General features: G+C 42.0%; 45 protein-coding genes, 3 tRNA genes and 1 pseudogene. 27 read left to right on the plus strand and 22 right to left on the minus strand.

Features of this window, described 5'->3' with window-relative positions; translation table 11 throughout:
* Positions 1-195, plus strand: a pseudogene (locus ACY3FQ_RS04360) (P-loop ATPase); the annotation flags it as partial.
* A 1-nt stretch (position 196) separates the two neighbouring features.
* Here the strand turns inward: ACY3FQ_RS04360 and ACY3FQ_RS04365 are convergent.
* The 4 genes from ACY3FQ_RS04365 to carA all read right to left on the minus strand — a co-directional run bounded on the left by ACY3FQ_RS04365 (position 197) and on the right by carA (position 5,986).
* Entirely contained in the window at positions 197-811 is a 615-nt protein-coding gene (locus tag ACY3FQ_RS04365; protein ID WP_279690557.1) for a CatB-related O-acetyltransferase, read from the minus strand.
* Positions 812-1,025: 214 nt separating this feature from the next.
* On the minus strand, positions 1,026-1,502 hold the full coding sequence (gene greA / locus ACY3FQ_RS04370) for a transcription elongation factor GreA (RefSeq protein ID WP_005400425.1): 477 nt from the start codon (positions 1,500-1,502) through the stop codon (positions 1,026-1,028).
* A gap of 93 nt (positions 1,503-1,595) precedes the next feature.
* Positions 1,596-4,829, minus strand: coding sequence for a carbamoyl-phosphate synthase large subunit (carB, locus tag ACY3FQ_RS04375; protein ID WP_279690559.1), 3,234 nt, complete (start codon positions 4,827-4,829; stop codon positions 1,596-1,598).
* Between the two features lie 14 nt (positions 4,830-4,843).
* On the minus strand, positions 4,844-5,986 hold the full coding sequence (gene carA, locus ACY3FQ_RS04380) for a glutamine-hydrolyzing carbamoyl-phosphate synthase small subunit (RefSeq protein ID WP_004695603.1): 1,143 nt from the start codon (positions 5,984-5,986) through the stop codon (positions 4,844-4,846).
* Positions 5,987-6,299: 313 nt separating this feature from the next.
* On the opposite strand from carA, the gene ACY3FQ_RS04385 reads away from it, so the two are divergent.
* The gene (locus ACY3FQ_RS04385; RefSeq protein ID WP_010327273.1) at positions 6,300-6,746 is read left to right on the plus strand and encodes a hypothetical protein; all 447 of its coding nucleotides are present in this window, start codon (positions 6,300-6,302) and stop codon (positions 6,744-6,746) included.
* Between the two features lie 86 nt (positions 6,747-6,832).
* Here ACY3FQ_RS04385 and ACY3FQ_RS04390 read toward each other — a convergent pair whose 3' ends face one another.
* Complete coding sequence (locus ACY3FQ_RS04390; RefSeq protein ID WP_279691016.1) at positions 6,833-7,372, minus strand: DOMON-like domain-containing protein; 540 nt, start codon at positions 7,370-7,372, stop codon at positions 6,833-6,835.
* A 12-nt stretch (positions 7,373-7,384) separates the two neighbouring features.
* A complete protein-coding gene (gene yhbY, locus ACY3FQ_RS04395) occupies positions 7,385-7,708 on the minus strand; it encodes a ribosome assembly RNA-binding protein YhbY (protein WP_004982701.1) in 324 nt (107 codons plus the stop codon).
* A 194-nt stretch (positions 7,709-7,902) separates the two neighbouring features.
* Here yhbY and rlmE point away from each other — a divergent pair, with 194 nt between their 5' ends.
* The 4 genes from rlmE to ACY3FQ_RS04415 all read left to right on the plus strand — a co-directional run bounded on the left by rlmE (position 7,903) and on the right by ACY3FQ_RS04415 (position 12,037).
* Positions 7,903-8,553 carry a 23S rRNA (uridine(2552)-2'-O)-methyltransferase RlmE gene (rlmE, locus tag ACY3FQ_RS04400; RefSeq protein WP_004695608.1) on the plus strand — a complete coding sequence of 217 codons (651 nt, stop codon included), beginning with the start codon at positions 7,903-7,905 and terminating at the stop codon, positions 8,551-8,553.
* 132 nt (positions 8,554-8,685) lie between these two features.
* Positions 8,686-10,578, plus strand: a complete 1,893-nt coding sequence (gene ftsH / locus ACY3FQ_RS04405; protein WP_087526318.1) for an ATP-dependent zinc metalloprotease FtsH — start codon at positions 8,686-8,688, stop codon at positions 10,576-10,578.
* Between the two features lie 135 nt (positions 10,579-10,713).
* Positions 10,714-11,565, plus strand: a complete 852-nt coding sequence (gene folP / locus ACY3FQ_RS04410) for a dihydropteroate synthase (RefSeq protein ID WP_279691019.1) — start codon at positions 10,714-10,716, stop codon at positions 11,563-11,565.
* A 160-nt stretch (positions 11,566-11,725) separates the two neighbouring features.
* Positions 11,726-12,037 (plus strand): DUF5713 family protein, encoded by a 312-nt coding sequence (locus ACY3FQ_RS04415; protein WP_010327271.1) that lies wholly within the window; start codon positions 11,726-11,728, stop codon positions 12,035-12,037.
* A 54-nt stretch (positions 12,038-12,091) separates the two neighbouring features.
* On the opposite strand, the gene ACY3FQ_RS04420 is transcribed toward ACY3FQ_RS04415, so the two are convergent.
* Together ACY3FQ_RS04420 and ACY3FQ_RS04425 are read right to left on the minus strand one after the other, a co-directional pair.
* Positions 12,092-12,460, minus strand: coding sequence for a hypothetical protein (locus tag ACY3FQ_RS04420; protein WP_183174798.1), 369 nt, complete (start codon positions 12,458-12,460; stop codon positions 12,092-12,094).
* A gap of 98 nt (positions 12,461-12,558) precedes the next feature.
* Positions 12,559-12,644, minus strand: a tRNA-Leu gene (locus ACY3FQ_RS04425).
* A 213-nt stretch (positions 12,645-12,857) separates the two neighbouring features.
* Between ACY3FQ_RS04425 and ACY3FQ_RS04430 the strand changes: the two genes are divergently transcribed.
* Entirely contained in the window at positions 12,858-14,627 is a 1,770-nt protein-coding gene (locus ACY3FQ_RS04430; protein ID WP_489773644.1) for an alkaline phosphatase D family protein, read from the plus strand.
* A 38-nt stretch (positions 14,628-14,665) separates the two neighbouring features.
* Here ACY3FQ_RS04430 and ACY3FQ_RS04435 read toward each other — a convergent pair whose 3' ends face one another.
* Positions 14,666-15,394 (minus strand): hypothetical protein, encoded by a 729-nt coding sequence (locus ACY3FQ_RS04435; RefSeq protein ID WP_148825659.1) that lies wholly within the window; start codon positions 15,392-15,394, stop codon positions 14,666-14,668.
* 173 nt (positions 15,395-15,567) lie between these two features.
* Between ACY3FQ_RS04435 and ACY3FQ_RS04440 the strand changes: the two genes are divergently transcribed.
* A complete protein-coding gene (locus ACY3FQ_RS04440) occupies positions 15,568-16,080 on the plus strand; it encodes a hypothetical protein (protein WP_004982687.1) in 513 nt (170 codons plus the stop codon).
* 48 nt (positions 16,081-16,128) lie between these two features.
* Here the strand turns inward: ACY3FQ_RS04440 and ACY3FQ_RS04445 are convergent, their stop codons facing one another.
* The 4 genes from ACY3FQ_RS04445 to ACY3FQ_RS04460 form a co-directional block, all read right to left on the minus strand.
* Positions 16,129-16,413 carry a hypothetical protein gene (locus ACY3FQ_RS04445; protein ID WP_148825661.1) on the minus strand — a complete coding sequence of 95 codons (285 nt, stop codon included), beginning with the start codon at positions 16,411-16,413 and terminating at the stop codon, positions 16,129-16,131.
* Between the two features lie 121 nt (positions 16,414-16,534).
* Positions 16,535-17,875 carry a CitMHS family transporter gene (locus ACY3FQ_RS04450; RefSeq protein WP_004982682.1) on the minus strand — a complete coding sequence of 447 codons (1,341 nt, stop codon included), beginning with the start codon at positions 17,873-17,875 and terminating at the stop codon, positions 16,535-16,537.
* A 236-nt stretch (positions 17,876-18,111) separates the two neighbouring features.
* Positions 18,112-19,440: a polyamine export protein PaeA gene (paeA, locus tag ACY3FQ_RS04455; RefSeq protein WP_010327265.1), complete on the minus strand. Its 1,329-nt coding sequence runs from the start codon at positions 19,438-19,440 to the stop codon at positions 18,112-18,114.
* Between the two features lie 128 nt (positions 19,441-19,568).
* A complete protein-coding gene (locus tag ACY3FQ_RS04460; RefSeq protein WP_004982677.1) occupies positions 19,569-20,558 on the minus strand; it encodes a LysR family transcriptional regulator in 990 nt (329 codons plus the stop codon).
* Positions 20,559-21,205: 647 nt separating this feature from the next.
* Here ACY3FQ_RS04460 and ACY3FQ_RS04465 point away from each other — a divergent pair.
* Positions 21,206-22,810, plus strand: coding sequence for an isocitrate lyase (locus ACY3FQ_RS04465; RefSeq protein WP_279691031.1), 1,605 nt, complete (start codon positions 21,206-21,208; stop codon positions 22,808-22,810).
* A gap of 103 nt (positions 22,811-22,913) precedes the next feature.
* On the opposite strand, the gene ACY3FQ_RS04470 is transcribed toward ACY3FQ_RS04465, so the two are convergent.
* Positions 22,914-23,288 (minus strand): diacylglycerol kinase, encoded by a 375-nt coding sequence (locus ACY3FQ_RS04470; protein ID WP_234964709.1) that lies wholly within the window; start codon positions 23,286-23,288, stop codon positions 22,914-22,916.
* 214 nt (positions 23,289-23,502) lie between these two features.
* Positions 23,503-24,642: a glycerophosphodiester phosphodiesterase gene (locus ACY3FQ_RS04475; RefSeq protein ID WP_489773645.1), complete on the minus strand. Its 1,140-nt coding sequence runs from the start codon at positions 24,640-24,642 to the stop codon at positions 23,503-23,505.
* A 263-nt stretch (positions 24,643-24,905) separates the two neighbouring features.
* On the opposite strand from ACY3FQ_RS04475, the gene ACY3FQ_RS04480 reads away from it, so the two are divergent.
* The 4 genes from ACY3FQ_RS04480 to ACY3FQ_RS04495 all read left to right on the plus strand — a co-directional run bounded on the left by ACY3FQ_RS04480 (position 24,906) and on the right by ACY3FQ_RS04495 (position 30,573).
* Entirely contained in the window at positions 24,906-27,998 is a 3,093-nt protein-coding gene (locus ACY3FQ_RS04480; protein ID WP_279691036.1) for a multidrug efflux RND transporter permease subunit, read from the plus strand.
* 147 nt (positions 27,999-28,145) lie between these two features.
* Complete coding sequence (gene mgtE, locus ACY3FQ_RS04485) at positions 28,146-29,492, plus strand: magnesium transporter (protein WP_279691038.1); 1,347 nt, start codon at positions 28,146-28,148, stop codon at positions 29,490-29,492.
* A 115-nt stretch (positions 29,493-29,607) separates the two neighbouring features.
* On the plus strand, positions 29,608-30,201 hold the full coding sequence (locus ACY3FQ_RS04490; protein ID WP_279691066.1) for a DUF4112 domain-containing protein: 594 nt from the start codon (positions 29,608-29,610) through the stop codon (positions 30,199-30,201).
* Positions 30,202-30,207: 6 nt separating this feature from the next.
* A complete protein-coding gene (locus tag ACY3FQ_RS04495; protein WP_279691041.1) occupies positions 30,208-30,573 on the plus strand; it encodes a bleomycin resistance protein in 366 nt (121 codons plus the stop codon).
* A gap of 70 nt (positions 30,574-30,643) precedes the next feature.
* Here the strand turns inward: ACY3FQ_RS04495 and htpX are convergent, their stop codons facing one another.
* Both htpX and ACY3FQ_RS04505 read right to left on the minus strand, forming a co-directional pair.
* Complete coding sequence (gene htpX, locus ACY3FQ_RS04500) at positions 30,644-31,549, minus strand: protease HtpX (protein ID WP_279691046.1); 906 nt, start codon at positions 31,547-31,549, stop codon at positions 30,644-30,646.
* 117 nt (positions 31,550-31,666) lie between these two features.
* Complete coding sequence (locus ACY3FQ_RS04505) at positions 31,667-32,539, minus strand: lytic transglycosylase domain-containing protein (protein WP_234963578.1); 873 nt, start codon at positions 32,537-32,539, stop codon at positions 31,667-31,669.
* 502 nt (positions 32,540-33,041) lie between these two features.
* Between ACY3FQ_RS04505 and ttcA the strand changes: the two genes are divergently transcribed.
* Together ttcA and ACY3FQ_RS04515 are read left to right on the plus strand one after the other, a co-directional pair.
* Positions 33,042-33,965: a tRNA 2-thiocytidine(32) synthetase TtcA gene (gene ttcA, locus ACY3FQ_RS04510; protein ID WP_004695645.1), complete on the plus strand. Its 924-nt coding sequence runs from the start codon at positions 33,042-33,044 to the stop codon at positions 33,963-33,965.
* Positions 33,966-34,192: 227 nt separating this feature from the next.
* Entirely contained in the window at positions 34,193-34,576 is a 384-nt protein-coding gene (locus ACY3FQ_RS04515) for an SCP2 sterol-binding domain-containing protein (protein WP_004695646.1), read from the plus strand.
* Positions 34,577-34,642: 66 nt separating this feature from the next.
* On the opposite strand, the gene ACY3FQ_RS04520 is transcribed toward ACY3FQ_RS04515, so the two are convergent.
* A complete protein-coding gene (locus ACY3FQ_RS04520) occupies positions 34,643-35,755 on the minus strand; it encodes an MltF family protein (RefSeq protein ID WP_279691048.1) in 1,113 nt (370 codons plus the stop codon).
* 365 nt (positions 35,756-36,120) lie between these two features.
* Between ACY3FQ_RS04520 and greB the strand changes: the two genes are divergently transcribed.
* The 5 genes from greB (at position 36,121) to ACY3FQ_RS04545 (ending at position 39,156) form a co-directional block, all read left to right on the plus strand.
* Entirely contained in the window at positions 36,121-36,615 is a 495-nt protein-coding gene (greB, locus tag ACY3FQ_RS04525; RefSeq protein WP_004695648.1) for a transcription elongation factor GreB, read from the plus strand.
* A gap of 89 nt (positions 36,616-36,704) precedes the next feature.
* Positions 36,705-36,794 (plus strand) — tRNA-Ser (locus ACY3FQ_RS04530).
* Between the two features lie 219 nt (positions 36,795-37,013).
* Positions 37,014-37,103 (plus strand) — tRNA-Ser (locus tag ACY3FQ_RS04535).
* 572 nt (positions 37,104-37,675) lie between these two features.
* Complete coding sequence (locus tag ACY3FQ_RS04540; RefSeq protein WP_234955561.1) at positions 37,676-38,254, plus strand: TetR/AcrR family transcriptional regulator; 579 nt, start codon at positions 37,676-37,678, stop codon at positions 38,252-38,254.
* The gene (locus tag ACY3FQ_RS04545; protein WP_279691051.1) at positions 38,251-39,156 is read left to right on the plus strand and encodes a DMT family transporter; all 906 of its coding nucleotides are present in this window, start codon (positions 38,251-38,253) and stop codon (positions 39,154-39,156) included. Before ACY3FQ_RS04540 ends, ACY3FQ_RS04545 begins: the two co-directional genes overlap by 4 nt.
* 122 nt (positions 39,157-39,278) lie before the next feature.
* Here the strand turns inward: ACY3FQ_RS04545 and ACY3FQ_RS04550 are convergent, their stop codons facing one another.
* Positions 39,279-40,427, minus strand: coding sequence for an acetyltransferase domain-containing protein (locus ACY3FQ_RS04550; RefSeq protein WP_279691052.1), 1,149 nt, complete (start codon positions 40,425-40,427; stop codon positions 39,279-39,281).
* Positions 40,428-40,598: 171 nt separating this feature from the next.
* Here ACY3FQ_RS04550 and ACY3FQ_RS04555 point away from each other — a divergent pair, with 171 nt between their 5' ends.
* From ACY3FQ_RS04555 to ACY3FQ_RS04565, 3 genes are all read left to right on the plus strand, one after another.
* Positions 40,599-41,231: a TetR/AcrR family transcriptional regulator gene (locus ACY3FQ_RS04555; protein ID WP_279691053.1), complete on the plus strand. Its 633-nt coding sequence runs from the start codon at positions 40,599-40,601 to the stop codon at positions 41,229-41,231.
* 3 nt (positions 41,232-41,234) lie between these two features.
* Complete coding sequence (locus tag ACY3FQ_RS04560; protein WP_279691054.1) at positions 41,235-42,212, plus strand: zinc-binding dehydrogenase; 978 nt, start codon at positions 41,235-41,237, stop codon at positions 42,210-42,212.
* A gap of 66 nt (positions 42,213-42,278) precedes the next feature.
* Complete coding sequence (locus tag ACY3FQ_RS04565; RefSeq protein WP_168158118.1) at positions 42,279-42,632, plus strand: DUF1304 domain-containing protein; 354 nt, start codon at positions 42,279-42,281, stop codon at positions 42,630-42,632.
* A gap of 78 nt (positions 42,633-42,710) precedes the next feature.
* Here ACY3FQ_RS04565 and ACY3FQ_RS04570 read toward each other — a convergent pair whose 3' ends face one another.
* The 3 genes from ACY3FQ_RS04570 to ACY3FQ_RS04580 all read right to left on the minus strand — a co-directional run bounded on the left by ACY3FQ_RS04570 (position 42,711) and on the right by ACY3FQ_RS04580 (position 45,914).
* A complete protein-coding gene (locus ACY3FQ_RS04570) occupies positions 42,711-43,406 on the minus strand; it encodes a pirin family protein (protein WP_234950533.1) in 696 nt (231 codons plus the stop codon).
* Between the two features lie 122 nt (positions 43,407-43,528).
* Complete coding sequence (locus ACY3FQ_RS04575) at positions 43,529-44,596, minus strand: hypothetical protein (protein WP_279691057.1); 1,068 nt, start codon at positions 44,594-44,596, stop codon at positions 43,529-43,531.
* Between the two features lie 76 nt (positions 44,597-44,672).
* Positions 44,673-45,914 (minus strand): L,D-transpeptidase family protein, encoded by a 1,242-nt coding sequence (locus ACY3FQ_RS04580; protein WP_010327247.1) that lies wholly within the window; start codon positions 45,912-45,914, stop codon positions 44,673-44,675.
* Positions 45,915-46,116: 202 nt separating this feature from the next.
* On the opposite strand from ACY3FQ_RS04580, the gene hemE reads away from it, so the two are divergent.
* From hemE to ACY3FQ_RS04600, 4 genes are all read left to right on the plus strand, one after another.
* On the plus strand, positions 46,117-47,187 hold the full coding sequence (gene hemE / locus ACY3FQ_RS04585) for a uroporphyrinogen decarboxylase (protein WP_279691062.1): 1,071 nt from the start codon (positions 46,117-46,119) through the stop codon (positions 47,185-47,187).
* Between the two features lie 36 nt (positions 47,188-47,223).
* On the plus strand, positions 47,224-48,021 hold the full coding sequence (locus ACY3FQ_RS04590; protein WP_279691068.1) for a DUF817 family protein: 798 nt from the start codon (positions 47,224-47,226) through the stop codon (positions 48,019-48,021).
* 144 nt (positions 48,022-48,165) lie between these two features.
* Positions 48,166-48,636: a DUF3015 family protein gene (locus ACY3FQ_RS04595; RefSeq protein WP_168158113.1), complete on the plus strand. Its 471-nt coding sequence runs from the start codon at positions 48,166-48,168 to the stop codon at positions 48,634-48,636.
* A gap of 69 nt (positions 48,637-48,705) precedes the next feature.
* On the plus strand, positions 48,706-50,589 hold the full coding sequence (locus tag ACY3FQ_RS04600) for an Lnb N-terminal periplasmic domain-containing protein (RefSeq protein WP_279691064.1): 1,884 nt from the start codon (positions 48,706-48,708) through the stop codon (positions 50,587-50,589).
* Positions 50,590-50,750: the final 161 nt, after the last annotated feature.

The raw sequence follows: 50,750 nt of genomic DNA on the forward strand, positions 1-50,750 counted from the left end.
TTGATTTGTCATTATGATTTAAATGTGGAAAGTACTTTCATTGACCAGCTTCTTAACGCCTATGATACAGCGGGAAGAAGTGAAGATCCAGAATATCATTTGAGTATGATTTTGAGAGATGTTGCAATTTATGACTTTGACCATTCAAATAATTTCATTAAAAATTGGCAATCTTATATACATCGAGGACTTTGATTTATAAAAAATTAAAAAGTTTTTTTACATCATCTGTCTGTAACTGCTCACGCATTTTTAAAAACTGCTTTTCATCTAAGTCATAGAGCTTCAGTGTAAGCAGTTTTTCTATATCTGCTTCGGGAAAGCGATACTTAATAATTTGGGCAGGTACTCCACCCACAACGGCATAGGGTGGAACATCTTTGGTCACGACAGCACCTGTTGCCACCACTGCGCCTTCACCGAGTGTTACACCCTGCATAATCATGGCACGAGAGCCAATCCAGCAACCATCGCCAATGATGGTATTACCCGCGGGCACAAAACTACGTGTATCAAAAGGAAAAGCTGAAATCCAGTCAGTACGATGCAGTTGGTTACCACCCATCATAATGACGCATTCTGCGCCAAAACAGACGAAATTACCGATATAGAGCTGATCAATCGGTTTATCTACGGTCGAGGGCTTATCATGCAAATAACGCACGACACAACGTTCAAAACCTTGATCCCAATACGCTGAATAGTAAGAGTAATTCCCTTTAATGTGAATATTCGGATTTTTCACCGTTTTAGAGATGAACTCAAACTCACACCAGTGTTTGACAGGCGAATTAATCAGGGGTTCAGACATAAAAAGACAGCGTTGGAGAGTGTGAGAAATTATAACAAATAAAAGTCTTGCTTTGAAAAAGAGAGGGGGAAATGAATGCCTTAAACCTATCTCATTCTTGGAGTGAAATTTCCCACGTGCTTAAGAAGAGGGCTAGGGAGAGGTATTTAGGAAAATACAAAAACAAAAAACCCCTCAATCGAGGGGTTTCTACAGCCGTAAATATCAAAGAAACTTAGATATATGCAACTTTTACAATTTCGTATTCAACTTCACCCTGAGGGGTTTGAATTTTTGCTTCATCGCCTTCGCTTTTGCCCAAAAGGCCACGCGCGATAGGAGAGTTCACTGAAATTTTATTGATTTTAAAATCAGCTTCGTCATCACCAACGATCATATAGGTCTTTTGTTCTTCGGTGTCTAAGTTTTCGATAGTGACTGTCACCCCAAAAACCACGCGACCATTCTGTTCAAGTTCTTTGACATCGATAACTTGAGCCGCACCCAATTTACCTTCGATGTCTTGAACACGACCTTCACAGAAACCTTGTTGCTCACGCGCAGCATGGTATTCCGCATTTTCTTTTAAATCCCCGTGCTCACGTGCTTCAGCAATTGCCGCAATAATACGTGGACGTTCAATACTTTTTAATTGATGTAATTCTTTCTCTAAGGCTAATTTGCCTTGGGGAGTCATAGGATAACGTTGCATTGTTGTCCCTCAAGTCTGTGAGTGTAAAAAATATAGGTTTATAAATAAAAAAAGCCCGCCACCGAGAGGTGACGGGACTTCTCGGTAAACGAATTAACCTACAGTTTGTAAATCTTGCAAACGGTATACATCCATTGGCAATTGAATCGCAAAAGCTTGGCATACAGCATCAGCACCGTTCAAGGTCGTAGTGTTATACACTTTCGCTTGAAGCGCTGAACGACGAATCGAGAACGAATCTTGTTGAGCTTGTTTGCCTTCAGTTGTATTGATAATGAGGTGAACTTCGCCATTTTTCAAGCGGTCCACGATATTAGGACGGCCTTCAGTGACTTTATTTACACGTTCACACTCAATACCCGCAGCTTTAATGAACTCATAAGTACCGCCAGTCGCAAGTACTTTGAAGCCAAAGCCTACCAGTTGCTTCGCAATACCAACAGCACGAGCCTTGTCTGAATCACGCACAGAGATAAATGCATGCTTCACTTCGCCTTCTGTAGGAAGACCCGGTACGCGTTCATTCGAGCCTAACACAGCTTTGTAGAATGCTTCACCAAATGTTTTACCTACACCCATTACTTCGCCTGTAGATTTCATCTCAGGGCCAAGAATAGGGTCAACACCCGGGAACTTGTTGAACGGGAACACCGCTTCTTTTACAGAGAAGTGAGTCGGGATGATTTCTTTAGTGAATCCTTGAGATTCTAAAGACTGACCCGCCATACAACGCGCAGCCACTTTCGCTAAAGACTCACCGATACATTTAGAAACGAATGGCACAGTACGAGACGCACGTGGGTTCACTTCTAGGATGTAAACGTCTTCGCCTTTCACAGCAAACTGTACATTCATCAAACCAACAACGCCAAGCTCTTTCGCCATAGCAACGGTTTGACGACGCATTTCGTCTTGGATTTCAACTGAGAGTGAGTATGGAGGAATCGAACATGCTGAGTCACCTGAGTGAATCCCTGCTTGTTCAATGTGCTGCATAATACCGCCAATCACAACGTCTTTACCGTCAGATACACAGTCTACGTCAACTTCGATCGCATCATCTAAGAAACGGTCAAGAAGAACTGGCGCTTCATTTGATGCTTGTACCGCATCACGTAAGTAGCGTTTAAGCTCTTCGTCGTTGTATACGATTTCCATCGCACGACCACCGAGTACATAAGAAGGACGCACCACCAGTGGGTAGCCTACTTTCGATGCTTCAGCCATACCTTCTTCAGCAGATTTTACAATGCTGTTGTTTGGCTGGCGAAGTTGAAGACGTTGAATCATTTGTTGGAAACGTTCACGGTCTTCTGCTCGGTCAATCGCATCTGGTGATGTACCGATAATTGGCGCACCTGCTTCTTCTAAAGCACGAGCCAATTTAAGCGGAGTCTGACCACCATACTGAACGATAATGCCTTTTGGCTTTTCAGTACGAACGATTTCAAGTACATCTTCCAATGTGATTGGTTCGAAGTACAAACGATCAGAAGTGTCGTAATCCGTTGAAACTGTTTCAGGGTTACAGTTCACCATGATGGTCTCGTAACCATCTTCACGCATTGCAAGCGCAGCGTGTACACAGCAGTAATCGAATTCGATCCCTTGACCAATACGGTTAGGACCACCACCGATCACCATAATCTTATCTTTATCAGATGGGTTTGATTCACACTCATCATCGTAAGTTGAATACATGTATGCAGTGTCAGATTCGAACTCTGCTGCACAGGTATCCACACGTTTGTAAACTGGCGTTACGCCCAAGTTCCAACGGTGCTTACGGAATTGTTTTTGTGAAATACCCATCAAGTTCGCGATGCGAAGGTCAGATAAACCTTTACGTTTGAACGAACGGATGTTGTCTGCGTTTAGATCACCAAAACCTAAAGTTTTGATTTCATTTTCAGTTTTGATGATGTCTTCGATTTGGATCAAGAACCATTTATCGATTTTCGTCGCTTGGAACACGTCTTCTAAGGTGAAACCATGACGGAATGCGTCAGCCACATACCAAATACGCTCTGGACCCGGAACTTTAAGTTCAACCAAGATCTTTTCTTTCGCGCCTTCAGTTCCTACTGCGATTTTTTCATCAAAACCACACGCACCCACTTCAAGACCACGAAGTGCTTTGTTTACAGACTCTTGGAAGTTACGACCAATGGCCATTACTTCACCCACAGATTTCATCTGTGTGGTCAGTGTTGCATCTGCTTGTGGGAATTTTTCGAAGTTGAAACGTGGAATTTTTGTTACCACGTAGTCAATTGCAGGTTCGAACGAAGCAGGAGTCGTTCCGCCCGTGATGTCATTTTTTAATTCATCAAGGGTATAACCGACAGCCAATTTCGCGGCGATTTTTGCAATCGGGAAACCTGTTGCTTTTGATGCAAGGGCAGATGAGCGCGATACACGCGGGTTCATCTCGATGATCACCATACGGCCAGTATCTGGGCAAATACCGAACTGAACGTTAGAACCACCTGTTTCTACACCAATTTCACGAAGAACTGCTAAAGATGCATTACGCATCAATTGATATTCTTTGTCTGTTAATGTTTGCGCAGGCGCAACAGTGATTGAGTCACCTGTGTGCACGCCCATTGGGTCAAAGTTTTCGATCGCACAAACGATAATACAGTTGTCGTTTTTGTCACGAACAACTTCCATCTCGTATTCTTTCCAACCAATTAAAGATTCATCAATCAATAATTGTTTGGTTGGAGAAAGATCGAAACCGCGTTCACAGATTTCAAGGAATTCTTCTTTGTTATAAGCGATACCGCCACCTGAACCACCCATCGTGAATGACGGACGGATAATCACAGGGAAGCCGAAGCGTGCTTGAATCTCTAAAGCTTCTTCCATGTTTTCAGCAATCGCAGCTTTTGGACATTCAAGACCAATTTTACGCATTGCTTCATCAAACAGTTTACGGTCTTCAGCTTTTTCAATCGCTTCTTTAGTCGCACCAATCAATTCAACATTGTATTTTTCTAAAATACCGTTGGCATCCAGTGCAAGCGCACAGTTCAATGCTGTTTGACCACCCATTGTAGGAAGGACAGCATCTGGACGCTCTTTTTCAATGATTTGCGCAACAGTCTGCCAAGTGATTGGCTCGATATAAGTTGCGTCTGCCATCGCAGGGTCGGTCATAATGGTTGCTGGATTAGAGTTCACCAAAATAACACGGTAGCCTTCTTCACGAAGAGCCTTACACGCTTGCGCACCTGAGTAGTCAAACTCACATGCCTGACCGATCACAATCGGACCTGCACCAATAATTAAGATACTTTTAATGTCTGTACGTTTAGCCATGATCGCTTCCTTAATTACTTCTTAGATGCTTCGATAAGTTCGATGAAATGATCGAACAATGGTGCGCAGTCATGCGGACCAGGGCTTGCTTCAGGGTGACCTTGGAAGCTGAACGCTGGTTTGTCTGTACGATGAATCCCTTGAAGAGTTTGATCGAACAAAGACTTGTGCGTAGCTTTCAAGTTTGCAGGAAGAGTTTCTGCATCCACTGCGAAGCCGTGGTTTTGAGAAGTAATCATCACTGTGCCTGTTTCCATGTTTTGAACAGGGTGGTTAGCACCGTGGTGACCATGCGGCATTTTCACTGTTTTTGCACCTGAGGCAAGTGCAAGAATTTGGTGACCCAAGCAAATACCAAAGACGGGTAGGTTGCGAGCGTCTTCTACAATTGTTTTTACAGCTTCAATTGCGTAGTCACATGCAGCTGGATCGCCAGGGCCGTTCGATAAGAACACGCCATCCGGATTCAATGCAAGCACGTCAGCAGCAGGCGTTTGTGCAGGCACGACAGTGAGTTTACAACCGCGGTCTGCAAGCATACGTAAGATGTTGGTTTTGACACCGTAGTCGTATGCAACAACATGGAATTTAAGTTCAGGTTGTGTGAAGCCTTTGCCTAATACCCAAGAACCTTCTGTCCATTCGAAACCAGTTGGGTCACAGCATTCTTTAGCTAGGTCTAAACCATTTAAACCACCAAATGCGCGTGCTTTTTCTAAAGCCTGCTCTTCAGTAATATTTTCACCAGCAAGGATGCAACCATTTTGCGCACCTTTGTCACGCAAAATACGGGTTAATTTACGCGTATCAATATCTGCAATTGCGACAACATTATGTTCTTTTAAGTATTCGCCTAAAGATTGCGTTGATCGGAAGTTGCTATGCAATAAAGGTAGGTCACGAATAATTAATCCGTTGGCCCACACTTTATGAATTCGACCTGACTCAGCATCTTCATCATTACAACCTGTGTTACCGATATGAGGGTAAGTTAAAGTCACAAGTTGCTGTGCATAACTCGGGTCAGTCAAAATTTCTTGATAGCCAGTCATGGCAGTGTTGAAAACGACTTCACCAGTCGTACTACCCGATGCACCAATAGACGTTCCTTTAAAGATCGTACCATCGGCAAGGGCTAAAATTGCTGGGGTGCTCAAACCAAAGCTCCTGAAATTTAGGCTGTAAAAAAGCGAGTAGACGAAAAAAAAGGAAGGCTATCTAAAAACCTACCCTCCCTATGTCTGCTCGCTTGAACTTAACATGGCACTATACGCAACTTCACTAACAAAGTCCATGCCAATAAGATGGAATTAGCAAGATAAAGTGCTTTTATTTTGTAGCGGATGCTGTTTCTAAGTTTTGTTTTGTAAAGAAAAATGTAACAACAAATAATTGTCTAACAAATCAAAATCTAAATTTTATCGAATCACGCTAAGCTGTCGCTGTATATATAACAACAGGAATAACATCATGACTGAACAAGACAAAGTGACCAAACCAAAGCCAGCGTTGAAAGAAGTTGTTGCAGAAAGCACTGAAAAGCTTGAGCAAGTGGCGAAAGAAGCAACAGAGCAGGTCACTGAAGCTGTAGTTGAAAGCAAAGAAAAGCTTGAAGCTGAAGCGAAGCAGTTGAATGCCAGTGTGCAAGAGCAACTCCGCCAGTTTAAACAAGATCTTTTACTGCGCTTAGAAACCATTAAAGGGCAGTTATCGAACTCTCAAAAAGACTTAACTGAACTAAAAGAGTTTGTTAAAACTGAGTTTACGGCTGTTTTAGATGACTTGACCAAACTAGGTAAAGAGTTAAAAGGTGATGTCAGCGAAATTTCAGTAAAACATAAAGATCAGTTGACTGAAACGTTCAAACGTTCAAAAGAACACACCTTAGATGCGTGGAATAAAGTTTCAAGCAAGTAATCTCGCTGTACGAGGCTCAAGATTAAGTGCATAAAAAAGTGAGGTCATAGCCTCACTTTTTTATTGCTCTGGTTTATTTGTCTGGATTAAAACTGATGCAACCAATCACGTTTATTGTGAAAGTCAGCTTGTTGACTACTATGCTGCATGGCATAGAACTGTTGACCTTGTGATGTATTCAACACAGCGGATAGACCTAGATATAGGTCAGCCCATTTGAGTTTGTGTTGCAGCATAAATTCAGTCAGATCAATGCTGACATTTAAACCATAGTGGGTGCGCTTCAATTGATTGAGTTCAATATCGTAAGCGACCTGTGGCGGCATATCTTCAGGATAGCGATATTCCTCAAACTGATAGGCCTGCCAAGCTTGCGAAGGGGAGAGATTGATCTCGCGATAATAATCTTCGCCTTTTACCCCGATAAAGACTTCAAAACAGGTATTTTCCCATAAAAAGTCTTGACGAGGATTTGCATTCACGACTTCGGGCCAGTGCATGTACAAATTGGGATCGCGTAACCAAAAGCCGATATTGAGAGCATATGGGCTTTGTTGTTCAATCGCACCAACAAGCGAAATTGCTTGAAAGCGACGATCAAATGCACTGAGTTCGTAACTTGCCATAAAAAACTACAATTATTTTGCTGCGTGAGCGAAACGAACTAAATTAGACAATTTGGCATTTTGTTTCGCCGCTTTCTTGTAAAGCAATGCAATTTTACCAATGGTCTGTACAATCTCTGCACCTGTAGTTGAGGCAATTTCTGCAATGATTGCAGCGCGCTCTTCACGGTCTTCACCCGCGATTTTGACTTTAATCAATTCGTGGTCGTTTAAAGCACGTAAAATTTCTTCAACGACATTTTCAGTCAGACCTGAACCGCCAAGCATTACCACAGGGTTTAAAGCATGACCGATTTGACGCAAACGCTTGCGTTCCTGAATGGATAAAGTCGCCATAAAGATAACCTAATTTTAAAAACGGCTTAGTATAACAAACTGCGAAATTAAACGCTGTATATTCTGTGGAAATAATCGATTTAGATAATAGAAAAAAACAACTAAAACCCAAGATTTGGATACAGATGTATACTGCAAGCCTAGAGAATTTAACGTACAATTAAGTTTAAGAAATTTTAATGTTTTAGAGAGATATGGCAACACGCATTACCAACCAAAAGTTATCCAAAAGTAGCCGTGCGTGGATGAGAGAGCACCTTGATGATCATTTTGTGAAAAAAGCGCAAAAAGAAGGTTATCGAGCACGTGCAGCTTATAAGTTACTTGAAATTCAAGAAAAATATAACATCATTCGTCCTGGCATGACCGTGGTTGACTTGGGTGCTGCACCTGGAAGTTGGTCACAAATTGCAGGAAAGCTGGTCGGTGATCGAGGATTGGTGGTTGCATCTGATATTTTGGAAATGGATGCACTCCCAGATGTGACCTTCTTGCAAGGTGACTTCCGTGAGCAAGAAGTATTCGATAAATTGTTAAATATTTTAGATGGACGTAAAGTAGACGTTGTAATTTCAGATATGGCCCCCAATACTTCAGGTAACAAGGCTGTAGATCAACCTCGCCAGATTTACCTCTGTGAATTGGCCATCGATTTTGCTACGAAAGTGCTCGGTCCAAATGGTCAATTTGTTGTAAAGGTATTCCAAGGTACAGGCTTTGACGAGTTCCGTAAGCAAGTAGTCGACAACTTTGATGTGTTAAAGACAGTAAAACCTGCTGCATCACGTGCCCGATCTAAGGAAGTATTCTTAGTTGGGCAAGGCCGTAAGAAGGCTTTCAAATAAAGTTTACTTGCCAAGTCGTTAAAAATTGTGCATTTTGTACCTTTTTATTATTTTGCGAAGCTGATCTTCAGCAGAAACTTTAAGGTCACCCGATAGGGCATGATCAAATTAGATTGATATGGGAATAAAGCTTTGAGCGATCTCTTCAAGAATGCCATATTGTGGCTAGTGATACTGGGCGTACTGATCCTTATTTTCAGTAATGTCAGTAGCAATGAAAAGCCGACAGCGATGAATTATTCAGAGTTTGTTGCTGCGGTGAATGCTGGTCAAATTAAGCAAGTGACAATTGATGGCGAACGAATTCATGGCCAAAAATCAAACGGTTCAGAGTTTGAAAGTATTCGCCCTGCGGTTCAAGACCCAGAGCTTATGCCTAATCTGATTAAAAATAACGTTGTCGTTGAAGGTACTGCACCTGCACGTCAAGGTTTATTGATGCAACTTTTGATCGCAAGCTTCCCTGTACTTTTAATCATTTTGTTATTCATGTTCTTTATGCGCAACATGGGTGGCGGAGCAGGTGGTAAAAACGGTCCAATGAGTTTTGGTAAGTCAAAAGCAAAAATGTTGGCAGAAGACCAAATTAAAGTGACTTTTACCGATGTTGCTGGCTGTGATGAAGCAAAGCAAGAAGTTGTAGAAATTGTTGATTTCTTAAAAGACCCTTCAAAATTTAAACGTTTAGGTGCAACGATTCCTAAAGGCGTGCTAATGGTGGGTCCACCGGGTACAGGTAAAACTTTACTTGCAAAAGCAATTGCAGGCGAAGCGAAAGTACCATTCTTTAGTATTTCTGGTTCTGACTTTGTTGAAATGTTCGTGGGTGTGGGTGCGTCTCGTGTCCGTGACATGTTTGAACAAGCGAAACGTCATGCACCATGTATCATCTTTATTGATGAGATTGATGCTGTGGGTCGTCATCGTGGTTCAGGTACAGGTGGTGGTCACGATGAGCGTGAGCAAACCTTGAATCAAATGTTGGTGGAAATGGATGGTTTTGAAGGCAATGAAGGTATTATCGTCATTGCTGCTACAAACCGTGCAGATGTACTGGATAAAGCTTTACTCCGTCCGGGTCGTTTTGACCGCCAAGTAATGGTTGGCTTACCAGACATTAAAGGTCGTGAGCAAATCTTAAATGTGCACATGAAGAAACTGCCTTCAGTGACTGGTGTCGATGTACAGGTGCTTGCACGTGGTACGCCAGGCTTCTCAGGTGCACAATTGGCGAATCTTGTGAACGAAGCTGCATTATTTGCTGCACGTCGTAACAAGAACACTGTCGATATGCATGATTTTGAAGATGCAAAAGACAAGTTGTACATGGGCCCTGAACGTAAGTCGATGGTGATTCGTGAAGAAGAACGTCGTGCAACCGCGTACCATGAAGCTGGTCATGCAATTGTGGCTGAAATTCTACCGGGTACAGATCCTGTACACAAAGTGACCATTATGCCGCGTGGTTGGGCGTTGGGCGTAACATGGCAGTTGCCTGAACATGACCAAACCAGCCACTATAAAGACAAAATGTTGAATGAACTTTCAATTTTGTTTGGTGGTCGTATTGCTGAAGAAATCTTTATCAACCAAATGTCGACAGGTGCTTCAAACGACTTTGAACGTGCAACTAAAATGGCACGTGCGATGGTGACCAAGTACGGTATGTCTGACAAACTTGGTGTAATGGTGTATGAAGATGATTCTCAGCAATCATTCATGGGCAGCATTGGTAGTCGTACGATTTCTGAAGCAACACAGCAACAAGTAGATGCTGAAGTTCGTCGTATCATTGATGAGCAATACCGTGTTGCACGTGATATCTTGGAAAATAACAAAGATATCGCGCATGCGATGGTAAAAGCTTTGATGGAATGGGAAACGATTGATCGCGAGCAAATTCGTGACATTATGGAAGGTCGTGAGCCACAACCACCAAAAGTATATGTTGCAGAAAATCCTGTGATTGATGTAACTCCAACGGATGGTCCAAGCACACCACCACCATTACCATCTGCAACTTAATTTTTAAAAGTTAAAATAAAAAACCACCTTCGGGTGGTTTTTTATTGCGCAGATTTTCCACTGCCGATGAAGAAAAATAGGCACTTAAAAGTGGGAACGCGTTAAGATAATGTAAGTTGAACTGGAGAATATCACATGCAATTGATGGCTTTACCGAAGAAAATCCTACGTTGTGGTGAGCTATCACTCGATCTATCGGTACCGCATGTGATGGGTATTTTAAATGTGACGCCAGACTCGTTCAGTGATGGTGGCAAACATAATGGCAAAGCACAAGCGCTTGCGCATGCTCAGCAAATGATTGCGGATGGGGCGACAGTCATCGATGTTGGGGGTGAATCTACACGTCCAGGTGCCTCTGTAGTTGAGTTTGAAGAAGAGATTCGTCGTGTCGTCCCAGTGGTGGAAGCTTTGGCTGAACTTGATGTAGTCATTTCGATTGATACCTCTCAACCTGAAGTGATTCAAGCTGCAGTCGCAGCAGGCGCACATATCTGGAATGATGTGAGAGCATTAACACGCCCGAATGCTTTAGAGACGGCAGCTGAACTGAATATTCCAGTGATCATCATGCATATGCGTGGTGAACCGACCACCATGAATGGTTTAGATCAATATGATAATGTCACTCTAGATGTGATGGCTGAGCTTTCCCAGCGCGTGGCGGATGCAGTCAAGGCTGGTGTCAAAGCTGAAAATATCATGATTGATCCGGGTTTTGGCTTTGCTAAAAATGCAAAGCAGAACCTTAAGCTTTTAAAAGAATTCCATCAACTAAATCAGCTCGGGTATCCCATCTTGTCCGCATTGTCACGGAAGCGCTTTATCGGCGAAGCCTTAGGTGGGGCAGATGCAGGGCAGCGGGCCGTGGGTTCTGTAGCGGGACATTTGTTGAGTATTCAACAAGGCGCGTGTATGGTGCGCGCCCATGATGTTAAAGCCATGAGTGATGCAATCAAGGTTTGGCAAGCGATGAATATGGCTTAATGGGGCGGCGGAATGCGGAGCTAATGATTTAATTTGAAAATTTGATCTATATCAGATTGTTAGACTGGCAGCATCTTCAGATGCTGCTTTTTTATTTGGCGATTTGTTTGGTTTATGTTATACAGACTCGTTTTTTAAGTTTCTCGTTTTGAGTGCCTGTATGTTTGCAGATTTACTTCTCCCTATGTTTGATGATGAATATTATCCCGATATTCTTGTTGCTGAAGTGAAGCAGCATGTCGAGACTTTTGCTAAAAAAATTGTAAAAGCAAAATCTGAGGGTGATATTTATCAATATGCCAATGCCGCAGTGGCTGAAATTAATGAAATGAAGCCGCATTTTGAAGATCTAGATTCATCATTAGATGACTCTGCTGCCGATTTTATTGCTGAAGCGATGATGATGGTGGTACAAGACGCAGGATTTATGGATATTGAAATGGAAGAATTGGTGGTGAACAGAGAGTGGTAAGTCACACTCTCATTTTAAGTTCAGTTGGTTTTGCTTTAGAAGCTGAAATTGCTGTTACAGTTCATCTAAAAGATCGGTGAGATGACAGCTTTGATTTAAATGCTCATCTCCAATCGCATCGACCGTCATCAGGTATTCGCTCTCGAGCATTTCAGCATTTGCACTGAGATTCAGCCAAAACTTTGGATACTTTCTCATGAGCTCACGAATATATTGCTCATCTTTAGTGTGATTAAAGCTTAATTTAAAATGAGCATCTATTGATTTACATGCGTGTAAATAAAGTTGGTGGTCTTTTTCAATAATCGTGCCTGCAAACAAGTCATAAAACGTATCGCTATCCGTTTGTTGAGAGAGTGCTTCTGCATGGCTGACGTTTGAAAAAACTAGGCTCAGGATGATAATGAGGGTGTTCTTTTTCATATTGTGATTGTTATGTGCTTCGAGGCATAAATTATAGACATAAAAAAACCAGCATATCGCTGGATTTTTTTATTGCACCATCTTAATTAGCTTAAGAATGGTGCCCGAGGCCAGACTCGAACTGGCACGCTTTGTGGGCGGGGGATTTTAAATCCCCTGTGTCTACCGATTTCACCACTCGGGCATGAGCGCAATAATAGAGGACGAAATAAAAGTTGGCAAGTCTATTTGTGATTATTTGCTTTCTTTTCAATCAATTCAGCGGTTTATGTTTAAAAAATAGCAAAATTATCTGTGCTGCACTCGTTCAGGCTTCATAAAAATGTCATCGACTTGAGATATGGATGTCATCTTTTTCGCATAAATTTCAAGTCCATATCGTCTTTAGGCAATCCACATGACAAAAAAAATGAACCGCCGAGAACTTATTCAAAAAACTTTGGCAGGATTTGGTGCTTTATCTTTACCTATTTCACTGACCGCTTGTGGTGATGACGCCGACTCAAACACACAGCCCAACACGCAAGTGCAATTTTTGCATGGGGTTGCCAGTGGTGATCCTTTACAAACTCAAATCATCATTTGGACACGTGTAACACCATCGGATAGCAGTGCGCGTTTAGAAGTGCAGTGGGATGTGGCAAAAGATGCAGACTTTAAACACATTACAGCAACAGGAAAGGTGCTGACCACGGCTGCACAAGATTTTACTGTGAAAGTGGATGTGACGGGACTTGCTGCGGGGCAAGTTTATTTCTACCGTTTTAAATCGGCGTCGACATATTCAACCACAGGGCAAACCAAAACTTTGGCAACGCAAGTACAGTCGGTACAGTTTGCCGTATGCTCATGTTCAAATTATCCAGCGGGTTATTTCCATGTTTATAAAGAAATTGCAAAACAGGATGTGGATGTTGTGATTCATTTGGGGGATTACATTTACGAATATGGTATGGGCGGATATGCAACGGAAGAGGCTGTAGAGATGGGGCGTGCACTGGCGGATGATAATAGCTTAGAAATTATTCGCTTAGATGACTATCGCAAACGTTATGCTTTATACCGACTAGATGCAGATTTGCAGGCCGCGCATCAACGTCATCCTTTTATTGTGATTTGGGATGACCATGAACTCGCAAATGATACATGGGAAAAGGGTGCTGAAAATCATCAGTCAGATACTGAAGGCGATTTCCTTGAACGTAAACTTGCGGCACTGGCGGCCTATTTTGAGTGGATGCCAATCCGTCCGCTTTCTGAAAAAGATTATTTGAATATTTATCGCCAGTTTAACTTTGGTAATTTAGTGCAGTTAAATATGTTGGATACGCGTATTCTAGCGCGGAGTAAACAGTTAGATTATGCAGATTATTTAACCGCATCGGGTTTGGATGCTGTGCGCTTTACTACAGATATGCAAGACCCAAATCGAACGTTACTGGGGTTGAATCAACGCGCATGGTTAACACAGCAACTTGCGAGCTCTAAAGCCACATGGCAAGTTTTGGGTCAGCAGGTGTTGATGAGCAAAATGCTTGTTCCAGCCGAGATGTTACAAGTGCTCAGTGCAATCAGTAGCGGCGCGGTGACTCCAGATGTTTTGGCGCAGGTGAATCAACTCATTAAAGAATTGGTGGAAATAAAACTTCGTTACTTAAATCATGATCCATCTTTAACAGTAGAGCAGTTGTCTCGTATTAAAACTGTGGTTCCTTACAATTTAGATGCATGGGATGGTTATGCGGTTGAAAGGGAGACGCTGTACGGCACACTGCAGTATTTAAATAAAAAAGTCGTGGTCTTGGCTGGTGATACACATAATGCATGGGCATCGGACTTACACGATTTAACAGGGCAATTTGTGGGTGTGGAGTTAGCGACAAGTTCAGTTTCTTCCCCTGGGTTGGAGAAATATTTGTCTATTCCAATGCAACAACTCCAAGAGTTTGAGTTTGCTTTTACAACCTTGATTGATGAGCTGAGTTATTGCAATTTAAATCAGCGCGGTTATTTGAAAGTCCGTTTTACCGCAGAGCAGGTGCAAGCGGATTGGATTTTCGTAGATAGTATTAAGCACAAAGAATACATCGTTGACGAAACTCGCTCGCATCAAGTGATATTAGACTCGACATTATTGCCAGTCAGTGCATTAAAACAAACGGCATAAAATGACCTTAGAAAAACCGAGCATCATTGCTCGGTTTTTTATAATTTTTCATCGATATAACTGTCGAGATCGATGTGCTTAATCTGCTTACAGTAAGCATGCTCATACTTCAGCAGTTGCACGTATAAATCTGCTTCACGCCCCAGCTGAAGTTTTCGTGCCTGATAATCTTCAGATTGATGGGAGCTAAAGCGTAATTGGAGTCGTGATTTGAGCGTTTGTTTATAGGCCCAAAAGCAGACACGTCTGAGTTGTTGTAACTGGTGATGTTCAACCGACTGGCTGTGGTCTCGAAATAAATTTTCTTTATAGAAGCGCACAAAACCAAAGTTCACACCAAAATAAAACAAGATCCACATCAGCAAACTGCTTTCAAGGAACATCAGATTTAGTCCACTTAAAAGAATCACTGTAGCGAGTTTGATGGGCGCATGGCGTTGCAGTTGATACAGGGAGTTTGATGAATGTTTAATTTGTTTAATGACACAAGGTAAGACCCACATCAGCACCAATAAAATACTGATAATGGCATAACTGTGACTTTGGAGCGGATCGAGATTCTCCAAGTGAGTTAAGTAAAAATCTTTCAGAATTAAGCTGATTGGAATAAAAATCATCACCGCCAAAACCCACGGAATAATTTCACGTTGGTCATCTAAAATACCGCGTGTTTTGATTTGACTATAAAGCAAGTAATTACGTTTAAATGCGGCAGGGTAAAGGGTCTCTAATTGTTGCAGTAACAGTTGAACTTGTTTGGATTGCATCGTCAAAAAAGAGCGTATGAGAAAAATAGCCTTTACTATAGTAGATTTGGAAGGGGATGGCTCAAAAAAATACGTGAAACAGAATATTCACAGAGAAAAGTACAACAATTTCGCTTTTTCACTCTGAATTATGCGAAAATGTCGGATTCAATTTTTTTGTCTAAGGGCAGTTCATGACTGATCATTCTCCTGAATCTTTAAGTGATATCGAAATTTTAGACATTTTGCAGTCTATGAAAGACGATGAGCTTGATACAGAGGCAAAAGAAGAGATTCGTAAGGGTGGTAAAGCTGGTCGTCAAGAAGCACATAAACTTGCGATTGTGGCTTTGAACCAATCTTTTGAAAGTAAGTTTGTTGAAGCTGTAGCTTTGGCGTTGGGCCTGAATGAAGGTCAAGCCAAAAAAATTCGCTATAAGAAAGACCGCATCCGTATTTTAAAAGTACGTGGGATTGATTACATGGCGATTGATGGTGCGGAAACAGCACAAGTCTTGTCACAAGTTGCACAAGCCATTGTACGGGAAGATGCGACCGTGACACATGATTTGCACAACATCTTCCCATTTTGGAAAGAAGGCTGGCCAATGGTTCAGTTTGACAGCGCATATAAAATTTTATCTGAAGATATTAGCATTCACTATCAAGCGACTTTAGATAAATTACTTGAATTGTATGGTCGTTAAGATCGCAGCACCAAAAGCACCTTCGGGTGCTTTTTTATGGGCTTCTATTTAACTATGGAAAATCCAAGACAGTAATAAGCTGATGGGCCAAATGAACAGTCGCCACCATGTAATCAGTGGATTCCAGAAATACTGTCCAAAAGACAGAGTCTCGTTAAAGCTTCGTTGCCCACGTTCATAAGCATAAGGTGTAATCCGCCATGCTAAAATCAGCAAAACAATCGCAGTTACGATCAGCAGCGTGTGGCTGTATTGGGCAAAATAATAATAAATCAGATAGAGCGCAGAATAAAAGAAAGTACATGCCAACACAGCGGGCAATGAAAAAGACATAAGCTTGACTCTATTGTATTGTTATATCAAGGCATTATAAATGAAAATACCCGATGTATCACATCGGGTATTTATCGGTTGTTGAGCTTAAGGTTCGTTATAATTCAGTGTAGGTATTTGATTAACCCAGTGTTGAGTAAAGTGGGAAAATACCAAAGATCATCGCTGTAACCAGCATCACTAAACAAGTAATCACCGCCCACTTGATGGTAAATTCTTGGTGTTCACCAAAGTTAATTCCTGCCAACCCACAGAGTAAGTAAGTCGATGGAACCAATGGGGACAGTAAGTGTACAGGTTGACCAACAATCGATGCACGAGCCATTTCCACAGGAGTGATACCATAGTGTCCGGCGGCTTCAGAGAGTACAGGCAGTACGCCAAAGTAGAAGGCATCGTTCGACATAAAGAAGGTCAGCGGCATACTAATCACAGCCGTAATTGGTGCTAAATACGGCCCCATACTTTCCGGAATAATGGCAACAAGTTCTTGAGACATGGCTTCAACCATACCTGTGCCCGACAAAATACCAGTAAAAATACCTGCCGCGAAAATAATCCCGACTACAGCTAAGGCACTAGCAGAGTGGTTACCAACCAAACGCTTTTGCATGTCTAAATCAGGATAGTTCACCACCAATGCAATGCACAGCGCCACCATGAACAGAATGGCCGCAGGTAAAACACCCATCACTAAGCAGACCATCAAGACCAAAGTCAGTAGTGCGTTAAACCATCTTAAGTGGGCACGGTTAGCTTCTGGTTCTTGCGAAATTTGAATACTGTCACCATGGCTAATATCTAATTCCACAATACCAATGCGTTTACGCTCCATACGGCCATACATAAAGCCGAGGAAGTATAACCAGCCAATTGCAACGAGCATTGGTAAAATCATCGGAACAAAGACATCGTTTGGATCGACATGTAATGCAGTTGCAGCACGTGCTGTTGGTCCACCCCATGGGGTTAAGTTCATGATTCCGCTCGCAAGCATCATTAGGCAGGCCATAATTAAAGGGCTCATACCAATACGCTTATACAGTGGTAGCATTGCGGCAACACAGATCATATAAGTGGTTGAACCGTCACCATCCAAGGAAACAATTAAAGTCAGCGTAATGGTGCCGAGGGTCACTTTTAAAGGATCGCCTTTAACCTGCTTTAAAATCCACTTCACTGAAGGGTCGAATAAACCCGTGTCGATCATAATTGCAAAATAAAGGATTGCGAAAAGAAGCATTACGCCCGTAGGAGCGAGCTTTTTAATGCCTTCCATCATCATATTGCCAAGTTCAGCAATATCAAATCCAGCAAGGTTGTCAACAAAGAGACTTAAAACATAAGTAAGTAATGCAAAAATGATAGGGATTAAAGTTAAAGCAACGAGAGCGCTCAGTCGTTTGGACATGATTAAGTACATGAAGCACATAATCATGCCTAAACCTAAAATGGTCAGCATGGATCAATCCTTTGAACGTGTTAAGTCTGTTTATTCATCAAGTGACAGCGATAGTATGCAATTCAGCATGATTTTTAAATGCTCTTAAACATATGTGATTTTTCATTCTATTTTTCTAATAAATAATATATATCTGTAAAGTATGGTTAAGATACTTATTTTGTATAACTTCATATGGTTAAATCTGAAGCAAAAAAAACCTTGCAGTTGCAAGGTTTTAATTTAAGGAGATGTTTCTATTCCTCGACTGTTTGGGTTGCAGGCTGTAGTGTTTCTTCAAGTAAGCGCGTCACTAAAAGTTGGTCAATCTTAAAATGATCGACATCAACCACTTCAAATTTAAAGCCTGCGTATTCTACGGTATCGGCAGGGCGTGGAATTTTGCGTAGACGGTACATCATAAAACCAGCCAAGGTTTCATAATTTTCTTCATCTGGCATTTCATCAATAGCTAGTGCATGCTTCATGTCTTCAATCGGCGTGCTGCCATCAATCAGCCATGAATTATTATCACGTTTAATGATCTGTTGTTCGGCTTCAATTGGAGTAACCCAGTCGCCCATGACCGTAATCATAATGTCTGACAGGGTGATGACGCCCACGACCAAAGCATATTCATTAATCACAACAGCAAACTTTTCTTTGGTGGAGCGGAAACGGTCTAATAACTCAGACAAGGTTAATGTGTCTGGAATGGTGAGAACATTACGAATGGTGCTTTCATTGAGTTGTAGTAAAGATTGATTATTCAGAATACGGACCAGAATGTCTTTGGCATCGACATAGCCAATTACATCGTCAATATTTTCACTACAGACTAAGAACTTAGAATAAGGATATTCAGCCAATTTTTGACGAATGCTGGCTTCGGATTCATTTAAAGTAAAATACACCACGTTTTCACGCGTGGTCATACTTGAAGGTACATTCCGCTCTTCAAGTTCAAATACGTTTTCAATGAAATGATGTTCTTGCTTTTGTAGCACCCCAGCTTGCGCACCCGCATCCATCACTGCAGAAATGTCATCAAAGGTAATGTTGTCATCACGTGTGGTATTCACTTTAAACAGGCGGAATAACAAGTTGGCAAGGGCATTAATAATCCAAGCCAAAGGTTTGCAGACCTTAATAAATACCTGAATGGGGTTAATCACCGCAATAGAGATTTTCTCTGGGGCAATCATGGCCAAACGTTTTGGCATGAGGTCGGCAAACAAAATAAATAGCGAGGTGACTAAAGTGAAAGATAGCGCAAAGCTAATAGTTTCAGACCAGGGGCCAGTATAAAAACGAGAAACAAAGCTCATGAAGTAAGGACGAAAAGCCCCTTCACCTAAAATACCGCCCAAGATCGCCACTGCGTTTAAGCCAATTTGTGAAGCGGCAAAGAAGTCAGCAGAATTTTCTTGTAAATTCAAAACTTTCTGTGCGCGATCATCGCCCGACTCAGCCAAGATTTTCAGCTTGACCTTACGTGCTCCTGCCAGTGCAATTTCTGTCAGAGACAAGAAACCCGCCCCAGCAATCAGGACTAGAATGATAACTATGTTTTGAAAAAGGCTCACGGAATCCACCTGTGATTCATCGTTATTATGAATATTTTTAACACAAAAAATAAAGACAGTAATCACTTACTGTCTTCTATCATACCTGAGTTATTGGTATGAAAATGAATTATTTAGAGCTTGAATGCTTAATAATGTGAGAATTGCGAGTTATTGCCTAAAAACTCACGATTTTCTTCCTCAATCATTTGACGTGCCACATACAAAATCAGCTGTCTGAGCCAGCGATGTGCAGGATGGTGATGTAACAGTGGACACCATGCCATTTTCAACTCAAATTCTGGAATATAAAAAGGTGGGTCTTTAATCAGGAGGTTTTGACTTTTGGCTTGCAAGCGTGCAATACGGGTCGGTAAAGTCGCGATCAAGTCTACATTTGAAGCCAATAGTGCAGGCATTTGATAATGTCGAGTGAAGACCGAAATTTTACGTTTTTGGCCAATACGCTCTAAAGCTTGATCAATCCAACCTAGACCTGCTTGTTTTTCAGGGTTAACGCCGAAACCAACGCCCATACCTGTTTTAGAGACCCAAATATGCTGTGCATCGAGGTAACTTTTTAGGTTTAAATTGCTGGCAGCAGGGTGTTTACCATTGAGCAAACATGAAAAACTGTCACGCCAGACTAAAACTTGGTGGAAGCTTTGTGGAATTTCATTGAAACGGTTAATCGCAAGATCAACTTTACCTTGTTCCATATCACGATATGACACATCACTTGGGGTTAAGAAGTCTAAGACCACATTGGGAGCTTCTGAACGCAGTGCTTTAACGAGGCGGGGAACTAAGGTGGCTTCGGCATAGTCCGAAGTCATAATACGGAAAACACGATTTGAGGTATAAGGACGGAACTCGGTACGAGGTTCCAAAATCATGGAGAGATCAGAAAGAGCGTCACGTATGCGGGGTTGTAATTCTAAAGCCCGTTCGGTTGGTGTCATACCTTCAGAAGAGCGAATTAGCAGAGGATCATTAAATAAGTTACGAAGACGACGTAGAATATTACTCATTGCTGGTTGGGTGACACCCAATTGTTCAGCTGCTCGGGTTACATTTTTTTCGCGTAAAAGTACGTCCAAGTAAATTAAGAGGTTTAGATCAACCCGCTCCAGATTCATAAAATAAATACCGAGAATAAAATCATGAAATTATTTGCATTATGCCATAAGCCATCGGGCTTGTGTAATAAACTGACGAAAAAAAAAGCATCGGGTTGGATAAAGAACACCCCCTTCATTTTCTCAGAAAATGGGTTTTTATGCTTAAAAATAGAGGGACTATCAGCCCAAAACAATGTTTTAAAGTGCGTAAATTGAGTCTCAGATTATCGCCTAGAAAATGGCTTAATCTTGCTTGTTGTTGGTGGAATAAAAGCGTGATAAATACTCTTTTTACTGAATATTGAACTATTGTCATTTCGGTCAAATTAAGTATTGATTTTCAGTTTAAACTCTTTTTTTCAACGGCTGAGACTTAAGTCTAATGAAGAAATATTCGACAAAGTGTGTATTTTTTAGGTTCATTCTATTTTATTTAAATTTAATAATAACAAATACTTGTTTTGGATATGTCGAAATATAATTAGACTTTTATCTATATATTTTTTAAATAAATACTGAAAATTAATGCAGAATATTGGATTAATTTTTTCTGTCAATCTAATCTGTATTCATCGCAACGAAGCGCTCTAAATCTAAGCAAAAGCTTGAGGGTCTGATTTTAGCTTTTCGTTGAAGAAAATCCTAATATTATTACAGGAAATATCATGACTACATATCAAACAGCGATTGATGCAATCCGCGAATTAAAAGCAAAATTCGGTAGCACTTGGGCAGACATCAGTCCTGAAGATGCTGCGCGTATGCAACTTCAAAACCGTTTCAAAACTGGTTTAGACATTGCGAAATATACAGCGGCAATTATGCGTCGTGATATGGCTGCTTATGATGCAGACTCTAGCAAATACACTCAATCACTAGGTTGCTGGCACGGTTTCATCGCGCAACAAAAAATGATTGCGAACAAAAAATACTTCGGTACAACTGAACGTCGCTACATCTACCTTTCTGGTTGGATGGTTGCAGCGCTTCGTTCAGAATTCGGTCCACTTCCTGACCAATCTATGCACGAAAAAACGTCTGTTCCTGCATTGATCGAAGAAATCTACACATTCTTACGTCAAGCTGACGCGAAAGAATTAAACGACTTGTTCCGTGCACTTAAAAAAGCACAAGAAGCGGGCGACACTGCTAAAGCAGCTGAAATCACTTCACAAATCGACAACTTCCAAACTCACGTTGTGCCAATTATTGCGGACATCGACGCTGGTTTCGGTAACGAAGAAGCAACTTACTTACTTGCTAAGAAAATGATCGAAGCGGGTGCTTGTGCACTACAAATCGAAAACCAGGTTTCTGACGCGAAACAATGTGGTCACCAAGCTGGTAAAGTAACAGTTCCACACGAAGACTTCATCGCGAAAATCCACGCGCTTCGCTATGCATTCCTAGAAATGGGTCTTGACGACGGTATCATCGTTGCACGTACTGACTCTGAAGGCGCTGACTTGACTCAAAAAATCCCAGTGGTTAAAGAGCCAGGCGACATCGCTTCTCAATACATCAGCTACTTAGACACAACTGAAATCGACATTTCAGAAGCTCAAGAAGACGAAATCCTGATCAAGCGTGATGGTAAACTTCACCGTCCTAAACGTCTTGCTTCTGGTCTATACCAGTTCCGTGAAGGCACGCAAATCGACCGCGTTGTACTTGACTGTGTAACTAGCCTACAAAACGGTGCTGACCTTCTTTGGATCGAAACTGCGACTCCAAACGTTGCTGAAATCGCTCACATGGTTAACCGTGTACGTGAAACAGTTCCAAATGCGAAACTTGTTTATAACAACTCGCCTTCGTTCAACTGGACTTTAAACTTCCGTCAACAAGCATATGACCGTTGGGTTGCTGAAGGTAAAGACGTTTCTGCTTACGACCGTGCTAAGTTGATGAGCGCTGAGTACGATGCAACTGAACTGGCTGCTGAAGCTGACGAAAAAGTTCGTACATTCCAGGCTGATGCTGCTCGTGAAGCGGGTGTGTTCCATCACTTGATCACACTTCCGACTTACCACACAGCTGCGCTTTCTACTCATGAGCTTGCTCAAGGTTACTTCGGTACTGAAGGTATGTTGGCTTATGTTGCTGGCGTACAACGTAAAGAAATCCGTGGTGGTATCGCTTGTGTTAAACACCAAGCAATGGCGGGTTCTGACATCGGTGATGATCACAAAGAAATCTTCTCTGGTGACAACGCTCTTAAAGCGCACGATGATGCTAAAAACACAATGAACCAATTCGCTGCTCACTAAGCACTGAACTGATTCAAAAGAAAACCCTGCGAAAGCAGGGTTTTTTTATGACTTAATTTTAAGCTTGTTGAACAGCTTGAGTGTGAAATATTGAACAAAAATGTTAAGGCATCAGAATCAGTAGCCAAACAATAAAGATAATACTTAAAGAAACAAACTGTGCAGCACTGCCCATGTCTTTGGCATTTTTTGAAAGCTCATGTCGCTCAAGTGAAATACGATCCACAATCGCCTCAATCGCTGAGTTGAATAACTCAACAATAATTGCAAGTAAACAGACGGCTACCATGAGGGCTTGTTCTAAGCGACTGACATCACAGAAAAAACTTGTTGGAATCAGAATCAGGTTAATCAACAGGACTTGGCGAAAAGCAGCTTCGTGCGCAAATGCGGCCTTAAAACCTGAAATAGAATAATGTGTTGCATTAAAAATACGTCTAAAACCTGACTTGCCTTTGAGTGGGGAATATTGGCTCATACCATCAACCATTTTAAAATTTCAGCCACAATACATGATCTATATTAAAAGTCACTTAATTATAGTATTCAAAAAGTGCTTAATCTATGTATACCTAAAATAAGAGAAAAGAGATTAAAAAGCCTGCTTTTTAATCTCTATAGTTAAAGGGTGGATATGGGTTGGAAGTAAACGAGATGCTCAGTTGTCTGGTTTGCTTCGTAGATGATCTATTCTATTTTTTCAAAAAAGCATCGGCGGCTTGACGACCTAAAGCGGGATCATCGGTAAAGACACCATCCACTCCCGCTTTAAATAAAATCTCAAACTCTGCCAGTGCTCCTTTTTCGCACTTTTCAGCGGCAATGGCGCTACAGTCTAAATAGTCTGGCAAGAAATTGTTTTCAGGGCGTAGGGTATAAGGATGTACTTTTAAGCCCACTGCGTGTGCATCGTTCACAAAACTGGTCGGGGTCGCCGGCTGAGTATTCGGCACGATATAGGTTTTACTTGGCCCAACACCATGCGCATAACTTGCGACATCTTTTAGCCCTTGAGGTGTTGCCATATCACTATAGCGGAGTGTTGATTTGGCAAGCACAGCATCGGCAGGTTGTTCGGACTTGCCGCCATAGAGTTGAATAATTTTGGCATGTCGAATCGATTTTAATTGATCCAACTGTTGACGCATCTGTTTTAAGTTGCTGACTTCAAACGACTGGATATAGACTGGTGCAATGTCACGACTATAGGTGTGTTTGGCCAACGTGGTTAATAGAAGTTGCTCCATGGCTAAATTAAGACCTTGGAAATAGCTGGGATGTTTGGTTTCGATATACAGGCCCACAATTTTTCCTGTCTTTTTATAGTGCGCATCTACGAGTTCAATAATTTCATCTAAAGTGGGTAGATCAAATTGATCATTATATCGGACATTTGCTGGACGAATCTCTGGAATACGTTCTCGCGCCTTCAGTTGCTTTAACTCGTTTAAAGTAAAGTCTTCAGTAAACCAACCTGTGTAAGTCACGCCATCAACGACTTTACTGGTCTTCCGTTCTGCAAACTGCGGTAAGCTGCTGACATTGGAGGTTCCTCCGATTTCATTTTCATGGCGAGCGATTAAATAACCGTCTAGAGTTGGCACCAAATCAGGCTCAATAAAATCTGCACCATCATCAATCGCTTTTTGATAAGCGGCTAAGGTGTGTTCAGGGCGTAACGCGCTGGCGCCGCGATGTCCAATAATGAGGAATTCAGGCTCAATGTATTCGGCGTTGTTTAGGGGCGGCTGGGACGCTGCATTGTCTTTCTCATCATGATGACAGCCCAATAAGCCTAAAAAAATAAAACTCAATAATGTTCTTTTTAACATGTGTTCCTCAACATTTTATTGTGGTGTTGCGGACTCAGTGTTCAATTTTAAATTTTAATATCTCAGATCAATGACAAATTGCGAAAAATTACAGGATGTCATCAATTGGTCAAAAAGCTTTCTTCATAGTTTCTTCATATTTAGCTCTAATGTTCTATTTCATGTTGTTAAGTCTTGTTTTTTAATGATTCGTCATAGAAGATCAGGCATAAAGTGATACCAGTTTCTAGATCTAGCCTCAGACCCAAGAGTACCGCAGACCCATGCTGTCTAAATTTTTTATTCATCGTCCAATTTTTGCTGGTGTGCTGGCGATTATCGTGATGGCATTTGGTTTATTTGCCACCTTTCAGTTGCCTGTAGAGCGCTACCCCGATATTGCACCTCCGCGAATTACGGTGAGTGCAACATATACAGGCGCGTCGGCAGAGACGGTGGAGGAGAGCGTTACTCAGGTTTTAGAACAGCAAATTAAAGGGATTGATCATTTACTGTATTTTAGTTCGAGCAGTGACTCGAATGGCCGTAGTCGAATCAGCATTAGTTTTGAAAATGGTACCGACCCAGATACCGCTCAGGTTCAAGTACAAAATGCCATCAATGGGGTGATTAACCGTTTACCAGAAGATGTACAGCGTCAAGGGGTCAATGTCTATAAGTCGCTTGGCGATACACATATGGTGATAGGCCTATATGACCAAACAGGTAAAAGCAGCAATATTGCACTTTCTGATTATATGATGACGCATTTGGAGCAAGATTTAGCCCGTATTGATGGAGTTGGTGAGGTTGATGTTTTTGGTGCACAGTATGCCATGCGCTTATGGCTGAATCCGCATAAACTGCGCCAATATGGACTGATGCCAAGCGATATTCGTGCGGCGGTTGAAGCGCAAAACACGCAAGTGGCCGCAGGGGCAATTGGCGAGTTACCCAACCTGTCAGACCAATATTTAAATGCCAAAGTTACTTCAGGTACACGTCTAAAAACCGTTGAAGAATTTGAAAACATCATTGTTAAATCGACCCGCGATGGCAGTTTTATTTATTTAAAAGACGTCGCACGGGTGGAACTAGGCGCGGAAAATTACCAGTCATTTAATACCATTAATGGTTTTCCTTCAGCGGGGATGGGCATTTCACTGTCTTCAGGTGCCAATGCCTTAGCGACGTCTGCATTGATTAAGCAAGAGGTTGCCCGTTTATCTTCTAAACTACCTGAAGGCTATCAAATTGTTTATCCACGTGATAACACGCCTTTTGTGCAAGAGTCGATTAAGGAAGTGGTCAAAACACTGTTTGAAGCAGTGCTTTTGGTGATTGTGGTCATGTTTGTCTTTTTGCAAAATTGGCGTGCAACGCTGATACCGACCATCACTGTGCCTGTTGTAATTTTGGGCACACTTGCCATTCTGTATGTGCTCGGGATGAGTATCAATACCTTAACCTTATTTGCATTGGTCTTAGCGATCGGGCTTTTGGTGGATGATGCGATTGTGGTGGTGGAAAATGTTGAGCGGCTGATGCATGAACAGCAGATGAGTGCTCAACAAGCCTCGATTGCATCGATGCAGGAAATCAGTGGGGCATTGATTGGGATTACTTTGGTGTTAACCGCAGTGTTTATTCCCATGGCCTTTTTCGGTGGTTCGACAGGAGTGATCTACCGTCAGTTTTCAATGACCTTAGTTGCTGCCATGGCGCTATCGCTGCTGGTCGCATTGATATTGACGCCCGCGTTGTGCGCCTTAATTTTAAAACCCAATGATAAATCTGCACGATGGGCAACTTGGTTTAATCTGAAGTTGGATCAGTTAAAACAGCGTTATTTAAAGTTGAGTACGCAGACCATTCAGCACAGTAAAATCATGCTGGTGGTTTTTGTGGCGTTGATTGCCGTCTTTGCGCTGTTTTATCGGGCTTTGCCGACCAGTTTTATTCCCAGTGAAGATCAGGGCATTTTAAGTGTTCAGTTTAAACTGGCCGATGGTGCACCACTGAGTCAAAGCCGTGTAGTGGGAGAAGAAATTCGCCAATACTTTTTAGATAAAGAACAGGCCAATATCAATTTAGTGATGATCCGCTATGGTCGTAATTTCTCGGGGACGGGACAAAATTTAGGTCAAGGTTTTATTGCGCTGAAACATTGGGATGAACGTAAGGGGAAAGAGAACTCCGCACAAGCGATTCGAGAACGGGCGATTGCTCATTTTAGATCGCATCGAAATGCACAAATTAATGTAAATATGCCGTCTTCAGTCAGTGGCTTAGGGCAAACCGATGGCATGGAGTTTTGGATACGTGATATCAATGGCGAAGGTCGTGCATATTTAGAAGCACAGTTCAAAACTTTGCAGGAAGCATCCAAGCAGTATTTTAGTTTTAGCAATTTAGATAAACGTTCTAACCCAGATAAAGCCGAACTCAAAGTGGATGTGAACCAAAAGCAAGCTTTGGCCAATGGACTCAGCCAGACCGCCATTAATAGCACTTTATCCAGTGCTTGGGGAGGAAGTTATATCAATGACTTTATTGACCGTGGTCGGATTAAACGGGTAATTATGCAAGGGGATGCCGAGTTTCGTTCAAAACCTGATGACCTTCAAGCATGGACGGTACGTAATGATTTGAACCAAATGATTCCTTTTACAAATTTTGCCCAAGTGTCTTGGAGTGGAGGCCCTGAGGTGGTGAATCGCTTTATGGGCTATACCGCATTAGAAATGGAAGCGGATACAGCACAAAATGTCAGTTCGGGACAAGCCATGCAAGACGTACAAGATATGGTACGAGGGCATGATGGTATTGATCTGGCATGGAGTGGATTATCGTTCGAGGAAAACCAGTCCAATAACCAAGCATTATTGCTGTATTTGGTCTCCATAGGCTTTATCTTTTTATGCCTTGCTGCACTTTATGAAAGTTGGAGTATTCCAACGGTAGTCATGAGTGCGATTCCATTAGGTATCGGTGGGAATATTCTGTTCAGTTATCTGACGGGTTTTCCGAATGATATTTACTTCCAGATTGCCTTGCTGACCACAATTGGTCTGTCCTGTAAAAATGCGATTTTAATTGTGGAATTTGCTTCACTGGCGCAGCAAAAAGGCCAAACCGCAATTGAAGCTGCCTTGGAAGGAGCAAGCTTACGTCTACGCCCGATTTTAATGACGTCTTTGGCTTTTGGCGCGGGTGTTACACCTCTGGTCTTTGCCTTTGGTGCAGGGGCCGCAAGTCGTCAGGAAATTGGGGTGAGTGTACTCGGTGGCGTGATTTTTGGCACAGTATTGGTGTTGCTATTTATTCCTTTAATGTATGTCTTGGTTCGCCGTGTGTTTCATGGACGAACACCTTAGGACGAAGTCTAAGATCGAATCTGAAACATTCGTGTGCAGTATGAATAAGCAAAGCGAATCTTTAAGTCATGCAGGCTGAAAGGCCTGACATTTAAAGATCCTTTGCTATACTCGTACAGATAAAGAAGAACAATATTTGAGTGGTGTATGCCAAATCCGTCATTTTCACAGCAAGATTTCCAAGAGCAATTAAATCAGCCCGATAACCATGCTTTTATCCAAAGTCTGAAACAGTACAGTACTGCGGATTTGGCTGATATTTTAATGGCCCTGCCTATAAATGACCAAATTCGGCTATTGGAACAATTACCACAAGCCAGTTATGTCTTTGAGTTTTTAGCATTAACCGAGCAGCAGCAGCTAGCAGCGCAATTGCCTCAGGCTTTGCTGGTGAAGCTACTAGCTCATATGCATTCGGATGACCGCACCGATTTATTTCAAAGCTTAGCGCAGGACGTTCAAGGTCATATTTTTCCGCAGTTAGATACGCATGTTCAAGCTCAGCTGAATGATTTAATGCACTATCCAGCTGAGTCTGCGGGTGCAATTATGAGCACCGAGGTCATTACGGTACATGCCGAAATGACCATGCAACAGGCGATTCAACATATACGACAGCATGCAGCGGAAAGTGAAACTTTATATCTCATCTATGTGACCGATGCCTCGCGTTATTTACACGGTGTGATTTCGCTGCGGCAAATTATTCAGTCTCCGCCTGAGCAATTGATTGGACAGGTTATGACCAGCCATGTCATTACGGGTTTAGTCAGTGAGGATCAGGAAAGTATTGCACAGAAACTGGCTCATTATGATTTTATGGCTTTGCCCATTGTCGATGAGCAGCAGCGTCTATTGGGGATTGTGACTTATGACGATGCAATGGATGTGGTGCAACAAGAAACCACAGAAGATATTCTAAAAAGTAGTGCGGTTGCGGCCAGTCCGCAGATGAGTATTAAAACGGCTCCAATCCTCTTACTGTATCAGAAGCGGGTGTTTTGGTTGGTGTTTCTGGTTTTTGGCAGTTTACTCTCGGGGCTAGGAATTGCACACTTTGAAGACTTGATTGCGGCACATATCGTTTTGGTATTTTTCCTTCCTTTACTGGTGGGAAGTGGGGGAAATGCGGGGTCACAGTCCGCCACTTTAATGGTACGTGCACTGGCAACTGGCGACGTACATTTTAAAGACTGGTTTTATTTGCTAGGGCGTGAAAGTCTGGTTGCGCTGTGCTTGGGTGGAACCATGGCAACGGCAGTCTCCATTTTGGGCTATTTCCGTGGGGATATTCTGGTCGCTGTAGTATTGGCACTGAGTATGATGGGTATTGTGTTGATGGGTTGTCTGATTGGTATGAGTCTGCCGTTTATCTTAAACCGCATGAAACTCGACCCAGCCAGTGCATCTGCACCTTTGGTCACTTCAATTTGTGATGCGTCAGGCGTGGTGGTATACCTGCTGATTGCGTCGCAAATTCTGACCTTGTCTTAAGCTAATAAGTAATTGTTTCAACACAAAGTTAGCACAGAAAAAAGTCATAAAAACCAGCATAATTCAGTGGTTTTATGATGTTAATGTGGTTGAAATGATGGAGGTCAGTAACACCATGCCTGAACCCTTAGAACAAAAAAAAATGAGCCAGCAAGATGTCATTCGTTTAGAGCGTGATTTGGCCAAATATGCCAATATGATGGATTCTGTGGTGCGTATCCCATTCACCAAGCAGGGAGTCGGTGCCGATGCCGCATTGAGTACTGTTCCGATTGCTGGGGATATCGCTGGTTTTGCCCTAACGTGTTATGCCATTTATAAAGCCAAGCAAATTGGTGTACCGCAAGAAAAATTGAGCCCTGTATTGAAGCTGGCTATGCTTGACGCCGTCGTCGGTTTTATCCCTGTGTTAGGGACATTGTTTGATATTTTTATACGTCCGAGTCGTAAAGCACTGGATGTGGTTCATGACCATATTCGGGAAGAATACCAAATCCATTCAGAGCATCATGTGACGCATCCTTTTCTTCATGAAAAATTGGAAAAGAAACAGCAGCAATCCGCATTTTGGCGAAATCCAGTAGCGGCATGGCTTTGGCTACACATCCCCGATTTGTCTGGCCTGATCTTTTTAGTGTGTTTTATGGGCTTATTGTGGTGGGGGGGCAGTGCGATGTGGCATTGGTTACAGGGACTAAACTTAGGATAGCCGCTGATGAAATTTGAAGGTCAAATTACGGCGAATTTGCCAGCGATTGATTTAGCGCGCACCGCTTCATTTTACCAAGGCTTGGGCTTTAATCTGGTTTATCAGTCCGCAGAGTGGATGATTCTGCGTTTGGGCGAAATGACACTGGAATTTTTCCATCATCCGCATTTAGACCCAAATAGTTCATGGCATAGTGCCTGTATTCGCGTAGCGGAAATTCAACCCTATTATGAATACTGGTCTAAAGTGAATTGGTCGTTGTGGGAAAGCGCTCGTATGACCGATATTCAGGATTTTGATGAGATCCGCCAGTTTTGCATCATTGACCCAAATAGCAGTTTATTGCGCTGTATCCAAGTGACGATTAAATGAAAATGTTCTTATGCCGAGTCACAAAAAAGCCTCCAATTGGAGGCTTTTTAAAATCTTGTGAACAAATTGTTTATGGACAATCGAGTTGTTGTAAAGCAGCAACACGTTGTTCAATCGTTGGGTGGGTTTGGAACAAAGCAGCTAAACTAAAGCCTTGTTCTTGACCTGCCGCGATCGCAAACGCTTTCATTTCTTTAGGCATCGCATCTGGAAGTTGTGACTCCGCTTGTAAACGCAACAAGGCAGAAATCATTGCTTGTTTGCCTGCAAGACGCGCGCCTGCTTCATCTGCACGATATTCGCGGTAGCGGGAGAACCACATCACGATTGCAGAAGCTAAAATACCAAAGACAATATCAAGCACGATGGTAATGGCAAAATAAGCTAAACCTGGTGCTTCACCTTCTTCACGACCAAAGACATTACGATCAATGAAATCACCTGCGACACGTGCAAAGAACATCACAAAGGCGTTCACGACACCTTGAACGAGTGCCAAAGTCACCATGTCACCATTGGCAACGTGACCAATTTCGTGAGCCAAGACTGCACGAAGCTCGTCTTTATTCATACGCTCAAGTAAGCCGGTAGAAACTGCAACTAATGCATCGTTCTTGTTCCAACCTGTAGCAAAAGCATTAGATTGGTAAGACGGGAAAATACCGACTTCTGGCATTTTAATACCAGAACGTTGCGCCAATTGAGCGACTTCTTGTAACAACCATACTTCAGCTTGGTTGCGCGGGGCATTTGGGTCAATTAACTCTGTACCAGTTGTTTTTTTCGCCATCCATTTTGACATGAATAGAGAAATCATTGAGCCAACCATACCAAAGACAAAACAGATAACCAGTAGGTTACCTAGATTTAAGCCACCCGCGCCATGGTAACTACCGACACCGAAGAGTGACAAGATAATGCCAGCTACAACCAGTACCGCGAGGTTGGTTAGCAAGAACAAACCAATCCGCATCATTGAGAAAATCCTCTTATAATAAAAAAATAATCTGATTTATAAATCGAAAATCATTGCTCTCAATATGAGGTGAAATTCTTCAAAATTCAAGAAAAAATAATAAAACTGCTATAAAAATTATTCTGAAATTTGAATGCGGGCAGAGGCGGTTGCATTGGCCGTGGCATAGGAACCCGGCGCATCAGTAAAACTGCCATCGGCTGCGAGGATAATTTGACGTGAAGATGCGCTACGACTCACACTGAGTTGCGTGCTTGGGGAAGAGTCTGAATCGTAATGTGCAGATTGGGCAATGACTTGAGCATTGGCCGGTGTGCTATTTGAGCCTGCAGAAATGTTAATCCCGCCCGCATATAGATTGCTATAACGGCTACTCACGCGGCGAACATAGTCTTGAGTTTCACGGAAGGGTGGAATACCGCCGTACTTTTGTACATTGCCTTCGCCAGCATTGTAGCCTGCAAGCGCAAGACTGGTGTTGCCGTTAAAGCGTTTCATCAGCCATGCCAAATACTTGGCACCTGCATTTATGTTCTGCTGTGGATCATATGCATTAGAGACATTAAAGCGCCGTGCTGTCGCAGGCATGAGTTGCATAAGACCCTGAGCCCCAACAGGTGAGCGTGCATTCACATTAAAGCCGGATTCGGTATGCATGACCGCTTTAATTAAGCCTTCAGAAACGCCGTGGGTTTGAGCCGCTTGGCGAATAATGTGGTCAAAAGCATTTTTGTTACGACTATAACTGGGCAATACGGAAGATTCAGAAGCCCCCCAGTTACTATAACTGTGGATATTACTGTCTGGATAATAGGTTTTCTTTTCGACTTTTAAGTTGCTATAACGACTTTGTTTATTGGTTAACAAGGTCGTGCCGTTGGAATCTCTCAATTGGTAGATGGTTTGACCCGCGTAACAATCTAGTGCCATGAACGAAATCGTCATACACCCCAAAACGTAAAAACGACTCAAAAGCAGCTTATTTTTCATTATCTATTATTAATCGTAAAAAAATCGATTTCAGTGACTAGAAATGAGTTTAGCAAAAAAAGAACCGTCTGAAACTATTTTAAGTTCAAAAAATCCATCTCTTTGTAAAAATCAAGTCAAATTGTTGAGCAAGTAATCAAAAAAAATAATTAATTTATTTTTAATGAGGATTGCTTGACTGGGCTAAGTTGTTGAAATTTAATGGTAAATAAATTGATCAAAAAATGATCAATTTAAATAGAAGCCTTAAAGAGTGGGGGGAACACCCTGTCAAGTCGATTAGAATCCACAAAGTTATCCCCAGCTTTTGTGGAAAAATGTGGAAAAGTCCAAAACATAAGCAGTTCAGCTAAAATATGAACGCAATCGTTCAAAGTTAAACCTATTTCAATACATGAATATGACAGCAATGACAATTCATGAGAATTTACATTCTTTAGGTGCGAGATGGCTGTGAATCGGATAAAATTGCGCGGTATTTTTTTTAAGGTTTAACTCGTCTATGTTCTCGCCAGTTGAGTCCAATCAGGGATTTAATTTTAAACCAGAACTACCCACTAGCTCTGCGTATTATCGTCTGTTGAAAAAGTTACGCCGTCAGGTGGGTCATGCTATTCGCGATTTTAAAATGATCGAAGAAGGCGATAAAGTGATGGTCTGCATTTCCGGTGGTAAGGACAGTTATACCTTGCTCGATATTATGTTGCAGTTTAAACGTATTGCACCGATCAATTTTGATGTGGTGGCTGTGAATTTGGACCAGAAGCAACCGGGTTTCCCTGAGGACGTGTTACCACGTTATTTAGAAGAGAATAATATTCCCTACTATATCTTAGAAAAAGACACCTACAGCATCACCAAACGTTTAACACCTGAAGGTAAGACCTATTGTGCAGTTTGTTCACGCTTACGCCGTGGCTCTTTATACGGCTTTGCGCAAGAAATTGGCGCGACCAAAGTGGCGTTGGGGCATCACCGTGATGATATCTTGGCGACTTTCTTCTTGAACTTATTCCATGGCGGTAGCTTAAAGGCGATGCCTCCTAAATTGTTATCGTCAGATAAAAAGAATATCTTGATTCGCCCACTGGCTTATGTGGAAGAAAAAGACATCATTAAATATGCTGAAATGCGTCAGTTCCCGATTATTCCGTGTAACTTGTGTGGTTCTCAGGAAAATCTGCAACGTGCTATGTTAAATGACATGTTGCGTGAGTGGGATAAAGCGCATCCAAAGCGTTTACACAGTATTTTTGGTGCCTTGCAAAATGTGTCGCCATCGCAGCTGGCAGACCGTGAGTTATTCGACTTTGAAGCGTTAGATAGCGAACGTGAATTCGACTTTAAAGGTGAAAGTTGTTCAACGGAAGATGAACCGGAGAACAAACGCATTAACATGGTTAATCTTGGCTTTGCAGCAGACTAATTTTGTCAGTTAGGCCAATGCAAAACACCAATCAATGATTGGTGTTTTTTTTATGTGGATGATTTTGATAAACTTTGTATAAGAAATATAAAATATGAACTGTACGTACAAAAAACTTTAGGCACATGTAGGATATACATGCTATAACAATCTCCGAGCGTATTTAGCTTCACAATGATGCCGTCTGGATAGGCAGCACACAACGAACAAAGAATTGAGGAAACATCATGCCTGCTTTTTTAACTGATGATTGGTTTTCAACTGTAGAAACATTAACTGCTCAAGCGGGGAATTTGAACCTGCCGCCAGCACTTGCGAATCTTGCAATTAACTTAGTTGTTGCTGACAATGCGGGTAATACCGAATTATCTTTAGATGGCGGCGCAATTAAAAAAGGCTTGTCTTCAAACGCGAAAACAACCTTGAACATGGATGCTGAAACACTACGTAAAGTGTTCCTTGAGTTTGATATGGCTGCAGCAATGCAAGCGTTCATGACGGGTAAAATAAAAGTTCAAGGTGATATGTCACAGTTGATGGCATTGCAAACAGCGAAGCCAAGCCAAGAGCAAAAAGATTTATTTAAGAAAGTGCTTGAGCAAACGGCTTAAGTATTCTGAAATAAAAAAAGCTTACCTATATAGGTAAGCTTTTTTTATGCCAATAGAGATGATCTTTTAGATATTGACCAGCTGCGGCGTGGTTTTAATGTGCTCAAGATAAGCTCGGATACGCGTCACATACTGAAGCGCTTGACGGTAGCGACCATTTTTGGCTTGGTTCTGTTGTAAGTAAGCATACAAATTGAGCCAGTTATTAGGGTCTTTACCTTGTGCCTGAATCCGTTTTTGAATCTGATTCACCGCTCCCGGTCCCATATTGTAGGCAACCAGTGCATACCAGTTACGGTCAGGGAAGGGGATATCCTCATAGCGACTCAGCATTTGGTCGTAGTACTTGGCACCACCTTGAATGCTTTGCGCAGGATCGGTACGGTTACTCACACCCATGGCTTTGGCTGTGCTATTGGTCAACATCATCAAACCACGAACACCCGTGGGAGAAACAGAGTTCGGTTTAAGATAAGACTCTTGATAACCAATCGCTGCCAATAAGTGCCAATCTAAATCGTACTTTTGCGCTGTACTTTTAAAACTGGCCTTATAGATCGGCATACGCTGACGCAAATCGCGTTGAATCGTATTCCAGTTTTCAGGCTTCACGACATTACGGTTGTAAAAAGAGGCCAATTGGCCAATTGAACCAGATTGTTTACCACGGCAGACAAATCCACTCGCCGTTTGCGTCAATGGATCATTCGCATGTTTAAATACCCAGCTCAGCTCAGTATTGAGGCCATTTTTACGTAAAACGTTTAAATCACCACAAGTTGCAGAAAAGGTTGCGAGACTTTTTTGTTCAATCGTTTGAACACTTGCCGTCGTCATTGCAAAATTTGCTTTGCCCTGTGCTACCCATTTAAGTGCTGTAGCATTATCGGGAACGGTTTTGAAGTCTAGCTTTACATTTAAGCTGTCTGCATAGTTACGTGCAAGGTCATAACCAAAACCATGCAAATGCTGACCATCTTTAAAAACGGTCGTTGGGTTTTCCACTGAAACGACAGTCAATTTATTATGATTGACGACGTTATCATATTGGTAGGTCTTACTTGCATTAATACTATGAAATGGAATTAACAAAGTACTTAAAGCAAGGGCTTTCAACGGGAGAGAGAAAGTTAATGAATTAAGGCAAAGCCTCGATCCAGAAGTTGAACTACTGTGCATGTTGTCTCCGCTACAAGTAATTTATGCCCTAGAACGCAAAGGCAAAAACATGCCTTAAAACGAGTTCAAGTTGTCTAAATTCAATAAGAGGTTGGGCATTCATGACGTCATTCAAAATGACATGGGATTAAGAAGATTATGTAGAAAAACTACATAGATTAAAAAATAGGCAACTAATTTAAGATGTGCGCATAATATATAGCAATTTTAAAAGTGTCAAATTTTGTGCAATATTTTTTTGAAAAATGTAACATAACAATTTAATTTAATTCATGAATTTATTTTATAAACTTTTGTTGTGGAGAAATAAGGGATAAAATAATCCTTTGTTGTAAATCAATAAGCAGATTTAGACGGCATTCATCATGAAATCAAACTTAATTACACGTGCTGGTCACGACAAATTGGTGGCAGAATTAAAGCAGCTTTGGCATGAAGAACGCCCTGAAATTACCAAGAAAGTAAACTGGGCGGCGAGCCTTGGCGACCGTAGTGAAAACGCGGATTATCAGTACAACAAACAGATCTTACGTAAGATTGATCGACGGGTTCGCTACTTGGGAAAACGCCTCGAAGAACTTCGTATTATCGACTTTTCTGAAGAGCAGGCTGGCAAGATTTATTTTGGCGCTTGGGTCGAAATTGAAAATGACGCAGGGGAACAAAAAACCTTACGCATCGTCGGGGTGGATGAAATTTATGATCATCACCCGCAGCACATCTCCATCGACTCACCGATGGCACGAGCTTTACTGTCCAAGCAAGTTGATGATGAAATTGAAGTGTTGACGCCAACTGGAAAAAAACACTGGTATGTCAATTCAATTCGTTATGACAGACCTGAAAGTTCAGAGAACTAAAAGATTTTGTTTTAATTTTAGCCACTTGGTGTGATTTTTGAAGAAAAGTATTTGCCAAGTAGATTGAATGTTTATATCATGTCGCCCATGGAAGCGTGGCAGAGCGGTTTAATGCACCGGTCTTGAAAACCGACGAGGGTGTGAGTCCTCCGTGAGTTCGAATCTCACCGCTTCCGCCAAATTCAAAAAACCCTGACTGAGTCAGGGTTTTTTTATGCCTTTTTTAAATTAATTTCTAAAAGATGCCAGAGTTATCGCTCAATTTTCTGGCATATGTGGGCTGTAAAGTTAATATCTTATTGAGATTGAATATTTTTTAGCTGAATAGTGGCTTTTTGAAGGCCGTGAGATGAAAAATATTTGCCAAAAAATATTTTTATTTATATGATAGCGCCCATGGAAGCGTGGCAGAGCGGTTTAATGCACCGGTCTTGAAAACCGACGAGGGTGTGAGTCCTCCGTGAGTTCGAATCTCACCGCTTCCGCCAAATTATTTTTAAATACAAATTAAAACGAATCATTAATCGATAACCCAAGTTTAAGTTGGGCCATTACGTCAAGTAGTGTGGGGAACACCACATAGATCGGCAGTGATCAAATTCTAAAAAAAGCAGTCAGACCTTCTCTTACTGCTTTTTTTATTTAAGGTATTTAACCTTCTTTTATAACTATTGAGCTGTCCAACTCGATCCCTTTTTAGATTCACTATTCGTTTTAGGCAAACAGTTATAGAGACTATGCAGTTGTAATGCGTAGCAGTCATTTCTGTAGATCAGTTTTTCGAAAGTTTCTCAATTTCTCAGATGGGTTTTTTTAGCATCCTTCGTTTGGTTTATCTAGCAACTCATTACCTCTAAGTTGGAACTACATATGCCGTGTAAAAGTATAGAGCGATAGTTCCGTTTCGCTTTTTTTCCCACCGCTATTGCGATAGGTCGATTGAAGGGTATTCTCCCGTATTTGATTCATCTGATATTTCCTTCATTAAATAAGCAAAGGTGACTTGCATATTTTTACAGATTCTATAAATTAGATAGATCGGTCTACTTATTTGAGTGTGATGAATACGAAAACTGCGAAACAGAAAATTTTAGATGCAGCCGCGATTTTGTTTTATAACGATGGCATCATAAGTACAGGGATTAACAGCATTACCGATAAGGCCAAAGTTGCCAAAATGTCCTTATATAATAATTTCCCGACTAAGGCTGACTTGATTACCTCTTATATAGAAGCACGGCATCAAGAGTGGTTAGATTTGTATGCGCTTCGAAATCAACAAGCACATACTCCTATTGATAAAATTGTCGCAGTTTTTGAGGCCTATCAAGACCATGCCGAGTTTGCCTATGAAAAAGGCTTTCGGGGCTGTGGTTTGTTGAATGCTGCTGCTGAGTTCCCAGCGCACAGCGCCGAGCGCTTGGCTGTAAAACGGCATAAGGATGAAATTGAAAACATTATCTCTACACAGCTTGCCCTTATCATTTCGGACGCATACAAGGTCAAACAAATGGCTTTGTTGTTGTCTTTTATTCTAGAGGGATCGATTGCGCGAGCGGGCTTGGAAAGCTCGAGTGAAAAAGTACAAGCTGCAACGGCGATGGTGAAAACACTTTTAGCACAGGAAATCAGCACGTGAATCAGTCTGTTTCTGCGGTACCAAATTATGGTTTTATCGCGGTCCTGTTCGCTGCTTTTCTATGGGGAACGACGGGCACAGTTGCATCTTTTGCACCTAATTTGAGTCCTTTGGCTGTTGGCGCTGCCGCCATGGGCGGTGGTGGACTGTTACAGGCACTTTTGGCACGAAAAAGTATTATCTACCATCTGGCACATATCAAAGCCCATGTTGTGATGCTCGGTGTAGGCGTAATTGCGGTTTTTATTTATCCTTTGGCCTTTTATTCATCGATGCACTATGCAGGCATCACCATTGGGACAGTCGTTTCGATTGGTACAGCACCTTTATTTACCGCACTTTTAGAAAGGGTATTTGACCGAAAAGCACTTTCGATGACATGGCTGATGAGTTTCGTATTCGGCGTGACGGGCGTTGCGCTACTTTCTCTCGGGGAATCACATGCTGTGGCAACCACGGAGCATTTGTCCCAAAACCGACCAATGTTGGGTGTTGCTTTAGGGGCGGTTGCGGGATTGACCTATGCTTTATATTCTTGGGCGGCAAAACGAATGATTGACCAAGGAATGGATGCAAAAGCGTCAATGGGGCTCATCTTCGGGCTTGGTTCTTTATTATTACTTCCGACTTTATGGATAACAGGTTCAAACTTGTTTGAAGAAAACATTAACCTTTATGTCGTGGGTTATATGATGTTGATCCCCATGTTTTTGGGCTATGTTTTATTTGGATATGGCTTAAAAACCGTGACTGCTAGTAAAGCTATTACTTTGACCTTGTTTGAGCCTTTGATTGCCGCTGTATTTGCAATCCTGTTGGTGGGAGAACAACTTGCACCAATCGGCTGGATTGGGATGGTTTTAATTTCAATCTGCTTAGCATTGCAGACTAAAGCAAAGTAAATTTTTTGCTTCAGACATTCGTTGGCGTATAAAGCATATTTGCCGGGTGTCGGGAAATCTGATGCCTAGTTGGACTAAGCATCAATGTTATTTCAGTGAAATGGGTTATACACCTTAAATCCTTAGAGGTATTTAAGAATGCGAATGTGTTTGTTTTTATGTTTAAAGGCTGAGAATTTTAACATCAACGGATAGAGAGCCACAGTTAAAATAATCGAAATGAGCCAGAGGGTGGAGACATGATCGACGCCGAAGTATTCGCCATGGGTCGTGCCAAACAGTGCGACTGCAATGAGATAGAGGGCTTTCAGCACATATAAGTGTACGATATAGAAAAACATCGGCACGGAACCAAAGATAATCAAGGGTTTGACCCAAGGTTTACTTTCAACCCTTTGAAGTAACACTAACAGAACTAAGCCTAGCCCGACATTCCACAAAATAAACAACAGCGATGGTGGATACTTGGTCAAGTTCAAAAAACTCATAACGGTTTCAGTGCTGGTCGACATGATTGACCATGCTTGGTCGCCATAGAGATTGATCATTCTTAAAATGATAAATAAGCTGATACTGGCAAGCCCGAAGCCTAACAAGATTTGATTTCTTTTTGCGACATCATGTGTGCTGTTAAATACGGTATGACCGATGCAATAGCCGAGGGTAATTACCCCAATCCAAGGCAGTACTGGGTAAGAGGTTCTAAAACGAATCAGATCTCCAAATTCGATCCAACCACGTTCATGTAAAATAAACCACAGATTTTGCAGGGTCGGCATCTGCGAAAATGACACTTGATCCAGCGCATTATGTCCAAAAATAATACCGAGACTGATCACCCAGAGCCATTTTTGCGATAGCCCAATCAAGCCTGCTAAAACTACCATACTGAGACCAATGGCCCAAATCACTTGTAAATAGATGACATCAGGCGGGAACTGTCCAGTCCAAGCGAAGTTGATAATGATCAGTTCGAGAAAAATTAGAAATAGACCGCGCTTGAGTAAAAATTCACGGGTCATTTGAACACTGTTGTTTTTTGCTTGGTAAAGATAAGCCGATAAGCCTGTTAATACCACAAAAACAGGTGCACATAAGTGAGCCAAGATCCGGCTAAAGAAAAGGGATTCTTCGGTTCCTGGAATCAGCATCGGGTCGGGGACTTGCTGGTGCAGATAAAAAGTTTCTCTGATATGGTCGACCATCATAATCAGAATAACCAATCCTCTGAGGGCGTCAATCGCTTGTAAACGTTGTGAAGGTGTAGACATAAGATGAATTGAAAATTAGCGTTATGGTATAATGTAACATTTATTTCAATCATTTATATCTAAAATTTAATCAGCAAAATTTATATGTAATCCAATGATTCGAGATGAAGTATCAAAGGTAGATGCATTATTTTATAGACGACTGGTCTATTATTGATTTATAGTGTGGATATGAAACGATCAGATAAAAGTGAAGCAACACGACTACACATTTTAAATAGCAGTTTTCAACTGGTATTACATAAAGGTTTTGTCGGAGTGGGCTTACAGGAAATTCTAAAGAATTGTGATGTGCCAAAAGGTTCATTCTATTACTACTTTGCTTCGAAAGAGGCTTTCGGCTGTGCGCTACTCCAGCAGTATCTGGCCGACTATAAGGTCAAAATCGATCAGCTGATACAGCAAGAACAGCGAAGCGCCTATGCAAGCCTGATGGCACTTTGGCAAGCATGGATTGATAACTCATCACATATTGAAAGTGATGTTGAACATCATAGCGATGGGGGATGGGCGGAGAATTGTTTGATCGTCAAATTGGCAGCAGAAGTCTCAGATTTATCTGAAGATATGCGTCAGATTTTGAACTTCGGGGTGCGTAAGTTAACAGAACGTATTTCGGGTCTAATCCAAGCCGGGCAGCAAGATGGTTCAATTCCAGCGCATATTGATGCTGAAAAAATGGCACAAACCATGTATCAATTGTGGTTGGGAGCAGCTTTATTGGCAAGACTGGCCCGAGATAAGCAGCCCTTTTACCTCGCTTTGGAAACTACCCAACAACTATTACAGCCGATAAAGGAATAGCAAATGCAAAGTATTATTCATCACCATTTTGGTGAACCTGTTGACGTCTTGGAACCTGCAGATATGCCGCAACCTGAACCGAAAGCGGGTGAAGTACGTATTAAAATGATTCTATCGCCAATGCATAACCACGATGTGTGGACAGTGCGTGGTAGTTATGGTTATAAACCAACACTGCCTACAATTGGTGGTAGCGAAGCTGTGGGCGTGATTGATGCGCTTGGTGAGGGTGTACAAGGCGTATTGGTAGGTCAGCGTGTAGCAGTTGCTGCAGTTCATGGCAGTTGGGCTGAGTATTTTATTGCGCCAGCACATGGCATCGTGCCTTTAACTGACGCGATTGATGATGAAACGGCAGCGCAGTTGATTGGAATGCCGATCAGTGCACTGATGCTTTTAGATTTTATCGACTTACCAGCAGATTCGTGGTTGATTCAGAACACTGCCAATGGTGCGGTGGGTAAAACAGTGGCAATGATTGCAAAAGCGCGTGGTCAAAAGGTGATTCATTTGGTTCGCCGTACTGAGGCTGTAGCTGAAATGCAGGCCTTAGGCATTCAAAATGTGGTGGCAACAGACCAAGCCGATTGGAAAGAACAAGTCAAAGCGATTCATGCAGATCAGCCATTGATCGCGGGTGTAGACTCCATTGGTGGTCAGGCCAGTGGTGAAATGTTAGCTTTGCTGAGTGAAAATAGTCTATTGGTTTCATTTGGCAGCATGACGGGTGAGACCATGCAGATTTCTTCGGGAGATCTGATTTTTAAACAAGCCACAGTCAAAGGTTTTTGGGCAAGTGTGGTGAATAAGCAATTATCTGCTGAACGCAAAAAAGCGTTAATTGTGGAGTTATTGACGCTTGCTGCACAGAAAAAATTACTGCTGCCTGTTGAAGGTATCTTCAGCTTTGCACAAATTAAAGATGCTGCACTGAAAGCGACGCAAGGCGCGCGTCAGGGTAAAGTACTTTTGAAACCCTAAGAGTTTCGACCTAGATCAGCTGTGAAGCTGATCTAGCATCATTCATCAAAAATAAGGATAAAGCGTATGATGGGACAAATTTTGATTGCTTTAATTGCACTGTTGCATGTGTATATTTTAGTTTTAGAGATGTTTTTATGGGATAAGCCTTATGGTCTAAAAGCCTTTGGTAATACGCCTGAAAAAGCACAACTGACCAAAGTCATGGCGCAAAATCAGGGTTTATACAATGGTTTCTTGGCTGCAGGTCTATTTTGGGCGCTATGTGCACCCGAAACTTATGCACTGCCACTGGCCAATTTCTTTTTAGGCTGCGTTTTGGTTGCTGGGATTTATGGTGGGTTGACCGCCAGTAAGAAAATTATCTACATTCAAGCCTTACCTGCGGCTGTGGCATTACTTGCGGTGAATTTTCTCTAAGCCAAGTGAAAAAGCTGCTTGAGCTCTGCATTAAAAAAGCCAACGTCGAGACGTTGGTTTTTTATTGTGAGTGGGTACTTATTTGACTTCAGGCAAATCAAACCAAATCACTTGTGCATCTTCCAAGGCTTTAACGTCACTTGCTTCTAAGAACGCAATTGCGTCACCTGCATGAAGAGTATGTTCTGCAACTTGGATTGAACCTGAAATCACATGCACGTAGTTAATATGCTGTGTAGCTTTAACTTCTAGCATTTGATCTTTTTCAATCACAGCCGTTTTGACTTCGGCATCTTGACGAATATGCATTGCAGCATTGTCATTTGGACCACAAATCACATGCCATTGATTTGGCTGCTCATGCGGATCAAGACGAATCTGCTGATAGGTTGGCGCTGCATCTCTTTGATTTGGGGTAATCCAAATTTGTAGCAAATGTACTGGCTCATCACCCTGATTCATTTCGCTGTGCTGCACACCCGTACCTGCACTCATCAGTTGCCATTCACCTGCTGAAATACCACCATGGTTGCCCATGCTGTCTTTATGGGTGATGGTGCCTTTGAGTACACAGGTTAAGATTTCCATATTGTCATGGGGGTGTTGCCCAAAACCTTGATGACCCGCGATCACGTCGTCATTGATGACACGTAAAGCACTTACGCCCATATATTTAGGGTTATACCAACTACCAAAAGAAAAGCTGTGTTTCGACTCTAGCCAGCCGATATTGACATGACCACGGTCTTGACTGCGATGAATGAATGCATCCATTTTAAACTCCAATCTTATTTTTAATCTATGGAGTAATTCTAGCGTTTTATATTTATCGCTAAAATAGTGGATTTGCAATGTTGCGTTTCAATATTGGAATGATTAAACGCAACATTGCAGCCTTAGTTTAAATCACAATACCGTACGCGGAAATCTTTCCAGACGTAGTTTTTGCCTTGCGCATATTCAGCTAAAAATTGTTGATGTAGATTCGGCTGCTGTTGCATCCAGTCATTGCCCCATTTCACACCGAGTGGAGCCGCTTTGTCTTTAAAAACAAAATAGTCATCGAGGCAAGTGCTGCTTTCAACGGAGAGCGGTGCATTTTGATCATCGAGATAGTTTTCATAATTAATCGAGTTGGGTGGATTTTTCAAAAATACTTTGTCACTGGCGGTGAGCAGAATTTTCTGTTCAAAGTGCTTCAATTGACCTTGTTTGTATTCATAGCGGGTTTCAAGGTTATAAGGGTGTACGGTTTGGTAGTCGCCTGGGGACTTGGTGCTGTATTCCAGTATTGCATTATTATAATCTGATAAGTCTTCATCCCATTTGGGGCCAAAACTCATCCCATCTTCAATGGCAGGAGCCACAAATTGTACGCGGTGAAGCTGTTTACCATTCGTGTCGATTTCAATAATTTCATAGCTGTATCGGTAGCGATTGTTGGCATAGATGGAGCTCATTGTCACATTGGCTTTTAACTCTGTAGGGGTATAGGCATAGCGAGTACGAAAAATCAGTGCGAGATGCTTCGCGACGGGCATAATCGAAAACAGTTCATGATCTTTGACTGTAGTGTCGAGTTGAGGCTGTAGGGTGATTTTTTCTCGATTTTCAGCATAAGCCTCGCCTATTGAAAAAACCGCGGAGTGGGGCGGGTTTAAATAAAGCAGTTTAGGCTTTGCTCCTGTTCGAATCGCATAATAGTGAACCGGAGATTTACCTGCGATGACGTAATAGCGTGCATTCAAAAGTGGCTCTCTGAGACTATCTTGCTCTGGAATGTATTGGGGATGGCGGATTTTTTCATGATCATCCAGACTGTCAAACGGATTGTCAGATTCCACCGCATAAGCAGAAGCATCCACGCTGGTCACGATTTCTTCATCTAATTCAGCAAAGCTATAAGTTGAGACAGATAGTAAGCAGGCTACGGGCAGTATTATTTTTAAAGCGTTCATCGTCATTTTTATATTGCTGTAATTGAAAAAAAGGTGCTCTCAAGAGAGCACCTTTTATAGCGTAAATACCTTAGAAAGCCAATTATTCTAAGAATTTAACCGTAACACCTGACTTCACTTTTTTGCCAAGATCATTGGCATCCCAGTTGGTCAAACGGATACAACCGTGTGATGCTGTTTTAGAAATAGCAGAAGGGTTTGGTGTGCCATGAATACCAAATGATTTTTTGCTTAAACCAATCCAGATATTCCCTACAGGACCATTCGGACCCGGTGGTAGAGAAAGTGGTTTTAAGTTTTTGCCCTGTACAAAGTTACTTGGCGAGTAGCTATACCATGGATTTGGCGCAACACCAGTGACTTTATAAGTACCCGTTGGAGACGGAGTGTCTGAGCTACCAATGGTTGCAGGGAAAGAACCGATCATTTGGTTGCGGCTGTTAAATAAATACAGCTGTTTTGCACCTTTGTGCGCAACAATCAAGTGAATGTCTTCTGGCACTTCATTGCGGATATTGGCCACAATAATTTTTTCGCCCGCTTTTTTGAAGGTTGCTTTTGGATTTAACTTTTGTAAAAAGTCTTCATCCATATGGAACTTTTCACCCAACATTTCAGTCACACGGGTGTAATACAAACCTTTCATTTTGGCTTGTAGTGCATAATCGCGTGGAATTGATGCGGCGTAAGGACCTTTTAAGTCTGCTTCGGTAATGGTGTATTCAATAAATGCAGGCTTAGAACCTTGGCTTGCAAGTAGAGCATCCCAAGTTTCTTTGGTTAAGGTACCTGTTGCTTTTAAACCGCTCATTTGCTGGAACGAAGCAATGGCTTTGAGGGTATTTTTACCGCTCATGCCATCAATTGCACCTGGAGACGCATGCGCATTATTGAGCATCACGTGAGCACGTGCATAGACAGGAAATTGGCCTTTACCAATATTGTCGAACCATTCTGCACTGTTTAGACCATTTAATGTCCACGATGCTTTAGCCGCAGCAGGATTGGTCGTCGTGGTGGTCGGTGCAGTGGTGGTTTTGCTTGGTGCAGCACCAACGTCAGCGGTTTTATCTTCAGATTGTTCAAGTTGATCTAAAGTTTGCGAAGCTTGGTTTAAGTCTGCTTGTTCTTTTGCTGTAATTTGGCTGTTTGCAACCGCAGTAGAAGCTGAAGCGACATCTGTTGCTAAAGGATCAATAGGATCTTGAACTGAAGTATCAATGATCTTTTTTGGCGTCAAGGGTTGTTCAGTAGTAGATGCAGCAAACGCTGTACCAGCAAGAATGCAACTTAAACTCATCGCGAGTATTGTGCGAACGAACATGTAATTCAACCTTAAGAATTATTCATTTACAAAGTAAAAACTAGTGAAGTATTACAGAAAAAAGATGGAGATGCAGTATTTGTTTTGTGTAAATATTCGTTTGCATCTTTGTCCTGATCGAATTTTAGTGTTATGAGAAGTTATTAAAAATTCGACCTTTTTGTTATGATGGTGAGCAAATTTAATTGAGATGGGAAAGTAAATGACGACGCTTAAAAATGATCGTTTTCTACGTGCTTTATTACGTGAACCTGTAGATACCACACCCGTCTGGATGATGCGTCAAGCAGGGCGTTATTTACCTGAATATCGTGCAACCCGTGCTCAAGCGGGTGATTTCCTTTCGCTGTGTAAAAATAACGAATTTGCGTGTGAAGTAACTTTACAGCCTTTACGTCGTTATGAGCTCGACGCAGCCATTTTATTTTCAGATATTTTAACTGTACCCGATGCTTTGGGTTTAGGGCTTTATTTTGAAGCTGGGGAAGGGCCTAAATTTCATAAAACGGTTCGTACTGAACAAGATGTGGCGAATTTACCTAAGTTTAATGCTGCATCTGATCTCGACTATGTGATGAATGCGGTCAAGACGATTCGTTCAGCCTTAGGTGGACAAGTGCCTTTAATTGGCTTTTCAGGTAGTCCTTGGACGCTAGCAACTTATATGGTTGAAGGCGGTTCGAGCAAAGATTTCCGTTTCACCAAGCAAATGATGTATGCGCAACCTGAAGTTTTACATGCGCTGCTCGATCGTTTGGCTGATGCGGTAATTGACTATCTAAATGCGCAAATTGATGCAGGTGCTCAAGCCGTACAGATTTTTGACAGTTGGGGCGGGGCATTGGCACACCGTGAATATTTAGAATTTTCTTTAAAATACATGCAAAAAATTGTTGCAGGTTTAAAACGTGAAAATGAAGGACGTAAAGTTCCCGTCATTTTATTCACCAAAGGTGGCGGTCAGTGGTTAGAGCCAATGGTGGCAACAGGGGCAGATGCTTTTGGTCTAGATTGGACGACGCCATTAAATGTGGCTCGCCAAACGGTGGCTGGCCGTGCGGCACTGCAAGGCAACTTAGACCCTGCAACATTATATGGTTCGCATGAGACCATCGTGAAAGCCACCAAAGCCATGTTAGATGATACTTATGCAGGCGGTGAGAAAACGGGTTATATTGCAAACTTAGGTCACGGTATTACCCAGTGGGTTGATCCTGAAAACCCGAAAGCCTTTATTGATACTGTGCATGAATACAGTGCCAAATATCTCTAAGTTTCACAGCTTCAATTCAATTAGGGTTCATGCGTGATCACGATTTTAAAATCATGTTTTGAGTTCTCATCTAAGGCAGCTTCGGCTGCCTTATTTGGGATATTACTGTTATTGGCTTTTGCCTTCACAGCCAGTATGGGGAATCGGGAATATTTCGGTTTTTTCCGTTATGACTATCTACTGTTTTATGCCGTACTGATACAAGTTTGTCTGTTGTACTTAAAACTCGAGTCTTGGGCCGAAGCCAAAGTGATTGCGTTATTTCATGTGATGGCAATGGTGATGGAAATCTTTTTGACCCATCCGCAAATTGCATCTTGGCAGTATCCGCATCCCGCCGTGTTTAAAATTCTCACCGTGCCGTTGTTTGCAGGTTTTATGTATTCGGCTGTAGGCAGTTTTTTTGCGCGCTCATTGCGTCTCTATCATGTTTCTTTTCAGCACTTGCCCCGTTTCTCCGCCATGCTGACATTGGCGGTGTTGTCTTATATCAACTTTATGTCCAAATTTTTTGTTCCCGATATTCGTTATCTTTTGTTTGCGTGGAGCATAGTGCTGTTTTGGAAAACCAAGATTGGCTTTGAATTACAGCAGCACCGTTTTCAACTGCCGATGTTACCCGTACTTTTACTGTTGGCTTTTATTATTTGGATTGCGGAAAATATCAGTACGTTTTACCAAATCTGGCTGTACCCAAGTCAAGTCGATGCATGGCATATGGTCGGTTGGGGTAAGTTGGGTTCTTGGTATTTATTGCTACTGCTCAGTCTGGTGTTGGTGTTAAAGATTTTAGGGAAACGAGACCTACGTGGCTGTTGGTCCTTATACCGCTAGCACATTTTTAAATATTCACTTCACTTTAGTATAAATTGTTTTGCGTTATGCGCTTGTTACCGCTATCTTACAAGGGTGTAGCTCAAAATACACACAATAGGAACAATAAAAATACTCGGAGATAATCGAGTCTGGAGAAACCTTATGTTGAAAAAAATAGCATTGGCTGCGGTTTTGGCTGTTGGTTCTACCGCTACATTTGCAGATAATGACGTCGGTTGTGGTATTGGTTCACAAATTTGGGCTGGCCAGTCTGGTAAAGTCGCTAAAATTTTAGCGGGTACAACCAATGGTCTTTTTGCTAACCAACTTTTCGGTATTACCTTTGGTACTTTAGGTTGTAGCGGTACAGGTACTGTGACTGCTCAGGCAGTAACATTTACCAACGAAAATGCGGAAGCATTGGCGCGTGATATGGCAGTCGGTGAGGGTGAAAGTCTGAATGTCCTTGCTGAATTACTCAACATTCAATCTGGTGATAAAGCACGTTTCTTTGAAGTTTCTAAACAAAACTTTGCAAAAATCTATTCAGCTGAGAACCAAGATGCGCTTCAAGTATTAGCATCTTTACAAGCAGTGATGGCAACGGATAGCGTATTAAAAGCATACGTTTAATTGCACCATAAAACCCTGCCATTCAGGCAGGGTTTTTCATATCTAAAAAAGAAGAATAGCTAACACTGCATGAAATCTGTTGTCCTCCTCTTTAGTGTGCTATTCAGCACCAGCATCTTTGCTCAAGCACCTAGCTCAGCCGAGTTTTATATTGAAAAAGCACAGCAGCTGAAGCTAGCCTCAAATGTGACTTGGCAACGTTTGATGTATGCCAATGTCTCAGGACAAAGTGAAGTCACCTACCGTCCATTTTTTTATAGCGAACACGGACAAACTCAGCTCAAACAAGAGCTTGATGCCAATATTGCAGCACTTTTTACCCCAGCCGAAGCCAATCAATCGATTCAGTGTCGCTTTCCGGCACGTTCAAAATGGCTCATAGGACAACTGAATATTGCATCAAACCAACTGCCTAAAGCCTCATGTCCTGAGCTGGATGAGTGGCTTGGGCAAATTAAGCCGTATAAGGCGACTTTAATTTACGCCACGGACTTTATGGGCAATCCCAGTTCGATGTTTGGGCATACCCTGTTAAGGCTCGATCCTAAAGACCAAAAACAGCTGAACTTAGTCTCTTATGCAGTGAATTATGCAGCGACAGTGGCCAATAGCGACAGCTTTTCTTTTGCATGGAAGGGCTTAACCGGGCAGTATCCAGGTGAGTACTCACTCATGCCGTACTATCGAAAAGTGAAAGAATATGGTGATTTGGAAAACCGCGATTTGTGGGAGTACGAGTTAGCCCTGACGCCAGAAGAAACCAAAACCATGGTTGAGCATATTTGGGAACTCAAGCATGTGCAATTTCCTTACTATTTTATCAGTGATAACTGCGCCTATCGTTTACTGGGTTTAATTGATTTGGTACGGCCAGAGGTCAACCTACAAAAACAATTTAAAACCGCTGCGATTCCTGTTGAGACTATTAAGGCGGTCGATGAAAACCATCTAATTGCAGAAAGTGTTTACCGTCCGGCTTTAGAAACTCAGTTGTTGGCACAAGCCAAACAACACGGACAAGCCTTGGCAGCGGCTGCGCATCAGGTTGCGCAACTTGAACCTGCTCAAATGCAAGATTATTTGAAGCGCTATGCCTTGGTGGATCAGGCACGTATTTTAGAAATGGCTTATGACCATGTGTATTTACAGTTAATTGCACAAAAGATTGCGGCAGAAGACGCCCAACCGCGTATTCGACAACTGCTGGGTTTGCGGAGTCAGATTGACTTGGAAAAGCAACGTCAAGTAGTCGAAGCGCCAAAAGTAGATCCGGTAAAAGGCCACCATGCGCGAACCGTTCAGTTTGAAGCGGGTGAAATACAAGGTGACACTTATTTCCGACTGAGCCATCGTCAGGCCTATCATGACTTGATTGACCCGCAAGGCGGCTTTCGTTTGGGTACACAGCTTAAGTTTCTAGATGGTAGCCTCGAATATCGCGATGATCGACTAAGACTGCAAGAGCTGAATGTGCTGGAGGTCAATGCCTACAGTCCACTGACTGCCTTTAAAACACCATTAAGCTGGGGTTTTAACATGGGTTGGCAACAAGAGGCACTAAATCGAGATGGTGCATTTAGTGAACAGGATCAACACGGTGTATTCAATCTATCCAGTCAGTTTGGCTATAGTGTGGCAGATCAAGAGCGTCAACATTTGTGCTATGCACAATTGCAAAATCATGTTCAAGCAGGTAAAGCTTTAGACCGAGGTTGGCGCGTGGGACTTGGGCCAACGGTAGGCTGCCAGAACATCTGGAGCGAACATATCAATAGTTTGGTACAGGTCGAGCTGCCATATTGGGAAGATAGTCATCAATGGCAAGTCAGACTGAATACACAGTTGCAATATTTATTCAATCAGCAAAATGCGTTGAGGCTTCATTGGCAGTATCAACAGCAAAAAGGCAAAGATTGGGATCAGACGGGTTTGAGTTATCTCCATTTCTTTTAGTTCGATCCTCTTTTCAAAGCTCCATTAATGGGGCTTTTTTTTATGAAAGTCATTGCTGTTAAAACAATCAAACGTGAGCCTTACTTTTTATAAAGTGCTGAAAATGAAAGCTGATGGTGAAAATAAGTATTGAAATTTGTTATATTAATCACATAAATGTC

The organism is Acinetobacter sp. AB03 (assembly GCF_058107045.1).

What these genes read in the sequence shown, in the direction of transcription:
- ACY3FQ_RS04365 (WP_279690557.1), bottom strand. Translation starts at nt 811, where the DNA reads ATGTCTGAACCCCTGATTAATTCGCCTGTCAAACACTGGTGTGAGTTT.
- greA (WP_005400425.1), bottom strand. Translation starts at nt 1,502, where the DNA reads ATGCAACGTTATCCTATGACTCCCCAAGGCAAATTAGCCTTAGAGAAA.
- carB (WP_279690559.1), bottom strand. Translation starts at nt 4,829, where the DNA reads ATGGCTAAACGTACAGACATTAAAAGTATCTTAATTATTGGTGCAGGT.
- ACY3FQ_RS04385 (WP_010327273.1), top strand. Translation starts at nt 6,300, where the DNA reads ATGACTGAACAAGACAAAGTGACCAAACCAAAGCCAGCGTTGAAAGAA.
- ACY3FQ_RS04390 (WP_279691016.1), bottom strand. Translation starts at nt 7,372, where the DNA reads ATGGCAAGTTACGAACTCAGTGCATTTGATCGTCGCTTTCAAGCAATT.
- yhbY (WP_004982701.1), bottom strand. Translation starts at nt 7,708, where the DNA reads ATGGCGACTTTATCCATTCAGGAACGCAAGCGTTTGCGTCAAATCGGT.
- rlmE (WP_004695608.1), top strand. Translation starts at nt 7,903, where the DNA reads ATGGCAACACGCATTACCAACCAAAAGTTATCCAAAAGTAGCCGTGCG.
- folP (WP_279691019.1), top strand. Translation starts at nt 10,714, where the DNA reads ATGCAATTGATGGCTTTACCGAAGAAAATCCTACGTTGTGGTGAGCTA.
- ACY3FQ_RS04415 (WP_010327271.1), top strand. Translation starts at nt 11,726, where the DNA reads ATGTTTGCAGATTTACTTCTCCCTATGTTTGATGATGAATATTATCCC.
- ACY3FQ_RS04420 (WP_183174798.1), bottom strand. Translation starts at nt 12,460, where the DNA reads ATGAAAAAGAACACCCTCATTATCATCCTGAGCCTAGTTTTTTCAAAC.
- ACY3FQ_RS04430 (WP_489773644.1), top strand. Translation starts at nt 12,858, where the DNA reads ATGACAAAAAAAATGAACCGCCGAGAACTTATTCAAAAAACTTTGGCA.
- ACY3FQ_RS04435 (WP_148825659.1), bottom strand. Translation starts at nt 15,394, where the DNA reads ATGCAATCCAAACAAGTTCAACTGTTACTGCAACAATTAGAGACCCTT.
- ACY3FQ_RS04440 (WP_004982687.1), top strand. Translation starts at nt 15,568, where the DNA reads ATGACTGATCATTCTCCTGAATCTTTAAGTGATATCGAAATTTTAGAC.
- ACY3FQ_RS04445 (WP_148825661.1), bottom strand. Translation starts at nt 16,413, where the DNA reads ATGTCTTTTTCATTGCCCGCTGTGTTGGCATGTACTTTCTTTTATTCT.
- ACY3FQ_RS04450 (WP_004982682.1), bottom strand. Translation starts at nt 17,875, where the DNA reads ATGCTGACCATTTTAGGTTTAGGCATGATTATGTGCTTCATGTACTTA.
- ACY3FQ_RS04460 (WP_004982677.1), bottom strand. Translation starts at nt 20,558, where the DNA reads ATGAATCTGGAGCGGGTTGATCTAAACCTCTTAATTTACTTGGACGTA.
- ACY3FQ_RS04465 (WP_279691031.1), top strand. Translation starts at nt 21,206, where the DNA reads ATGACTACATATCAAACAGCGATTGATGCAATCCGCGAATTAAAAGCA.
- ACY3FQ_RS04470 (WP_234964709.1), bottom strand. Translation starts at nt 23,288, where the DNA reads ATGAGCCAATATTCCCCACTCAAAGGCAAGTCAGGTTTTAGACGTATT.
- ACY3FQ_RS04475 (WP_489773645.1), bottom strand. Translation starts at nt 24,642, where the DNA reads ATGTTAAAAAGAACATTATTGAGTTTTATTTTTTTAGGCTTATTGGGC.
- ACY3FQ_RS04480 (WP_279691036.1), top strand. Translation starts at nt 24,906, where the DNA reads ATGCTGTCTAAATTTTTTATTCATCGTCCAATTTTTGCTGGTGTGCTG.
- mgtE (WP_279691038.1), top strand. Translation starts at nt 28,146, where the DNA reads ATGCCAAATCCGTCATTTTCACAGCAAGATTTCCAAGAGCAATTAAAT.
- ACY3FQ_RS04490 (WP_279691066.1), top strand. Translation starts at nt 29,608, where the DNA reads ATGCCTGAACCCTTAGAACAAAAAAAAATGAGCCAGCAAGATGTCATT.
- ACY3FQ_RS04495 (WP_279691041.1), top strand. Translation starts at nt 30,208, where the DNA reads ATGAAATTTGAAGGTCAAATTACGGCGAATTTGCCAGCGATTGATTTA.
- htpX (WP_279691046.1), bottom strand. Translation starts at nt 31,549, where the DNA reads ATGATGCGGATTGGTTTGTTCTTGCTAACCAACCTCGCGGTACTGGTT.
- ACY3FQ_RS04505 (WP_234963578.1), bottom strand. Translation starts at nt 32,539, where the DNA reads ATGAAAAATAAGCTGCTTTTGAGTCGTTTTTACGTTTTGGGGTGTATG.
- ttcA (WP_004695645.1), top strand. Translation starts at nt 33,042, where the DNA reads ATGTTCTCGCCAGTTGAGTCCAATCAGGGATTTAATTTTAAACCAGAA.
- ACY3FQ_RS04515 (WP_004695646.1), top strand. Translation starts at nt 34,193, where the DNA reads ATGCCTGCTTTTTTAACTGATGATTGGTTTTCAACTGTAGAAACATTA.
- ACY3FQ_RS04520 (WP_279691048.1), bottom strand. Translation starts at nt 35,755, where the DNA reads ATGCACAGTAGTTCAACTTCTGGATCGAGGCTTTGCCTTAATTCATTA.
- greB (WP_004695648.1), top strand. Translation starts at nt 36,121, where the DNA reads ATGAAATCAAACTTAATTACACGTGCTGGTCACGACAAATTGGTGGCA.
- ACY3FQ_RS04540 (WP_234955561.1), top strand. Translation starts at nt 37,676, where the DNA reads ATGAATACGAAAACTGCGAAACAGAAAATTTTAGATGCAGCCGCGATT.
- ACY3FQ_RS04550 (WP_279691052.1), bottom strand. Translation starts at nt 40,427, where the DNA reads ATGTCTACACCTTCACAACGTTTACAAGCGATTGACGCCCTCAGAGGA.
- ACY3FQ_RS04555 (WP_279691053.1), top strand. Translation starts at nt 40,599, where the DNA reads ATGAAACGATCAGATAAAAGTGAAGCAACACGACTACACATTTTAAAT.
- ACY3FQ_RS04560 (WP_279691054.1), top strand. Translation starts at nt 41,235, where the DNA reads ATGCAAAGTATTATTCATCACCATTTTGGTGAACCTGTTGACGTCTTG.
- ACY3FQ_RS04565 (WP_168158118.1), top strand. Translation starts at nt 42,279, where the DNA reads ATGATGGGACAAATTTTGATTGCTTTAATTGCACTGTTGCATGTGTAT.
- ACY3FQ_RS04570 (WP_234950533.1), bottom strand. Translation starts at nt 43,406, where the DNA reads ATGGATGCATTCATTCATCGCAGTCAAGACCGTGGTCATGTCAATATC.
- ACY3FQ_RS04575 (WP_279691057.1), bottom strand. Translation starts at nt 44,596, where the DNA reads ATGACGATGAACGCTTTAAAAATAATACTGCCCGTAGCCTGCTTACTA.
- ACY3FQ_RS04580 (WP_010327247.1), bottom strand. Translation starts at nt 45,914, where the DNA reads ATGTTCGTTCGCACAATACTCGCGATGAGTTTAAGTTGCATTCTTGCT.
- hemE (WP_279691062.1), top strand. Translation starts at nt 46,117, where the DNA reads ATGACGACGCTTAAAAATGATCGTTTTCTACGTGCTTTATTACGTGAA.
- ACY3FQ_RS04595 (WP_168158113.1), top strand. Translation starts at nt 48,166, where the DNA reads ATGTTGAAAAAAATAGCATTGGCTGCGGTTTTGGCTGTTGGTTCTACC.
- ACY3FQ_RS04600 (WP_279691064.1), top strand. Translation starts at nt 48,706, where the DNA reads ATGAAATCTGTTGTCCTCCTCTTTAGTGTGCTATTCAGCACCAGCATC.